Origin of the sequence: Flavobacterium sp. (genome assembly GCF_049240005.1) — a bacterium.
Taxonomy (GTDB): Bacteria; Bacteroidota; Bacteroidia; order Flavobacteriales; family Flavobacteriaceae; genus Flavobacterium.
In genome coordinates this window covers 1-49,013 of the sequence record NZ_JBMLTK010000009.1, presented here as the reverse complement: position 1 = coordinate 49,013, position 49,013 = coordinate 1, and the positions used below count along the sequence as shown (strand labels likewise).

General features: G+C 41.4%; 34 protein-coding genes. 15 read left to right on the top strand and 19 right to left on the bottom strand.

Features of this window, described 5'->3' with window-relative positions; all coding sequences use genetic code 11:
• Nucleotides 1-319 precede the first annotated feature (319 nt).
• Entirely contained in the window at nucleotides 320-1,546 is a 1,227-nt protein-coding gene (locus tag ACOVQQ_RS00650; RefSeq protein ID WP_421816503.1) for an AAA family ATPase, read from the top strand.
• Nucleotides 1,537-2,142, top strand: a complete 606-nt coding sequence (locus tag ACOVQQ_RS00645) for a hypothetical protein (RefSeq protein WP_421816502.1) — start codon at nucleotides 1,537-1,539, stop codon at nucleotides 2,140-2,142. Before ACOVQQ_RS00650 ends, ACOVQQ_RS00645 begins: the two co-directional genes overlap by 10 nt.
• A 563-nt stretch (nucleotides 2,143-2,705) precedes the next feature.
• Here the strand turns inward: ACOVQQ_RS00645 and ACOVQQ_RS00640 are convergent.
• Nucleotides 2,706-3,422, bottom strand: a complete 717-nt coding sequence (locus tag ACOVQQ_RS00640; protein ID WP_421816501.1) for a glycosyltransferase family 2 protein — start codon at nucleotides 3,420-3,422, stop codon at nucleotides 2,706-2,708.
• Nucleotides 3,422-4,105, bottom strand: a complete 684-nt coding sequence (locus ACOVQQ_RS00635) for a cell division ATP-binding protein FtsE (RefSeq protein WP_421816500.1) — start codon at nucleotides 4,103-4,105, stop codon at nucleotides 3,422-3,424. The genes ACOVQQ_RS00640 and ACOVQQ_RS00635 overlap by 1 nt, the downstream gene beginning before the upstream one ends.
• A 177-nt stretch (nucleotides 4,106-4,282) precedes the next feature.
• Here ACOVQQ_RS00635 and ACOVQQ_RS00630 point away from each other — a divergent pair, with 177 nt between their 5' ends.
• The 3 genes from ACOVQQ_RS00630 to ACOVQQ_RS00620 are packed head-to-tail and all read left to right on the top strand — an operon-like array spanning nucleotide 4,283 to nucleotide 9,554.
• Nucleotides 4,283-7,306: a tetratricopeptide repeat protein gene (locus ACOVQQ_RS00630; RefSeq protein WP_421816499.1), complete on the top strand. Its 3,024-nt coding sequence runs from the start codon at nucleotides 4,283-4,285 to the stop codon at nucleotides 7,304-7,306.
• Between the two features lie 5 nt (nucleotides 7,307-7,311).
• The gene (locus ACOVQQ_RS00625; protein WP_421816498.1) at nucleotides 7,312-9,099 is read left to right on the top strand and encodes a TonB-dependent receptor; all 1,788 of its coding nucleotides are present in this window, start codon (nucleotides 7,312-7,314) and stop codon (nucleotides 9,097-9,099) included.
• Between the two features lie 5 nt (nucleotides 9,100-9,104).
• On the top strand, nucleotides 9,105-9,554 hold the full coding sequence (locus ACOVQQ_RS00620) for a hypothetical protein (RefSeq protein ID WP_421816497.1): 450 nt from the start codon (nucleotides 9,105-9,107) through the stop codon (nucleotides 9,552-9,554).
• 217 nt (nucleotides 9,555-9,771) lie between these two features.
• Here the strand turns inward: ACOVQQ_RS00620 and lgt are convergent, their stop codons facing one another.
• The 4 genes from lgt to folE form a co-directional block, all read right to left on the bottom strand.
• Nucleotides 9,772-10,710 carry a prolipoprotein diacylglyceryl transferase gene (lgt, locus tag ACOVQQ_RS00615; protein ID WP_421816496.1) on the bottom strand — a complete coding sequence of 313 codons (939 nt, stop codon included), beginning with the start codon at nucleotides 10,708-10,710 and terminating at the stop codon, nucleotides 9,772-9,774.
• 5 nt (nucleotides 10,711-10,715) lie between these two features.
• Nucleotides 10,716-10,949, bottom strand: coding sequence for a membrane protein insertion efficiency factor YidD (gene yidD, locus ACOVQQ_RS00610; RefSeq protein WP_421816506.1), 234 nt, complete (start codon nucleotides 10,947-10,949; stop codon nucleotides 10,716-10,718).
• Nucleotides 10,943-12,415, bottom strand: coding sequence for a cysteine--tRNA ligase (gene cysS / locus ACOVQQ_RS00605; RefSeq protein WP_421816495.1), 1,473 nt, complete (start codon nucleotides 12,413-12,415; stop codon nucleotides 10,943-10,945). Before cysS ends, yidD begins: the two co-directional genes overlap by 7 nt.
• Before the next feature lie 67 nt (nucleotides 12,416-12,482).
• Nucleotides 12,483-13,136 (bottom strand): GTP cyclohydrolase I FolE, encoded by a 654-nt coding sequence (gene folE, locus ACOVQQ_RS00600; protein WP_298148524.1) that lies wholly within the window; start codon nucleotides 13,134-13,136, stop codon nucleotides 12,483-12,485.
• A gap of 180 nt (nucleotides 13,137-13,316) precedes the next feature.
• On the opposite strand from folE, the gene ACOVQQ_RS00595 reads away from it, so the two are divergent.
• The 5 genes from ACOVQQ_RS00595 (at nucleotide 13,317) to ACOVQQ_RS00575 (ending at nucleotide 26,041) form a co-directional block, all read left to right on the top strand.
• Nucleotides 13,317-20,534 carry an immunoglobulin domain-containing protein gene (locus ACOVQQ_RS00595; RefSeq protein ID WP_421816494.1) on the top strand — a complete coding sequence of 2,406 codons (7,218 nt, stop codon included), beginning with the start codon at nucleotides 13,317-13,319 and terminating at the stop codon, nucleotides 20,532-20,534.
• A 104-nt stretch (nucleotides 20,535-20,638) separates the two neighbouring features.
• Nucleotides 20,639-21,358, top strand: a complete 720-nt coding sequence (locus tag ACOVQQ_RS00590; protein ID WP_421816493.1) for a lycopene cyclase domain-containing protein — start codon at nucleotides 20,639-20,641, stop codon at nucleotides 21,356-21,358.
• Nucleotides 21,359-21,412: 54 nt separating this feature from the next.
• On the top strand, nucleotides 21,413-22,720 hold the full coding sequence (locus tag ACOVQQ_RS00585) for an anthranilate synthase component I family protein (RefSeq protein ID WP_421816492.1): 1,308 nt from the start codon (nucleotides 21,413-21,415) through the stop codon (nucleotides 22,718-22,720).
• Complete coding sequence (gene tilS / locus ACOVQQ_RS00580) at nucleotides 22,704-24,023, top strand: tRNA lysidine(34) synthetase TilS (protein WP_421816491.1); 1,320 nt, start codon at nucleotides 22,704-22,706, stop codon at nucleotides 24,021-24,023. The genes ACOVQQ_RS00585 and tilS overlap by 17 nt, the downstream gene beginning before the upstream one ends.
• A complete protein-coding gene (locus ACOVQQ_RS00575) occupies nucleotides 24,020-26,041 on the top strand; it encodes a cytochrome c biogenesis protein CcdA (protein WP_421816490.1) in 2,022 nt (673 codons plus the stop codon). The genes tilS and ACOVQQ_RS00575 overlap by 4 nt, the downstream gene beginning before the upstream one ends.
• A 201-nt stretch (nucleotides 26,042-26,242) precedes the next feature.
• Here the strand turns inward: ACOVQQ_RS00575 and ACOVQQ_RS00570 are convergent, their stop codons facing one another.
• Both ACOVQQ_RS00570 and ACOVQQ_RS00565 read right to left on the bottom strand, forming a co-directional pair.
• Complete coding sequence (locus ACOVQQ_RS00570; RefSeq protein WP_421816489.1) at nucleotides 26,243-27,706, bottom strand: magnesium chelatase; 1,464 nt, start codon at nucleotides 27,704-27,706, stop codon at nucleotides 26,243-26,245.
• A 1-nt stretch (nucleotide 27,707) separates the two neighbouring features.
• The gene (locus tag ACOVQQ_RS00565) at nucleotides 27,708-28,814 is read right to left on the bottom strand and encodes a vWA domain-containing protein (RefSeq protein ID WP_421816488.1); all 1,107 of its coding nucleotides are present in this window, start codon (nucleotides 28,812-28,814) and stop codon (nucleotides 27,708-27,710) included.
• Between the two features lie 136 nt (nucleotides 28,815-28,950).
• Between ACOVQQ_RS00565 and ACOVQQ_RS00560 the strand changes: the two genes are divergently transcribed.
• From ACOVQQ_RS00560 to ACOVQQ_RS00550, 3 genes are all read left to right on the top strand, one after another.
• Complete coding sequence (locus tag ACOVQQ_RS00560; protein ID WP_421816487.1) at nucleotides 28,951-30,339, top strand: MBL fold metallo-hydrolase; 1,389 nt, start codon at nucleotides 28,951-28,953, stop codon at nucleotides 30,337-30,339.
• Nucleotides 30,340-30,414: 75 nt separating this feature from the next.
• The gene (locus tag ACOVQQ_RS00555) at nucleotides 30,415-31,536 is read left to right on the top strand and encodes a redoxin domain-containing protein (RefSeq protein WP_421816486.1); all 1,122 of its coding nucleotides are present in this window, start codon (nucleotides 30,415-30,417) and stop codon (nucleotides 31,534-31,536) included.
• A 1-nt stretch (nucleotide 31,537) separates the two neighbouring features.
• A complete protein-coding gene (locus ACOVQQ_RS00550) occupies nucleotides 31,538-32,650 on the top strand; it encodes a redoxin domain-containing protein (RefSeq protein ID WP_421816485.1) in 1,113 nt (370 codons plus the stop codon).
• A 186-nt stretch (nucleotides 32,651-32,836) separates the two neighbouring features.
• Here the strand turns inward: ACOVQQ_RS00550 and ACOVQQ_RS00545 are convergent, their stop codons facing one another.
• The 8 genes from ACOVQQ_RS00545 to ACOVQQ_RS00510 form a co-directional block, all read right to left on the bottom strand.
• Nucleotides 32,837-33,496 carry an SOS response-associated peptidase gene (locus tag ACOVQQ_RS00545; RefSeq protein ID WP_421816484.1) on the bottom strand — a complete coding sequence of 220 codons (660 nt, stop codon included), beginning with the start codon at nucleotides 33,494-33,496 and terminating at the stop codon, nucleotides 32,837-32,839.
• A 35-nt stretch (nucleotides 33,497-33,531) separates the two neighbouring features.
• On the bottom strand, nucleotides 33,532-34,191 hold the full coding sequence (locus tag ACOVQQ_RS00540) for a thiamine diphosphokinase (RefSeq protein WP_421816505.1): 660 nt from the start codon (nucleotides 34,189-34,191) through the stop codon (nucleotides 33,532-33,534).
• Nucleotides 34,192-34,613: 422 nt separating this feature from the next.
• Nucleotides 34,614-36,035 carry a TolC family protein gene (locus ACOVQQ_RS00535; RefSeq protein ID WP_421816483.1) on the bottom strand — a complete coding sequence of 474 codons (1,422 nt, stop codon included), beginning with the start codon at nucleotides 36,033-36,035 and terminating at the stop codon, nucleotides 34,614-34,616.
• Entirely contained in the window at nucleotides 36,028-39,195 is a 3,168-nt protein-coding gene (locus tag ACOVQQ_RS00530; protein ID WP_421816482.1) for an efflux RND transporter permease subunit, read from the bottom strand. Before ACOVQQ_RS00530 ends, ACOVQQ_RS00535 begins: the two co-directional genes overlap by 8 nt.
• Nucleotides 39,196-39,214: 19 nt before the next feature.
• The gene (locus tag ACOVQQ_RS00525) at nucleotides 39,215-40,297 is read right to left on the bottom strand and encodes an efflux RND transporter periplasmic adaptor subunit (RefSeq protein ID WP_421816504.1); all 1,083 of its coding nucleotides are present in this window, start codon (nucleotides 40,295-40,297) and stop codon (nucleotides 39,215-39,217) included.
• A 104-nt stretch (nucleotides 40,298-40,401) separates the two neighbouring features.
• Nucleotides 40,402-40,779, bottom strand: coding sequence for a hypothetical protein (locus tag ACOVQQ_RS00520; RefSeq protein ID WP_421816481.1), 378 nt, complete (start codon nucleotides 40,777-40,779; stop codon nucleotides 40,402-40,404).
• Between the two features lie 224 nt (nucleotides 40,780-41,003).
• Entirely contained in the window at nucleotides 41,004-42,011 is a 1,008-nt protein-coding gene (locus ACOVQQ_RS00515; RefSeq protein ID WP_421816480.1) for a M28 family peptidase, read from the bottom strand.
• A gap of 2 nt (nucleotides 42,012-42,013) precedes the next feature.
• Nucleotides 42,014-43,096 (bottom strand): DUF3667 domain-containing protein, encoded by a 1,083-nt coding sequence (locus ACOVQQ_RS00510; protein ID WP_421816479.1) that lies wholly within the window; start codon nucleotides 43,094-43,096, stop codon nucleotides 42,014-42,016.
• A 55-nt stretch (nucleotides 43,097-43,151) separates the two neighbouring features.
• Here ACOVQQ_RS00510 and ACOVQQ_RS00505 point away from each other — a divergent pair, with 55 nt between their 5' ends.
• Nucleotides 43,152-43,607 carry a DUF1801 domain-containing protein gene (locus ACOVQQ_RS00505; protein ID WP_298148728.1) on the top strand — a complete coding sequence of 152 codons (456 nt, stop codon included), beginning with the start codon at nucleotides 43,152-43,154 and terminating at the stop codon, nucleotides 43,605-43,607.
• 374 nt (nucleotides 43,608-43,981) lie between these two features.
• On the top strand, nucleotides 43,982-45,874 hold the full coding sequence (gene dnaK / locus ACOVQQ_RS00500) for a molecular chaperone DnaK (protein WP_298148727.1): 1,893 nt from the start codon (nucleotides 43,982-43,984) through the stop codon (nucleotides 45,872-45,874).
• A 157-nt stretch (nucleotides 45,875-46,031) separates the two neighbouring features.
• On the opposite strand, the gene ACOVQQ_RS00495 is transcribed toward dnaK, so the two are convergent.
• From ACOVQQ_RS00495 to ACOVQQ_RS00485, 3 genes are read right to left on the bottom strand one after another with little or no spacing between them, the layout of a single operon-like run.
• On the bottom strand, nucleotides 46,032-47,222 hold the full coding sequence (locus tag ACOVQQ_RS00495) for an NAD(P)/FAD-dependent oxidoreductase (RefSeq protein WP_421816478.1): 1,191 nt from the start codon (nucleotides 47,220-47,222) through the stop codon (nucleotides 46,032-46,034).
• 50 nt (nucleotides 47,223-47,272) lie between these two features.
• Nucleotides 47,273-47,881: a flavin reductase family protein gene (locus tag ACOVQQ_RS00490; RefSeq protein ID WP_421816477.1), complete on the bottom strand. Its 609-nt coding sequence runs from the start codon at nucleotides 47,879-47,881 to the stop codon at nucleotides 47,273-47,275.
• Nucleotides 47,882-47,892: 11 nt separating this feature from the next.
• Complete coding sequence (locus ACOVQQ_RS00485) at nucleotides 47,893-48,609, bottom strand: YqjF family protein (RefSeq protein ID WP_421816476.1); 717 nt, start codon at nucleotides 48,607-48,609, stop codon at nucleotides 47,893-47,895.
• Between the last annotated feature and the right edge of the window lie 404 nt (nucleotides 48,610-49,013).

The following is a 49,013-nucleotide window of genomic DNA, read 5'->3' as shown; positions in this document are numbered from 1 at the left end:
ACTGCAATACGAAAAGAGTCTATTCAATGGCTAAATAAAGCCCGAACCGCTAACAACGGTTTTGCGTCAGGCGGGGTTCAGTGCTACGTTTGACGCTTTTTGCTATATTTGAACTGTCGTTCTTCGTATCAATTGCAGTGGTATAAATCCCGCCCGAACGCAAAGCCGCCAACCGTTACCAGTAAGCCTGATTACCGACGTACTCGAATGACTTTAAAAAATTTCGACAAGCTTTAATAAACACATATTTAATGACTTTGTGACATAAAAAATTAAATCTAAATTTGACAAAGAAACATTTTGAATGAATAAATAAAAAATGAGTAAAATAAAAATAAAGAATTTTGGACCAATAAAAGAAGGCTATCAAGAAGATGATGGTTGGTTTGATATAAAAAAAGTTACAGTTTTTATTGGAAATCAGGGTTCAGGTAAAAGTACAATAGCAAAATTAATTTCAACTTTTACATGGATTGAAAAAGCCTTGTATAAACAGCTAGTAAAAAAGAGTGAAGTTACAAGAAAATCAAAATTTGAAAATTACTACTGTGAATATCAGAATTTAAAAAACTATTTCAATCATGAAACTGAAATCCAATTCGAAGGAATAGCATACAAATTTCATTATAAAAATGGTAGACTAAGTATTGACGAAGTAAAAGGTCATAAATATTTAGTTCCTAAAATCATGTATGTTCCTGCAGAGAGGAATTTTGTAAGTGCTGTTGCACAGCCTGAAAAATTAAAGTACTTACCAAAAACACTTTATACATTTTTAGAGGAATTTGAACGTTCAAAAAATGAGTTAATTGACTTTTTATATTTACCTATAAACAATTTACGTTTTTCTCACGATAACAAAAAGGGAATTTCTAAAATTATTGGAGATGATTACGACTTACCTCTTTACGAAGCTTCAAGTGGGCTTCAATCTTCAATCCCTCTTTTTCTAGTATCAAAAAATCTAGCAGAAGGAATTGACCGAATAAGTGATAATTCAATAAGTAAAGTTAGTTTGGAAGAAATGCAGACTTTAAGAACACGCATTCTTTCTTTAATTAGAAACGATAATTTAACAGAAGAAATCAGAAATCAAGCAATTGAATTATTATCATCAGTTACAAAAAACGATTGTTTTATTAATGTTGTGGAAGAGCCTGAACAAAATCTTTTTCCTTCCTCACAGAGAAGTATATTAAACAGTTTATTAGAATTCAACTCTATAAACGAAGGTAATATGTTGGTAATGACAACTCATAGCCCTTATTTAATAAATTACTTGACATTAGCTGTTGAGGCAAATAAGTTAAAATATAATGTCAACACTGAAGAACTTGCGTCTAAATTAAATAAAATTGTTCCCCTAAATTCCACTTTGAATGGTGATGATTTAGTTGTTTACCAATTAGATGAAAAGAACGGGCAGATTGTGAAACTAAAAACATATAAAGGTCTTCCATCTGATGAAAATTATTTAAATATTGGTTTAGCCGAATCAAATGATGAATTTTCTAAACTCTTAGACATTGAAGATTTATGCCAGTAGATTTTTTTATTACTCCTTGTGCAAATCCAGCTGGTAATTGTACAACATATCCACTTCCTTGTTTAACAAACATCCCTAACGATAGATTTGGAATTACAGATGAAGACGGTGGCAATAGCACACCTGCTAGGGTTGACAATGTAGATCCTACGATTTGGGACTTAACTGTTGTAAATAATTCAGGCGTCAATGTCATATTTAAAGCGGTAGATTGGTGTGTTCCAATTTATAGAACTGGCACTTATAATTTAGATGATGAAACAAGAACAGCGGCTCAATTTTCATCGGACAATATTGGTACAGAATTAATAAAAAGGTGCGAAGGTTTTCTACAATTTGATTCTAAGATACTTTTTATTGAAATAAAAAAACGTCCAAAAAAACCAAGTGAATGGATTAAAGATGCAAGAGGAAAATTTGAAGAAACTATTTTAAGTTTTAAAGAGCATCATCCACATCTAGCTAGTCAAATAGTAAAGCCTATTTTGGTAAATACTTTACATACAGGGCTTGCTACAAGTGAAATGTTACAGAAAAGAATATTAAAAGATAAAATTGGCGTTGAATTTGAAAGACATAATAGTATAACCATTTAAGTTAAATTAAAGAATACTCGTAAATAATCAGCAGTCAAATAAACCATAAGACAGCTTAAAAGGCCTACTGGTAACACACGTAGCCATTGCACAACCTCTTTTAAAAAGTAAAAAATATAAATCTGAACAGAAAAAGACCTCTTTAGAAGCGATTTTAGAGTGCCTTATTTTTTAGTTCAAGTTGTAATTGGCAAATTTTAGAGGGGTTAGAATAGCTCTTTGTAAGCGATAATGGAAGCTTCCCATTAAACCAAACTGTCTTAAATAGAAAAATCGATTACAAAAAACAACCAATTTTAAACCAATTCCCTTCGGTAACGATTTTCGCGGCCGTGATGGCAGTGAAAATAAAAGCGTGGCAGTGGATTGTGGAGGCATTTTTAGCTAGCGACCAACGGAAGCTGGGCGAAAAATAGCCGAAACTGCCGCTGCAAGATTTTATTGCAACGAACAGCACGAAATGCCGCCATAAAAAAATAACTTAGTGTTTGCTGTGAAAAACTTTGCGAAACATTGTGCTCCTTCTTGTTCGCAATCTTAGCTAATCGAAAGCAAATCCACCCTCAACTCTTAAACGCGCCGTACTTTAAAATACACCAAATGGCTCGGAAGCCGTCTTTCCAGTTAATTTTTTTGCCTTCGGCGTAGGTTCTGCCGTAGTACGAAATGCCCACTTCGTAAATTCGAATGCCCGGAATGCGCGCAATTTTTGCTGTAACCTCAGGCTCAAACCCAAAACGGTTTTCCTGCAACGAAACCGATTTCAACTTTTCAGCACGAAACATCTTGTAACAAGTTTCCATGTCTGTAAGGTTCAAATTGCTAAACATATTCGATAAAAACGTTAGGAATTTGTTTCCAATGGTATGCCAGAAAAACAAGACGCGGTGGGGTTTTCCGCCCATAAATCGGGAGCCGTAAACCACATCGGCATGACCTTGCAAAATCGGATTCAAAAGTATAGTAAACTCATTCGGATCGTATTCTAAATCGGCGTCTTGTACAATGATGAAATCGCCCGTTGCCGTTTCAATTCCGGTTCGAATGGCCGCGCCTTTACCGCGATTTTTCGGATGACTAACCAAGCGGGCACGAACCTCCGGGTTGGCGCTTATCCAGTTGGCTACACGTTGTTCGGTACCGTCGGAACTGGCATCGTTTACAATAATCAGTTCCAAACTAATTTCTGGAAACAAGGTAGCTTCGGCAACTTTTGTGAGTATCGCCTCAACCGTAGCGGCCTCGTTATACGCCGGAATTAAAACACTTAAAACCTGCATTATACGGCGCGTTGTACCACTTCAAACAAGGTTCCGTTTTCGCATTTCAACGTTTTCGACGGAAATTTCAGCAACAAAGCGTAATCGTGCGTTGCCATAATAACCGATTTCCCGTTGGCATTAATCTTTCGCAAGACTTCCAATACTTCCACAGAAGTTTGCGGATCGAGATTTCCCGTAGGTTCGTCGGCTAAAATCAGTTCCGGATCGTTCAGCAAAGCACGGGCAATAGCCACACGTTGCTGCTCGCCGCCCGATAACTGATGCGGCATTTTCTTAGCAAACGCTTGCATATCAACACGCGACAGTACTTCATCGATTTTCGCATCCATATCGCTCGGGTTTTTCCAACCTGTGGCACGCAACACAAAATGCATGTTTTCATACACATTTCGGTCGGGTAGGAGTTGGAAATCTTGAAAAACGATACCAATTTTTCGTCTTAAAAAAGGAATATCTGCTTCTTTTAAACCTTTCAAATTGAAGTCAACAATCTGCGCTTCACCTTGTTCCAGCGGCAAATCGGCATAGAGCGTTTTCATTAAACTCGATTTTCCCGAGCCCGTTTTCCCAATGATGTATAGGAAGTCGCCCTGCTTGACGTCTAAATTCACGTCGGTTAAAACTGCACGCTTGTCTTGGAATATACTGACGTTCTGCAAATGCACAACAGATGAAGCCATTTCGTTTTTATCTTTAGTTGTGGGTAAAAGTAAGAAGTTTAGCCGCGTCTTTCAAATAATATTTCCGACTTAAATTGTTAGTTCAATTGTTGATATCATTATACTAAATGCTCGTTTACGCTCGTTCTCACTATAGCCAATTTGATATATTTGACCATCTAAAACAAAGTTTAAGCAATGCGTATACGCACATTCATTCCATTGCTGTTCGTCTTCCTTTTTTCGACGGCAGTAGCGCAAAAAACAGCCATTTTCACGCACAATCGCGCCGATTTTGATAAGGCTATTCAACTGTATCAAGCCGGGCAGTATCAAAGCGCGTCGATTCTATTCGACAACATTTATCAAGCGCTTCCCGACGCCGACCGGCAATCGGATCTTGCAGCCGACTGTTCCTATTACGCAGCGATTTCTGCCGTAAAGTTGCAGCAACCCGGCGCCGACGCCAAGATTCTGAAGTTCCTAAAAGAGTTTCCAACCAGCAGTAAGCACAACGAGGCGTACACCGAAGTGGCGCACTATTACTTCAATGCCGGCAACTACGAACAAGCTTTGGAATGGTTTGATAAGGTAGATGAAGGTACGTTAAGCGCCGACGATTCGGAACGTTTTTCTTTCCAAAAAGGCTATTGCTATTTTGTGACCAAGAATAAGAAAGAAGCGCAAAAGTACTTTAATCGTGTGGCGAATTCGAAAACCTACGGCAAGCAAGCCAAGTACTACTTAGGTTTTATCGCCTACGAATCGGAAGATTATAAAGAAGCTACACGGCAATTCGAACAAGTTGGCGACGACGAACGTTACAAAGAAAAAATGTCGTATTTCCAAGCCGATATGAATTTTAAGCAAGGAAAGTTTGAAAAAGCTATTGAAGAAGGAAACCGCGCTATGGCGAAATCGACTGCCGGAGAGAAGTCGGAATTAAATAAAATTATCGGCGAAAGCTATTTTAATCTGAAGAAATATCAAGAGGCAATTCCGTATTTATCGGCGTACAAAGGCAAGAAAGGCAAATGGTCGAATACCGATTATTACATGTTAGGCTATGCGTACTACCAGCAAAAAGACTACGAAAATGCAATCGGTCAGTTTAACAAAATCATCAACGGAAACGACTTTGTGAGTCAGAATGCCTACTACCATTTAGGAGAAAGCTATCTGAAAACCGACAAGAAGCAACAGGCTTTGAACGCTTTTAAGAACGCTTCGGAAATGGAATTTGATTTGAAAATTCAGGAAGATGCGTATTTGAATTATGCGAAATTGAGTTATGAGATTGGGAATTCTTACCAGCCGATTCCCGATGTTTTAGCCGGCTTCTTGCAGAAATATCCCACAAATCCGAACAAGCCGGAAATCGAAACTTTATTGATAAACTCGTTCATTACCTCGAAAAATTACAAAGGTGCTTTGGAATTGTTGGAACGCAATAAAAGTTTCGCCAACAAACATGCCTACCAAAAAGTTACTTTTTACCGCGGTTTGGAATTATATACCGACGGCGACTATCAGGAAGCGTTATCGATGTTTGAAAAGTCGATTAACGAACCACGCGACGCCAAGTTTACCGCTCGTGCTACGTTTTGGAAAGGAGAAACGCAATATGTACTCGATCGTTTCAACGAGAGTTTGTTGAGTTTTAGAGAATTTCAGTCGCTTCCCGCGGCGAAAGAAACGCCGGAGTTCAAGAATTTGGATTACAACTTAGGATACGCCTATTTTAAGTTGAAAGAATACGAACAAGCCGGAACCTATTTCGAGCAATTTACCACAAAAGGCAACACGGATAAAGTTCGTTTAAACGACGCGTATTTACGTTTGGGCGACAGCCGATTTGTATCTGCGAAATACTGGCCGGCAATGGATGCGTACAACAAAGCCATTGATTTAAAAGGTGTGGATGCCGATTACGCAGCGTTTCAAAAAGCCATTAGCTACGGATTTGTTTCTAAAAACGATCGTAAAATCGAAGACTTGAGCAAGTTTGTATCGACATATCCGAAGTCGCAATACCGCGACGATGCCTTGTACGAGCTTGGAAATACGTATCTAACCGAGAAAAAAACCGAACAAGCTGTAGCGACATACGACAAATTGCTTGCCGATTACAAAGACGGAACGTATTCTGCCAAAGCCGTTTTAAAACAAGGCTTGGTGTACTACAATGCCGATAAAGATAATTTGGCATTGGCGAAGTTTAAAAAAGTTGCCGCCGATTATCCGAGTACTTCGGAAGCTTTGGAAGCCGTAAGTACAGCCCGAATTATTTATTTGGATTCAGGAAGAATTGATGAGTACGCAGCTTGGGTAAAAACCTTGAGTTTTGTGGAAGTTACCGATGCCGAATTGGATAACGATACTTACGCTGCCGCGGAAAAGCAGTATTTGCAAGGAAACAACAAACAAGCCATTTCGGGTTTTACCGGTTATTTGGCGAAATTCCCGAACGGAATTAGTGCTTTGAAAGCCAATTTTTACTTGGGTCAGTTGTACTACGCCGATAAATTGGAACAAAATGCCATTCCGAATTACGAATACGTGATCGATCAGCCTAAAAATGAATTTACCGAACAAGCCTTAGTTCGTTTGTCGGAAACGTATTTGAAAGCCGAGCAGTATGCAAAGGCAGTTCCGGTTTTGGAAAAGTTGAAAGACGCCGCCGATTATCCGCAGAACAAAACTTTTGCACAAGCGAATTTGATGAAAAGCTATTACAATTTGAAGGAATATCCGAAAGCAGTTAGCGCTGCTGAAGTGGTACTTCAAAATCCAAAAATTGAAGATAAAGTAAAAGCCGATGCACAAATTATCATTGCTCGTGCCGCGTTTCAAAGTGGCGATGAGGTAAAAGCCAAAGCGGCTTATGCCAAATTGCAAACGATTGCCAAAGGCGAATTAGCAGCCGAAGCGTTGTACTACGATGTGTATTTCAAAAATAAAGAAGGCAAGTTTGAAGATTCGAACAAAGCGGTTCAAAAGCTAACCAAAGATTACAGCGGTTATCGCTATTACGGTGCGAAAGCACTGGTAGTTATGGCGAAGAACTTCTACGGATTGAAGGACAGTTTTAACGCTACGTACATTCTTGAAAATGTAGTTAAGAATTTCACAGAATTTGAAGATGTAACTGCTGAAGCAAAAGCAGAATTAGAGAAAATTACGGCAGAAGAAGCTAAAACAAATTCATCTGTTAAAGAATAAGAACCATGCAAAAACAATTGATATATATAGCCGTATTCGCTGGATTTACCACTGCAGTTTCGGCACAAAAAGACGATAAAGATTTAGGAACCGAAGTGGTGAACGTAGTAAAACCGTACACACCGACACTTTCAGATGCATTTAAAGTGAAAGAAGTTCCGGTGATCGACGACGAAGAAACACGTGCTAAAGAAACGATTACGTATAGTATATTTTCGTTTCCGGTAGCTTCAACATTCGCACCGGCGAAAGGAAAAGCCGCAGGAGTAGAAGCGGAAGAAGCTGAAAAAACCTATAAGAATTACGCCGCTTTAGGTTTTGGAAATTACGCCGCTGTAAACGGTGAATTGTATATTACTGAAAACGTTGGCGAAACGGATTTTGTTTCGGGGAATTTATCGCATGTTTCGCAGAATGCCGATATTAAAGATACGGAACTCGACAGTAAATTTATGGATACGCGTTTGGGCCTTTTGTACGGAAATACAGCCGAAACGTTTGATTATAAAGTTGATCTTGGATTTAGAAATCAACGTTACAATTGGTACGGTTTACCCGATTTTTTCGGAACGAGTTTAACGGAAACCCAGCGTGAATCATTGATTAGCAGTATCGATCCTTTGCAAACGTACAATGAGTTTGAATTGGGTGGAAATTTAAAGACGACGTCGGGTATTTTTAATCGTGGCGATGTACGATTTACACGCTTTTGGGACGCCTTTGGCAGTGCCGAGAACCGCTTTGTTTTCAAACCAGAGTTGAGCTTTGATGTGGCAGGCGTGCAATTAAATACCTCTTTTAAAGTAGATTATTTGTCGGCTACGTTTGAAAATGCCTTTCCGTCGGAGTTTCCAGTTACGTTTGCTCCAGGAAGCAACGAAAATGCAAATGTAATTTTAAACGCTTCGCCTTCGATTAAGTTTGCGAAAGACGATTTTAATGTGGATTTAGGTGTTGGAATTACGTATTTAGCTGAATCGAAAAACAGATTGTCGGGTTTAGATTTGGAAACGAAATCGCGTTTTTTCTTGTTTCCGAAAATCCGTGCGAGTTACCGAATTGTTGGCGATTTGATGATTGCTTACGCAGGTGCAGAAGGCGAATTGCGTCAGAATTCGTACCGAGATTTAGTGAATTTGAATCCGTTTTTGTCGCCAACTCTACGTTTAGCTCCTACCGAAAATCCGTATAATTTTTACGGAGGTTTGAAAGGAAAGTTAGCTAGTACGGTAAGCTTTAACGTGCGCGGGTCGTACAGTGTCGAAGAAAACCGTCCGTTTTTTGTAGCCAATTCGTATGATGTGCTGCCAGGCAACGAACCGTATTTGTACGGAACTTCGTTTTCGGTTGCGTATGATAAGTTGAAAACCTTGTCGTTTTATGGTGAATTGAACGCTGATTTATCGGAAGCGATTCGTTTTGGTGTAAACGGAACGTTCGCAACATACAATACCGATACACTCGACGAAGCATATAATTTACCAGAAATTCAGTTGGCTGGAACAATCGATTTTAAATTCTCGTCGAAATGGTCGGGTGGAAGTAAGGTGTTTTTTGTTGGAGAACGTACCGACATTCAAGCCGATCCGGAGTTTATTAGCATAGGCGATGAGAAGAAAACGCTCGACTCTTTTTTTGATGTAAATGCCTATTTGAAATACGACCACAACAAACAATTAGGTGCCTTTTTGCGATTGAACAACATTGCTAATCAAAGTTACCAGCGTTGGTTAAACCATCCGGTTACGGGCTTTCAGGTGTTGTTAGGTGCTACTTATAAGTTCGATTTTTAATTCGAATGTCGATTAAAAAGCAGTATCAGGATTACCACTTGCAGTTGTTGCAAGACAAGATGGACGCGTTTTCGGACATGATTCAAGCGTTGGCAGCTGGCGAACAAACAGATGCAAAAAGCAGTGCTGGCGACAAGCACGAAACGGCCGTTTCGATGGCGCAATTGGAGCAAGAACGCATCAACAAACAAGTAGCTTTGTTGCAACAGCAATATTTACGTTTGAAAGCTATAGACGCCACAGCCGTACATCAACGTTTAGGTTTGGGAAGTTTGGTATTTCTTAACTCATTTAAGATTTTTATCGGCGTTTCGTTGCCAAAGACTGAAATAGCCGGACATCAAATAATTGGTATTTCTCCAGAAACGCCTATTGGCGAAGCGGTTTTAGGAAAGCAAGCCGGCGATACTTTTTCTGTAAATGGTGTATCGTATCAAATTCTCGAATTGTATTAAATATGTGATTTTCGGTAACGATTTTCCGCAAGAGCGATTGGCGCGGAAATGAACAACTAAAAAAAGCCTGTGACGGTTTGGCTGCGGTGGCGATTTTATGAGCCGACGCAGCCACTACCGGAACGGCTTTTTTTGTTGAGAATTGCAGCAAAAGCGCGACCTGCCGCGGTATGAATTTCCACTAAACAGCGGCAGGGCTTGCCCAAAAAAATAAGCCTTAGCCGTTTTGCGTATTGCGATTTTTTGCGGTGAAAATCAAGATTAAACCGATGACAACGCAGGGAATACTAAGCCATTGACCGGTAGAAAGAATCGGGTTTTCGCCTTCGAAACCGCCCTGACTTTCTTTCACAAATTCGACGATGAAGCGCACCGTGAACAAGAAAACGAGAAAGATACCGAGTAATAAACCTGGTTTGTTGCGGGCGCCGGTTTTCCAGTACGCGTAGTAAAGTGTCAGGAAGACAAAGATATAACCAAACGCTTCGTACAGTTGCGACGGGTGACGAAAAGGAATTTGATCGAGAATGGGTTGAAACTTGGGGTCGGTTGCCACAGCGTTAAATGCTTCTTTTACAGAACTTTTCTGCGTGAGTTCCAGCGGATTTTTATCGGACCAAAATTCGTCGTCTTTTACAAAACGAATTGCGTAAAAGTTGCTGCTGGAAGTTGGGTGTCCGTAGATTTCGCTGTTAAAGAAATTTCCGAGACGAACGAAAATGGCTCCGGAAGCTACGGCAACAACGATGCGATCGAGAATCCACAAAACGGGTCGTTTGATAACTTTTTTACTGTAGAAAAACATGGCAATAACGATGGCGATAGCCGCACCGTGACTGGCCAGACCGCTGAATCCCGTAAATTCGAACGGATCAAAACGGAAGGGTAGAAAAATTTCGAGCGGCTTGTGTTTGTACACGTCCCAGTCGTAAAAAAACACATGTCCGAGGCGTGCGCCTACGAGCGTTGCAATGGCAGTCCAAACAAACAGCGAATCGAGGTTTTCGATGCTTTCGCCTTCGCGGATAAAGATTTTTTTAGTGAGGTAATATCCGAGAGAGAAGGCAACTACAAACATGAGGCTGTAGTAACGAATCATAAAAAATCCGAGGTCGATTCCTTCGGACGGATTCCAGGTAATTCCGAGTGTGGTCATATTTTTTATTTTGGTGGTGGAACGGGATCGTAGCCCGATTTTCCCCAGGGATGGCAAGAGCTGATACGCTTGAGTCCGAGGAAAAGGCCGCGAAACGGTCCGTGAATTTTTAGCGATTGAATCATGTAATGTGAGCAGCTAGGTTCGAAGCGGCAGGTCGCAGGAAACCAAGGCGAAATGAGCACTTGATAGATGCGAACCGGCAGGATGAGTATTTGAACCAGCAGTTTCACTAATATTTATAAGTAGTTCCGTCTTTTCCGTCTTTGAGTTCGATACCGAGTTGCAACAAATTGTCGCGCAGCTCGTCTGAAAGTTTCCAGTTTTTATCGGCACGCGCCTGATTGCGTTGTGCGATAAGTAAATCGATTAACTGCGGAATGAGTTCGTCTTTGGCCCCAGATTTTGATTCGAGTTCGATACCTAAAATATCTTCGATAAAAGCGTGAATGTAGGTTTTAAACTCGTGGAGGTCGGCAGCGGTAAGCGTTGTTTTTTGTTCGGCCAAGCTGTTAATCACTTTTACGGCTTCGAATAAATTAGCGATAAGAATAGGCGTGTTGAAATCGTCGTCCATGGCTTGCAAGCCTTGTTCGATCCACGATTTAACGTCGAAAGTACTTAGGTTTGCTGCTTCGATTTTGTCTAAAGTGGCAACTGCTTCGACTAAGCGATTAAAACCTTTTTCGGCCGCGAGTATCGCTTCGTCGGAAAAATCGAGTATGCTGCGGTAATGTGCTTGGAGCATGAAAAACCGAACAACCGCCGCAGAAAAAGCTTTGCTGAGAATGTTGTTGTCGCCGCTCAGGATTTCGCCTGGAAGTATACTGTTTCCGGTAGATTTTGCCATTTTCTTACCGTTGAGCGTAAGGAGGTTGGCGTGCATCCAATATTTTACGGGAGCGTGATTTTTAGCAGCTTCGTTTTGGGCGATTTCGCATTCGTGGTGTGGGAATTTTAAATCCATTCCGCCACCGTGAATATCGAATTGCGTTCCAAGATATTTGGTGCTCATTGCGGTACACTCGAGGTGCCAGCCCGGAAACCCGTCGCCCCACGGTGAAGGCCAACGCATGATGTGTTCGGGTTCGGCTTTTTTCCACAAAGCAAAATCAACGGCATTTTTTTTGTCGTCTTGCCCGTCTAGATCTCGCGAATTTGAGATCATATCTTCTAGATTTCTTCCGCTGAGAATACCGTAAGGTTTTGATTCATTGTATTTTAAAACATCGAAATACACGGAACCGTTGCTTACGTATGCGAGGCCGTTGTCGAGAATTTCTTGAACAATTTGAATTTGTTCGATGATGTGTCCGGTTGCCGTAGGTTCGATACTTGGCGGCAAGAAATTGAATTTGGAAAGAATGGTGTGGAAGTCGACCGTATATTTCTGTACGATTTCCATGGGTTCGAGTTGTTCGAGTCGGGCGCGTTTAGCGATTTTATCTTCGCCGTCGTCGACATCATCGACAATGTGTCCGACATCGGTAATGTTTCGGACGTAGCGTACTTTATATCCGAGGAATTTAAGGTAGCGGAAGATGACATCGAACGACATGAATGTGCGCACGTTTCCGAGGTGGACGTTGCTGTAGACGGTTGGTCCGCAGACGTACATTCCGACGTGATTTTCGTGAATGGGTTCGAATACTTCCTTTTGACCGGTAAGTGAGTTGTAGATTTTAAGATGATGAATTCTCGTCATGGCACATAAATAAAAAAACCTGTCCAAAAATAGTTATTTGGACAGGTTTATCGGGTATTTTTTTCAATTAAAACTTGGTTTCTAAAGAGATGTAGTTGAGAAATTCTTTTCTCATGGCTTCTTCTTTGAAACGTCCGCCGAATTCTGAGGTTACGGTGCTTGATTCGATGTCGCGTATTCCGCGTGAGTTCACGCAAAGGTGTTTTGCATCGATTACGCAGGCCACGTCGTCGGTACCGAGTGCAAGCTGCAGTTCTTGCACAATTTGCATGGTAAGACGTTCTTGTACTTGTGGGCGTTTTGCGTAAAAATCAACGATGCGGTTCATTTTCGACAAACCAATCACGCGGCCGTTAGAGATGTAGGCAACGTGTGCGCGACCGATTATTGGCAGCAAATGGTGTTCGCAAGTAGAATAAACGGTAATGTTTTTTTCTACGAGCATTTCGCCGTACTTGTAGTTGTTTTCGAAAGTTGAAGCACTCGGACGTTTTTCTGGGTTTAAACCGCCGAAGAGTTCTTTTACAAACATTTTGGCTACTCGGTTTGGAGTACCTTTAATGCTGTCGTCGGTTAAATCCATACCTAAAGTGTGGAGGATATTCGCAACATCTTTCTTTATTGATTCAATTTTTTCTTCATCCGATATTTCAAAAGCGTCTATTCGAACCGGATTTTGTGCACTTGTTGCGATGTGATTCTCGCCTATTTCGTCGATCATTGTTGTATCTGGCTTTCTTTGAAAGGTTAGGAGGGTTCAAAGTAAAAGCGTTGCAAAGATACGTGATTTCGCGAATTTGTATTTTGACGATTCTTAAATAAATCCCAAAAGTTATGGTGTTAAAAAAGTATAAAATCTCAGTAATTTTTGTACATTTCGCTCCTTAAAATTGATTTTGAAATGAAATTCACACTACGTCTAGTGGTTTCTCTGTTACTTGTTGCGAAAATGTCAAACGCACAAAATTTGTTGACAAATGGCGATTTCGAGGCAGGGACAAACAATACCGGTTTCAATGTTAATGGTGCTGGTTATAATTTTTTGAGTCCGCCTTACTCGGGTAATACCTCTTCAGGTGACTATGCGTTTGTAGCAAATCCGAATGTTTTAAATACCAACTTTTTCTTATCGGGTGGCGATCATACAACAGGCACAGGTTTGATGATGGTTATTGATGGGAACGGAACTGGAGGTGCTCAGAAATTTTGGCGAGCTGGAACAAATGGCAATGGAGTTTGTGGTTTGAATACGAATCTTGTCTACGAGTTTAGCTTTTGGGCGAAATCAGTGGGCAACAATATAGTAGATAACTCAGGTCGTGCGGATATTCGAATACAATGGAATAACGCTACCAATGTACAATTTGTTTCGCCTTCGTCGACCCTAGTTCCATTGCCAGCGGATGGTTGGCAAAAGTTCACATATAGATTTAAGCCTACAAATGCTTGCGTTTATATTGAATTGTACAATGAAAATACTGCTTTTGTTGGAAACGATTTTGCTGTAGATGATTTTTCAGTGCGAGCACTATTGACTGCGACGATTTCTCCAAATCAAGGTGTTTGCCAAGGGCCCGTTCCGGCGGAAGTTACTTTTACGGGAGAGAATGGGGTAGCTCCTTATACATTTACATACACGATCAATGGAGGTGCTCCTCAGACGGCGGTGTCTTCAGCTAGTAATAGTTCTGTTGTTGTATCAGTTCCAGCAGTTAACGCAGGGGTTACTATTGTTAACTTGGTCTCGGTAAGTAGTGGTTCAACTACCTCGCAAGTAGGTCAGTCTACGAACATTAATGTTGTTTCGCCTCCAACGGTTGTTATTGGTGGTCCGAGTACAGTAAGTTGTCCGGATAGTCCTCAAGTTTTAACGTTTACAGGAACGCCTGGTGCTACAGTGTCTTATACAAATGGAGTGAACAACTTCAGTGTTGTTCTTAATAACCAAGGTTTAGCCACGGCGATTCGAACCGATGATGTTACAACTACTTACAGTATTAATACGGTTGAGTTGTTGGGTTGTGAAGTTGCAGTTTCTAGTCAAACAACTGTTCAAGTTTCTCCTATTAACGCTGAATTTGAAAACGATGAAATTTTCGTGTGTCCAAACGGATCAGGTACCGTTGTTATTGAAGGTACACCCAATGCAACAGTTACATATACAGTTTCTACGGCTCCTACAGTACCTATAACCCTAACGTTAAATGGAGCAGGACAGGCTCAAATTACTCAGAATTTTTCGGCCAATACTACTTTCACATTGGTAAGTATTAGCGATGGTAGTTGTACTAGAGATTTAAGTGAAACAGCATCAGTTCGAGTGCTTGCTACCAATAGTGTAGCTATCACACCTCCACCGGGTTCCATTTGTCCTGGTGAGTCGTATGACGTTTTATTGAGTGGTCCAGCGGGCGCTACAATTACCTTAGGTTCATCGAGCTCAACTACACCGATTTCTGTGACGCTTGATGCTCAAGGAAACGGGTCGTTAAGTCCGATTATATTTGCGACCACTACTTTTACCTTACAGAATATTTCGTTTGGAGCATGCGCTTCTACATTAACTGGTTCTGCTACAGTAAATGTTTTACCAGCTTCTGCAACTCGTTGTTTGGGTGCACCTCAAAATGATGTAGAAATAAGGAATATGACCCCAATTTGTCAGCCGGGAGAGTGTACTAATTTAACGGCCACTTACTATGCTGTAGCTCCAACAACGACCTATGTTTCTCAACCAATTCCTTTTCAGCAAGTTAATTCCTTTACTGGAGGAACGGTTTTACAGGCAAATCAGGACGATATATTTTCTCCTGTATTTACATTACCATTCAATTTTAACTTTTATGGTGTTAATTATAACCAACTCGTAGTAGGCTCTAATGGAGTTATTAGTTTTAACACTACTCTAGCGGGACAATTTTGTCCGTGGGCTTTCAACCAAACGGTTCCAGCAAATGGAAATCCTGCTTTTCCAATACTTAATGCTATTTACGGCGTCTATCAAGATACAAATATCGCTTCGCCACCAGTTACTAATCCAGCGGTACAAAATGTTAACTATTATGTACAGGGGGTGGCTCCTAATCGGGTTTTTGTCGCAAATTTTAATGAATTACCTCTTTATCAATGTGGCAATCAGTTCGGATTAATGACTTCTCAGATTGTCTTATATGAAACAACTAATATCATTGATGTTATTATAAAGAATCGTCAGGGAGATTGTGGATGGAATGCTGGTAACGGTATAGTAGGTGTTCAAAACGCCACAGGAACAGCAGCTAATATTGCTTATCAGACTGGTAACTGGGATGCAGTCAATCAAGCGGTACGTTTTTATCCTACAACGACAAATGGAACGGATTTAGTAACTGTTCAATGGAACGACCAGTTTGGAACCAATTTAGGTACTTCTGATAATATTGTAGTATGTCCGGAAGTTGACACTACCTATACTGTAACGATAACGACGACAAGGCAAGATAATTCTGTAGTAACTGATAGCGATACTTATACTGTCGTAATTGAACCTCCTGTAAATGTCGCCAATACGCCTGAAAACGTTTTCAATTGTGATGTAGTTACAGGAAGTACGGTAACATTCGATATCGATCAGATTGCTGATATCACGGGTGGTGATCCGAATCTGGAAGTTAACTTTTTTGAGACTTTTCAAGATGCTAAAGATTTTGCAAGTCCAATCCCTTTTAATCAGCTTTCAAGTTATGTAGTTTCTGTGTCGGATTTGCCCAAAGAGCTTTGGGTTTCGGTTACAGATTTTAGTTCAACTAATGGTTGCTACAACTATATACCTTTTGTTCTCGATAATTTCTCCGCCCAAGGAACAATATCCTATACAGGTGGTACAGGTCCAAATCAAAACACGTTTTGTGCATCAGGAGGCTCGGCAGTCTTGCCGACTTTGTCGCCAGACTTGCTAGCTGGTGGAATTTATTCCGTGTCACCAAGCACAGGATTAGCAGTTGACCCTTTTACCGGTGCGGTGAATGTGACAGACCCTAATAATGTCGCGGGAACTTATCAGATTACCTATACTGTTACTGTTGCCGACTGTCCGCCTTACACAACACCGCCAGCCGAATTTATTCTTGACGCATGTTGTGTGTCAAATCCTGGAATAGGTTTTGCAGTTTGTAGTGGAAACCCCATAAATCTATCTATGGAAGATTTAGGTCCAACCGCAACTTATTCGTGGACGGGGCCTAATGGCTTCACTGCTAACACAAGACAAGTTACCATCACAGACATAACCACGCCAGGTAATTATGTTTTTACTGCAAATTCGACCGTACAAAGTGTAGCGTGTGATCCAGGAACGATTACAATAACTGTGTTGCCAGCTGCAACAGCTTCTATTGTGACTACTTCTTTTGGAACGTGTACAGGTTCATCACCGCAAGTACAGTTTTCGGGAACTTCAGGTGCAACAGTATCTTATCAAATAAATGGTGGTAGTACCCAAACAACCACATTAAGTACCGATGCCTCTGGAACTGGCACAGCTACTATTACAGTAAATAATATTACAACAGATACAACTATTGAACTTTTATCCGTATCTACCTCTAGTTCACCGGTTTGTTCTCAGATCTTTATTCCCGTACAGGCAATAACAATAACTGTTGGTTTGCCAACGGCAGTTTTAGTTACAACCTCTGCTGCTGTTTGTCCGACGGGCAATGCGCAATTGGAAGTTTCAGGAACACCGGGAGCAACAGTGAATTACACGGTTATTAATGCTTCTGGAAACACAGCTGCTTCAATTATCTTGGATGCTTCAACAGGTGTAGGTACCATAAACTTGACTAATTTAACGAGTACGACTACTGTTGAGTTGGTTTCTGTTAGTTCGGGAACCACTCCACCTTGTACAGCTAATATTACCGGACAATCAGCAATTCTAACTGTAAATCCGATTCCGGTTGTTACGCAGTTTACGACCAGCAATAGCAATGTTTGTGCAGGCGATCCGTTTAACTTACTAATTTCGGGTACTGCCAACGCTACGGTTACACTTTCGGATGGTACTTCTTCAACTCCTGTACTTTTGGATGCAGCGGGTAATGCGATAGTGAGCATCACAGCAGGTATTAGTGCTGCAACCACTTATTCTATAACCAGTATTGCTAGTGCCGATACACCTTCGTGTACCGCTACTACATTCCCGGCACCTGTAACGGTAAACGTTATTGCGCCGGCAGCAATCACCGCACAACCTGTTGGTCAGAGTTTGTGCCCAGGAATTACCTCTACCACCTTTACGGTAGCTTCAACGGGCGATTCTGTTACACACCAATGGTTCTATAATGGCAACCCGTTGAGTAATGGCGGACAGTTTTCGGGAGTGGATACAACGACTTTAACAATTTCCAATCCAACGCCAGCCAATGCGGGCGATTATTTCGTGCGTGTGAGCAACAGTTGTGGCAGTATCGATTCTGCTTTAGCTGCGTTGTCGGTAGATCAGCCGATTGTTATCGTTGCACCGTTTATCAGTTCGAATACGATTTGCGAAGGTGATACTCAGGTTTGGACGGTTAATGCCACAGGTCCTGGACTTACCTATCGTTGGTTTAAAGGGACTACACCAATCTCAGATTCAGCTACTGTTAGCGGCAGTCAGACCCAAACCTTAACGATTACCAACGCACAGCTTTCAGACGCAGGTACCTATCGCGTGGAGGTGAACAATAATTGTAACCTACCTCAATTTTCTACGGATGTAACGCTCACAGTAAATAGTTTGCCACAAATCACGACCCAACCTCAGGCAGCGACGGTCTATTGTACTGGTGAAACACTTACCTTAAGCGTGGGTGCTACAGGCACTAATTTGCAATACCAATGGTTTTTGGATTCTTTGTCAAATCCCATATCGAGTCTTTCAAATCTAAACAGCACCTACACTTTAACGGGAGTAACAGCAGCAGACGCTGGAGATTATTTTGTGGTAGTTAGCGGAGCATGTACGCCATCGGTGCAATCAGTTCCGACAACAGTAGTTGTATTGGACGCTGCACAAGTGGTTACCGATCCTTTAAGTCAGACGATTTGTGAGGGTGATACGCTTAATTTGACTGTCGTTGCAACTAGTGCCATTAATTATCAATGGAAGTTCAACGGAAATGATATTCCAGGCGCTAATTTAGCTACTTTAAGCATCCCGAATATGACGGTAGCTCAAGCGGGTGCATATACAGTATCGGTAGGCAATGGTGGTAATTGTCCGGATGATCTTTCGGCAGCAGCAAACATTGTTGTTAATACGCTTCCGCAGATCACTACCCAACCTCAAGCCGTTGCAAGCTATTGCGTGGGAGAAACTCTGACTCTGAGCGTTGTCGCCACAGGTACAAACTTGAGTTATCAATGGTTCTTGAACAATAATGCTATAACAGCTTCATTACCTTCCTTGTCAACATTAACTGTTTCAAATATTACTTTGGCGCAAGCAGGGAATTATACTGTTGTTGTTAGCGGTGCGTGTACTCCAGCGGCTCAATCAGTTCCAACAGCCGTTGTTGTTCTAGAGGCGCCACAAGTGGTAACCGATCCAGTGGGGGAGACACTCTGCGAAGGCGAAACGCTAAACTTGAGTGTTACTGCCACAGGTTCCGCATTGCAATATCAATGGAAACGCAACGGAGTGAACCTACCGGGCGAAATTAATCCTACTTTAACTATTACGGGAATTACTCAAGCACAAGCAGGAAATTATACCGTTGAGGTAAGTAATTCGGGAGTTTGTCCAGCCGATGAGTCTTTAGCTGCAGTTGTGGTTGTTAATCCAGCGACGGCAATCACGACCCAGCCCTCGAGTGTAACGGCTTGTTTCGGTGAAAACGTCACCTTCCTCGTGCAGGCAACGGGAATCGATTTAAGGTTTCAATGGAGGAAAAATAATGATGTTATTGTGGGCGAGATCAATCCGACGCTAACACTAAGCGCGGTTGATTTCGATGATCAAGCTAATTATACGGTTGTAGTTTCTAGCGCATCGTGTCCGCCTGTAACAAGCAACGTAGCCCGTTTGGCTGTGGTGGCACTTCCACAAGCGAGTATCGCCAACGGATTAGAGCCGAGTATTTGTGCGGGTAATTCGGCTGATGTGATTATCACAGGAACGCCATTTGCGGTAGTTACCTACAGCATCAATGGCGGCGTTCCACAAAGTGTTACACTGAGCGGTTCAGGTACGGCGGTTGTTGCTACAGGCATCATCGAAGAAACGCAGGTGTACCAATTGCTTACCGTGAAGCGCAATGATTTACCGGCTTGTTTGGTAGATTTATCAGCGACTCCGAATACACAAGCTACCGTTTCGGTAACCAACATACCACAACCTAAATTAGATCAAGACGGTTACATCTGTATCTTTAATAACGACCCAACCAACACGAGCACTTATACCTTGGATACAGGTTTACCTAACGACGGTACTTACGATTTCGAGTGGTTTATCGACAACGTACAGCAACCGCAATTCAGCAACTTAGCATCGATTGAAGCCGAGGCTGTTGGATTGTACCGCGTTGATGTAACCGATGTCGCAACAGGATGTACGCGTTCGGCAACGGCGAGTATTACGGCATCGGCGCCACCAACAAGTGTAACCGCTTCGGTTGAAACACTGTTTTTTGCAGAAAACGCTACAGTGACTGTTACGGTAAATCCACCCGGCGAATACGAATATCGACTAAACGACGGTCCGTGGCAAACGAGCAATGTATTTACAGGAGTTCGTACGGTGTTAAGCCAAGACAATACAGGTAATCACACCATTTACGCACGTGACTTACGCGCTTGTGGCGAAGCATTTACATCGATTACTGTAATCGATTATCCGAAATTCTTCACACCAAACGCCGACGGTTATAACGATACGTGGAATATTTCGACTTTGCAAAATCAGTTTGCTGCACGAATATTCATCTTCGACCGCGAAGGAAAACTGATGAAACAGATTGCAACCACGGGTCAAGGTTGGGACGGTACATTTAATGGCGCTCCAGTTCCGGCTGACGATTACTGGTTCACAATTCAGTATTCTGAAGGAGGCGTAAACAAAGAATTTAAGGCACACTTTGCTTTAAAACGATAAGAATTATTTACCAACCAAAACTAAAAATCCATGGTTTTGCCATGGATTTTTTTTGTGCTAATTGTTTGAACATCGTAAAAACAGTATTTTTGGCAAAATTGTCTATGGAATATACATACTTGCTTTTTTCCTTTGCCTTTTTAATCGTGTGGCTTTTTGTTTTCACTTCGCTGTCCGATTTAAAAAAGAGCATGCTTAAAGTTAGTTTCCTTGGAGCACTATCAGGAATACCAGCGCAAAATTGGTACCTGTCCGATTATTGGAACCCGCCAACTATTCTTGGTCAAGGGCACATTTCTGTTGAAGATATCCTTTCGGGCTTCGGAATAATCGGTTGTACGGTTTTCTTGTTTAACGCCGTGTTTAAAACCAAAGAAGTCCCAAGCTTTCAGCCACAAAATAAGCTGTTGACATATCTTTTTGCGCTCGGGATAGCAGGCGTAATTCTCGCGCTATATGTTGGGATAAATACCATGATAGCCACCTCCTCGTTATTCTTGATTATAGCAATATTTATGCTTTGGAAAAGACCCGATTTACTAAACCGAGCAATTATATCAGCACTATTTTCATTCACTTTAGCGTTCGTAATTTACTTCACAGTTTTTACTGTAATAATGCCCGGTTTCTGGGAAAGCGTTTGGAAAGTTGAATCCGGATTATTGCGAACTTTTTTGGTGGGTGAAGTTCCCTTAATCGAAGCTTTTTGGTTTATCAGTTGGGGTGCTTTTTCGGGAATTGTCTATAATTTCTATAAAGGAACCGTCTCCGTTCCCAGTCGATTTGTGAAACTCGTAACACAAAAAACAGTTTCTACGACTTAGTTGAAAAACTAGCCTTTATACACTTCAAAACGCTAGGTTTCTTACCTTAGCACTATGATTCAACGAAACAGATTTTCTTTTCCAACAATCGACATTAGTGTGTTTGAAAACAAGCTTCGCGAGTATGCTCTCACGCAAGAGTACGCCGTACACTTAAATTCTAACGCAAAACAAAATAGTTGCACGTATTCGAAAATATATGCATTTGGTTCAAGGAATGCCTCTGAGTGCCATCGTGCCAATGATTTAAATCAAGCTGCACGCCTTGTGTCAGTTCCCGATTGGAAGTTCCTTGCCATTGCATACGATTTTAAAAACTTGTACCATCAGAATCATTCATCCATTCCTGCATCTGTAGCTTTTCCTAAACTTGCTGTTTTTGTGCCCGAATTTGTTTTTATTGTGGAAGATGAAATTGTGTTGGAAACTTTTTTAGATTTCGCTGCCGCAGAAGAATTAGTACATCGAATTGCCAATGTTCAAGAAACAGAACAGTACAAGAATTTAGTTGCAAGCGAGGTTATACCGAAACTAAGTAAAGCCGATTATCTTGCACGCACAACTAAGATTTTGGAACATATTCAGGCAGGCGATTTCTACGAAATAAATTTCTGCTTTCCGTTTCAAACAAAAATTATTAGTCCGAATATAAACGCGCTGTATTCGGCGCTTAATTCAAAATCAGAAGCACCTTTTTCGGGCCTTTTTAAGTGGCATGAAAACGCAGTGATATCTTCATCTCCCGAGCGTTTTCTGCGAAAGCAAGGCGAAAAACTTAGCTCGCAACCCATCAAAGGAACCGCCAGAAGAAGCAGTGAACCGGAAATCGACGAGCAACTTAAAGCAGCACTGAAAAGCAACGCAAAAGAACGCGCCGAAAATGTGATGATAGTCGACTTAGTCCGAAACGATCTTTCTAAAGTTGCAACTAAGAATTCCGTTCGAGTCGAGGAATTATGTGAAATTTACAGTTTCAAACAAGTGCATCAGATGATTTCAACGATTTCCTGTGAGCTTCGCGCAGAAACGAGCTTTTTTGATATTCTGGAAGCCACTTTTCCGATGGGAAGCATGACCGGTGCACCTAAAATTGAGGCTATGAAATGGATTGATATATATGAACCCAGCGCGCGTGGCATGTATAGCGGAAGTTTCGGTTACATAGCACCAAACGGTGATTTCGACTTGAATGTCATCATTCGATCGATTCTTTGCGATACGAAATCGGGCGAAACAACGTTCTCCGTTGGAAGCGCGATTACTGCAAACGCAGATCCAGCCGAAGAGTATCAGGAATGTTTGCTTAAAGCAAAAGCAATGATGGAAGTTTTAAATCCGATTTCTGTTGAACAAGTTCGTTAGCCGATTTAGCAAAATCGTTCAGGAGCAATTTCCCGAGCTGAATAACGCACGCATTTTAGTTGCAGTTAGTGGAGGTGTCGACAGTATGGTTCTAACAGATTTACTGCTCGCAACTAACTTTTCAATCGGATTCGTTCATTGTAATTTCCAGCTTCGAGGTGTTGAAAGTGATGAAGATGAGCAATTTGTTCGCACTTTCGCGGAAACGCAACAGATACCATTTTTTAGCACGCGTTTCGACGCCAAATCGTTTGCCACGAACGCCAAAATATCCACTCAGGAAGCCGCCCGAATTTTGCGCTACAATTATTTTGAAGAAATTCGAACTCAAAATGCGTTCGATTATATTGTAACGGCACATCATTTAAACGATAGTATTGAAACTGTTTTATTTCATTTGGCACGCGGAACTGGAATTGATGGTTTGTTGGGAATTCCGAAACGCAATGGGCGTATTGTTAGACCTTTACTATCATTTTCTAAAGAAGAAATTCTCGAATATGCGGCTAAGCAAGAACTCAAGTGGCGAGAAGATGCTTCGAACGCAAAAACCGATTATACGCGAAATAAAATTCGACATGAATTACTGCCTATTTTTAAATCGTTGAATCCGAGTTTTGAAGCTAGTTTCCACTCAAGTATTCTAGCTTGGGAACAAACGCAGTCGCTCGCTACCGATGCCGCCGCCGCCGTTTTAAGTCAGGTTGTTCAAGAAAGTAATGGACATAAAAAATTGCACATACCAGAATTGTTGAAGTTTCCCAATTATCAAGCCTATTTGCAATTTTGGTTGGCCGATTTTGGTTTTCACGCATGGAACGATATTTACGATTTACCTTTCGGAGAAACAGGAAAACGCGTTTTTTCGGAGGATTACGTTTTGACAAAAGATCGGGATTTTTTGCTTCTTTCTGTAAAGCAAGCGAATTCACAGATTCATATTGAAATCAAAACCATTCCTTTTGCCTTGACAGAACCGATTGCATTTTCGGGCACTTACGTGGATGCATATCAGAAATCTACACGAACGGAAATATACGTCGATGCCGATTTGATTTCTGGGAATTTAAATCTCAGAAATTACGTACAAACTGATAAATTTGCTCCTGAAGGAATGTCTGCCGGCACCAAAAGTGTTGGGAAGTTTTTAAGAGACGAAAAGGTATCTTTGGAGTATCGAAAGAAAGCACTGGTTTTATGCGATTCACAGCAAGTCATTTGGGTCGTGGGTTACCGTGCAAACAGAAATTACCTCGCAACAACACAAACTAAATCAATTCTTAAGTTCACTTTGTATTCATGAAGAAAATACTTTCTTTTTTCGTTTTGCTCTTTGCCTTTTCGGCAGTGGCGCAGGTTATTCAGCCTGTAAAATGGCAAACTGCTGTTGAAGATAACGGCAATGAAACGTTCACTTTGGTTTTCACCGGAAAGATCGATGCTGGCTGGCACGTTTATTCGCAAACCACACCTGATGGCGGTCCGCTTCCGTTATTGGCAACATACGAAGCTGCGGGAAAAGGTTATGATTTGATTGGAAAAACGACAGAAAGCAAAACTAAACGCGCGTTTAACGATGTTTTTGGTGTGGATGAAGTTTTCTTTGAAGGAAAGGTTGTTTTACGCCAGAAAATTTCCAGAAAAAATCCGAAGATAAAGTCTGTTGTTGCGTCACTTTCCTATCAAGTTTGTGAAGAAAAATGTATTAACGAAGATAAAACCTTTACTTTTTCCCTACCTGAACCCAAGGTTTCCATTCCAGTAGCTGGTGAAAGCAATACGGTAACTGCTGTTGATACGCTTTCAAAAGCTGTTGACACAGCGGCAGTTGTTACCAATGTTGCGACCTCAAAAAAGGTGGAAAAATCCGCGGAAATTAAAGCAGAGAAAGCGGATGACAAGAGTATTTGGAGCATTTTTCTTTTAGCGTTTTTAGGCGGTATTGTTGCCACTATAACGCCTTGTGTTTTTCCGATGATTCCGATGACGGTAAGTTTCTTTTTGAAACAATCGGGAAGTAAGGCGAAAGGTCGATTTAATGCAATATTTTACGGCTTCTGCATCGTATTGATTTGCGTATTGATTACGTTGCCTTTTCATTTGTTGGAAGGAGCAAATCCAGACGTTTTTTCAGAGATTTCGACCAACGTTTGGCTGAATGTATTCTTCTTTATCATTTTCAGCATTTTCGCTGTTTCATTCTTTGGCGCATTCGAAATTACCATGCCAAGTGCTTTGGCTAACAAAGTTGATTCGGCTTCGGACCGCGGCGGCAAAATTGGTATTTTCTTTATGGCGCTTACGCTGATTATCGTATCGTTTTCCTGCATTGGTCCGGCATTGGGATTCGTTTTAGGAACATCGCTTAATTCGGATGGCGGCGCATGGATTTTATCTTTAGCGATGTTGGGATTTGGCCTCGGACTGGCTTTGCCGTTTATGTTTTTTGCTTTAGCGCCTTCTTTACTTGGAAATCTTCCAAAATCGGGTGGTTGGCTCAATACGGTCAAAGTTGTTTTTGGTTTTATTGAATTGGCATTAGCTTTTAAATTTTTATCGAATGCCGATTTAGTTTTGAATACGCATTATCTTGAACGTGAAGTATTTATCGCTATTTGGGTTGCCATTTTCGGCTCATTAAGCTTGTATTTGTTCGGAAAGATTCGTTTCCCGCACGATAGTCCGCTGGATCATTTATCCGTTTCGCGAGCATTACTTGCTGTCTTAACGTTTAGTTTTACAGTGTATTTAATTCCCGGATTGTGGGGCGCGCCCTTAAAGTTAATTAGCGCTTTTCCACCGCCGTTAACGTACAGTGAAAGTCCGAGTGGTTTTGGAGGAAGCGTAACTACCGAAAGTGCAACAGCTTTACCGGAAGGTGCCGTTGCTGGTCCGCACGGAATTGCCAGTTTTGAAGAATACGAAGCTGGTTTAGCGTATGCAAAAAAGGTGGGAAAGCCCGTATTAATTGATTTTACCGGAAGAGCTTGCCAAAATTGTAGATTGATGGAAGCCAATGTTTGGTCGGATCAAGAAGTATTAAAAATTTTGAAGAACGAAGTTGTGCTCATCTCGTTGTTTGGTGATGAACGTACCAAATTACCCGAAGACGAGCAATACATTTCTAAAGAAACGGGAAATAAAATTGCGACCGTCGGGCAAAAATGGAGCGAGTTCCAAAGACAACGCTACGGCACGAACGCGCGTCCTTACTATGTTTTGATGGATCACGAGGAAAAGATTTTAAATGAACCTGTTGCGTACACACCGGATATAGACACCTATTTATCTTGGTTGAAGGATGGTGTAAAAAAGTTTTAAGACAACGACTCATTTCTGCGACAGCGATAGCAAAAGCAAGCGTACCGATAGAAAACGCAAACAACTGCGGTTAAAAGATGGCGACCTAAGAAGCCCTATTTTAAGCTGCAGTTGTGCGTTTTATGAGGTACCTTGACTTGGAAAGCGCGGTGCCCGGCGTTTTTCGACAAATAGTAACGACGCCGGGCAGTTGCCCAAAAATTACAGACCGCTCACGTAATTGGCGTACAAATCGCGGAACGTGGTGCTGTTTCGAACCCGATTTTTAGCGAGTTTCTTTTGAGCTGCGAGTCCCCAAAGTAACACCTCGGCGATGAAATAGCGGTCGGCTTTGTCGGCGTTTGCAGCATATTGATCGACCAATTGGAATAGGGCAGGGTTGCGTTCGAGCTCGGCTTTGTAGGCACGATCGCTTTGATCTTCGGTTAGTACAATTTCACCTTCGTTGAAAAACCAGGTATAAATGTCTTGATAAACGGAAGTTTGATTCGGCTTTTCGAGCTTTTCGATTTTTGGGAAAATACTCGTAAAAATCGACTTAACTGCTTCGTCTAGAATAAGTTGTGCGACATATGCGGCGCCTTCTTGCTCGCCTTCGTAAACCAACTCTACTTTACCAGTAATTGCGGGAATGACTCCTATGAAATCGCCCAAACGAATGGTCGTTCTGTTCTCGCCAGAGCGCAACGTACGTAACTCGGCAGTGCTTAGCAAATTTTCGAAAGCAGTAACCGACAAACGTGCACTAACGCCGCTTTTCTGGTCGATGTATTCACTTTCGCGTGCTGAGAAACTAATTTGTTCGAGCAAATCGCGGGCTAATTCCGGAATGTACACCTGTTCTAAACGCGTATCAGCTGCTGTTTCGTAGGAAGTAATTTTCTTGGCAGTTTCGATATCAATCGGATAATGCGTTAAAATTTGCGAACCAATACGGTCTTTCAAAGGCGTTACGATGCTTCCGCGGTTGGTGTAATCTTCGGGATTTGCCGTAAAAATAAACTGCATGTCGAGTTCTAAGCGAAGTTTAAATCCGCGAATTTGAACATCGCCTTCCTGCAAAATATTGAAAAGTGCCACCTGAATACGCGCTTGCAAATCGGGTAACTCGTTGATAACGAAAATACAACGGTTGGCGCGTGGAATCATGCCGTAGTGAATAACGCGGTGATCGGCGTACGAAAGTTTAAGATTTGCGGCTTTTATCGGGTCGATGTCGCCAATTAAATCGGCCACGGTAACGTCGGGCGTAGCTAATTTTTCGGAAAAACGTTCGTCGCGATGCAGCCATTCAATCGGGGTTTGGTCGCCATGTTCGGCGATTAGATTTTTCGCGTAAAAACTCACAGGAGCAAACGGATCGTCGTTAATTTCCGAGCCTTGAACCACGGGGATGTACTCATCGAGTAGGCCAATCATGGAGCGTGCAATTCGGGTTTTAGCCTGACCGCGCAATCCTAAAAGATTGATGTTGTGGCCGCTGAGAATGGCGCGTTCAATTTCAGGTAAAACGGTTTCGTGGTAGCCAAAAATTCCTGGAAAAGCATCTTGTTTGGCAGCAATTTTTGCCTTCAGATTTTTCTTAAGTTCTTGTTTTATTGACTGATACGAAAATCCGGCTTTTTTGAGTTCACCGAGGGTTTTCAACTTTGTTAGCTCGTTCATGTTATCTAAGTCTCTTTTTTCTATTGTTTTTATAATCTTCAAAAATCATTTCTCCCAAACCTTTAAGTCCGGTATAGAAGGCTTTTCCTTGATTGGCTTGCGTAAAGTTGTTTACAAATCGTTGTAAATAGGGGTCTTGAGCAATCATAAAGGTAGTTATCGGGATGTGTAGTTTTTTAGCTTGTCGGGCCACGTTATAGCATTGTTCTACGATATATTCGTCGAGTCCGTTACTGTTCATGTAATATCTACCGTCTTTTTCGCGCACACAGCTGGGTTTTCCGTCGGTAATCATAAAAATTTGCTTGTTGGTATTTCGCTTTCGCCGAAGAATATCGAGTGCCAATTGCAAACCTGCTACGGTATTGGTGTGAAAAGGTCCCACTTGCAAATACGGCAAATCTTTTAATTGAACTGGCCAGGCATCGTTTCCAAAAACAATAATGTCGAGCGTGTCTTTTGGATAACGCGTTGTTATGAGTTCGGCCAATGCCATAGCCACTTTTTTGGCTGGCGTGATGCGATCTTCGCCGTAGAGAATCATACTGTGACTGATGTCAATCATCAGTACTGTACTCATTTGCGATTTATATTCGGTTTCGTTTACGAGTAAATCGTCTTCGGTGAGTTGTAAATCGGCTCCGAAATTATTTTGGTGTGCGTTTCGTAGGCTGGCGGTTACGTCGATAAGTTCGGGTGCATCGCCAAATTGGTAGGCACGGTGCCCGCCGGTTAGTTCGTCGCCACGACCATCAGATTTACTTCCGTGGTTTCCGGTACCTCGTTTGGCTAAGTCGCCGAAGATTTGTTCAAGTGCCGATTTTCGAATGAGTTGTTCTAGCTTAGAAGAAAGCTCGGTTTCGCCACTGCCGTCGGGTCTGATTTCTTGTCGGATGAAGCCGCGTTCGATTAAATCTCGGATAAAATCGTCGATGGTGTATTCGGGAGTTGTTAGTTTATATTCGTCGTCGAGCTGTCGTAACCAGTCGATTGCCTCGTCAAAATCTCCCGAAGTATGTACAATGAGTTCTTTAAAAATCTCGAACAGCTTGTCGAAAGGGTCTTGTGGCAGCTTTTGGTAGGCACTAAATTTAAATCCAGATTTCATATCCTAAAGGTACGTTTTACGAATGTGAATTGTTTGCGAACGAGTATTAATCTTTAGTTAAACCAAAAACACACGGATTAACGTTTCTTTGCAACTTTACAAGCTTATATGCACTAATTTTGGACAAATTTTGAATATGGTAATTCGACAAATTTATACGCCTTGTTTGGCACAAGCTAGTTACTTTTTGGCTTCCGATGGCGAGGCCGCCGTTTTTGATCCGTTGCGCGAAACTCAGTCTTACATAGCCGAAGCACAGCAGCTTAACGCAGAAGTAAAATACGTTTTCGAAACGCATTTTCACGCTGATTTTGTTTCTGGACATCTCGATTTGGCTGCGAAAACCGGCGCAACTATCGTTTATGGACCAAATGCTACACCCAGTTTTGATGCCTTGATTGCAAGCGATTCTCAGGAATTTTTTGTGGGAAAATGCAAGATCAAAGTGTTGCACACGCCGGGTCACACCTTGGAAAGTAGCTGTTATTTAATTCATGATGAAGACGGAAAACCAACGTATTTAATTACGGGTGATACGTTATTTATTGGCGATGTGGGACGACCTGATTTGGCACAAGATACAGCTGCCGACTTAACTTCGGAGATTCTTGCCGGAATGTTGTACGATTCGTTGCGTACCAAAATATGGCCTTTACCCGACGATTTGGTGATATATCCGAGTCACGGTGCTGGTTCGGCCTGTGGAAAAAATATGAGCAAGGAAACCTTTGATACTTTAGGACATCAAAAGCAGGTAAATTATGCTTTGAATCCGAACTTAAGTAGAGAAGGATTTATAGCAGAATTGTTGGATGGATTGGCAAATCCGCCGGCGTACTTTCCGCAAAATGTATTTTTGAATGCAAAGGGCTACGATGCCTTAGATCATGTTTTAGAGAAATCGTTAAACCCACTTTCTGCGGAAGCATTTCGCACGGCAGCCGAGGCAACGGATGTTTTGATTTTGGATGTACGTCACGAAACAGAATTCACGGCCGCGCATATTCCCGGAAGTATTTTTATTGGTTTAAACGGAACGTTTGCTCCTTGGGTGGGATCGGTTTTAGAAGATGTAAACCGAAAGCTCTTGTTAGTAACGCCTGTGGGTAAAGAACAAGAAGCGATTACGCGTTTGGCTCGTGTTGGTTTCGACGGAGTTATTGGCTATCTAGACGGAGGTTTTGAGTCGTGGCAAGCAGCTAGATTTGAAACAGATTTTATCGAAAATATTTCTCCGGAAGCTTTCGCTGAAGTTTTAAGCGAAGAAACAACTGTTGTCGATGCACGTAAGCCTTCGGAGTATCAATCGGGGCATGTAAACAACGCCTTGAATTTGCCGTTAGATTCGATTAATAGTGCCATACAAGACTTTCCAAAATCTAAATTTTATGTGCATTGCGCGGGCGGATATCGTTCGGTAATTGCCGCTTCGGTATTGAAGAAGAACGGAAATCATCATGCCGTAAATGTATTGTTAGGAATGAATGGAATTCGCAAAACAGAATTGCCTCTAGTAAGCGTTTAAATAAGTGTAGAATTGTGGTGTGAAATAGGTATTTTTGCACCTTCAAAACAAATAAAAAGAATTAACTAATTAATTATGACTAAAAAAGTGATTTTCGGCTTACTGGCAGCCGTGTCCATCGTTGCGTGCAGTAAAGTTGGCGAAAATGAATTTATCATTACCGGAGAAGCTAAAGGTGTGAAAGACAGCACGAATGTTGTTTTACAAAAGCAAGATTCTACTGGAATCGTTTCTGTTGATACTGTTAAAGTTATCGATGGTAAGTTTAAAATCGAAGGTCAAGTTAAAGAGCCTTACTTGCATTTTATTGCCATTAACGGTATTCAAGGTGGTGTGCCTTTGATTTTGGAATCGGGTGAAATTAACGTAAAAGTTGACAAAGATTCTGTTCAAAACTCAACCGTTGGTGGAACTAAAAACAACGATTACTTGACGGATTACAGCAATAAGAGCAAAGAAATCAATAAAAAGATGATGGCTTTCCAGAAAGCAAACATGGAGAAGTTCAATCAAGCTCGTGCCACAAACGACACAGTTACGATGAACGACCTCATGAAGAAAAACAATCAGTTTGGTGAGCAGTTGAAAAACATGAGTTTTGAACACATCGATAAAAACAAAGATTCGTTCTTGTCGGTTTATTTCATCAACCAGTTTATCAACCAGCCTGATGCTGATTTAGCGAAATTGGAGAAGCAATTCAACGCCTTGACAGATGATTTGAAGAAAACTTCAGTTGGTAAGAAAATCAAAGAGCGTTTCGAAGCCATCAACAATACGAAAGTAGGTAGCACTGCTCCTGATTTTTCAGCTAAAACTCCAGATGGAAAAACGGTGTCTTTGAAGCAATCGTTAGGTAAAATTACCATCATCGATTTCTGGGCTTCTTGGTGCCAACCTTGTCGTCAGGAAAATCCAGCTATGGTGGCGCTTTACAATGAATTTAGCCCAAAAGGTTTAAAAATCATTGGCGTAAGTTTGGATAGCGAAGCTAAAGCGTGGACAGAGGCTATTGAAAAAGACAAGTTAACGTGGACACAAGTTGCAAATTTGAAACCACAGTCTGATCCAATTGCCCGTAAATACAACATTTCTCAAATTCCAACTACTTACTTATTGGATGAAAAAGGCAAAATCATTGCTGTGAATTTGAGAGGTGAGGAGTTAAAAGCAAAGGTACAATCCCTTTTAAACTAATATGAAAAAGCTACTATTGCCTATTTTAGGCTTGTTTTTATTGGCATTTGCAGTTGTAAATGGCGATTTCCAGATTCAAGGAACTGCCAACGGACTCGAAGGCAAAACAATCGTTTTCAGAAAGCAAGACGAAAAGTTAGGCTTAGTGGTAGTTGACAGCGCAAAAGTTGTTAACGGAAAATTCTCTTGGAAAGGAAAAGTAACTGAGCCAGAAATTTATTTTGCCGAAATTAAAGATACAGAAAGCCGTGTTGCTTTCATCTTGGAGAGCGGTAAAATTGAAATCACACTCTTGAAAGACAGCATTGGAAGCAGTGTTATAGGGGGAACGCAAAACAACAAAGATCTGCAAGGATTCAATGTTAAAGCAATGACGATTTCGCGGAAAATTCAAAAATTCCAAGAAACCAATAACGAAAAGATGCAGCAAGCACAGAAAAGCAACGACACCGCTACTGTGAATAGCCTCATGAAGGAGTTTGGGAACTACCAAAAAGAACTTATGAATTTGGCTGCTGAATTTCCAAAGAAAAACCCAAAGTCGTTTATCTCGGTTCTGTTTGTCGACAATATGTTCAATGCGCCTGAAGTTGATATCGAAGAAATCAAAAAAGTATACAATAGTTTGGATGCGAAAATCCGTGCTACAAAACCAGGTTTGAAAGTATTGAAGAAAATTCAGGATTACCGCTCTGTTAATATCGGCGATCAAGCACCCGATTTCTCGGCCTCTAGTCCAGATGGTAAGAAAATAAGCTTAAAAGAGTCGCTTGGTAAAGTTACCATAATCGATTTCTGGGCGAGTTGGTGCGGTCCGTGTCGACGTGAAAATCCGAATGTTGTGAAACTGTATAACGAGTTTCATGCCAAAGGATTGAACATTATTGGTGTATCACTCGATAAAGACGCAGCTAAGTGGAAAGAGGCTATTGAGAAAGACCAACTTACATGGCCACACATTTCAAACCTTATGTTTTGGGACGAACCCATTGCAGCAACTTACGGCGTAAAGAGTATTCCAGCGACATTCATCCTTGATGAAGATGGAAAAATCATCGCACGTGATTTACGAGGCGAAGAACTACGCGCTAAAATTGCAAGTATTTTAAAATAGTAAGATCCATATCGAATCAAAAGGCTTCCAGTTTTGGAAGCCTTTTTGTTTTAGCATTAGCCGATTATAGGTACAGAATATCAATTTAAAGTCCTGCTCGACTTTTGCTGTTTTTCGTCTATCCACAAACGTCGGTAACCAATGCTAATTCAAATCCAGTTATCAGACTTTTTAAAACTAGATTTTCTAAAACAAACTAAGCTGCGCATCAGGTTCTATGGGTTCAGCTACAGCCGTAAGTTTTACTTTATTTCTGTTTTCAAATAAAGATATAGGCTCGCGTTGCAGCCATAAATCTACTTCCTCTGCCTCTAAAACAACGGGCATGCGTTTTTTACTGTTGTGAATTTCGGCCATTAATTCGTTTGCCTGTGTGGTAATAATTGAAAAGCTCAGAAAACGCTTTCCCCAATTTTCGTAGATATTGAAAATACAGGCGAGCGATAACAAGTTGTCGTTTGTTGCAGAAATTTCAAATAAGCGTTTTTGTTTGCCTTTTGTATCGAGCCATTGGTATTCAAAAAACGATTGTATGGGCAGTACACAGCGGTTGTTCAACGACGACTTAAAAACGGCTTTTTCCGCCAATGTTTCAATTCGAGCGTTCAAAGTATTGGTTTCTTTGCGAAAAGCATCGACAGCCTTTGCGAAATCAGGAATGAGTCCCCAAACGCCAAAATCGGCAGTATCAGGTAGTATAAGCGGTAGTTCGGGATAGCTAAAACCGCTAATTTTTGCTCGGTGTGTTTCATCGGGAGCAATAGCACCTTTTTTATCTTTGAATTTCTTGCGGTATTGCTTTTCGATAGTCGACAGTTTTTGAACGGGATTTACAAAATAGCACATACCAACTCGAGTTTAATTTTTTTAATGAAAAACATCTAATCCCAACATTCCATCAGCAATAAATCGCCCGATTCGTGTTCTATTTTTACGATACCGTCACCGGCGGCGGCGTTGCTGTTTCCGTTTCGGTAACCCAGTGTAAGCGATTCGTTATTAAGTGGGTACAGTAAGTTTACAGTTCGAATGCCGTTCACTAAACCAAGGGGAACGAGTGATAATACAGTATTTTTCGGATACCATTTTTCGAAGTTTCGCGGTAAAAGTATCACCCGAGAATAGTCGTCGTAAACGGTTATTTTTAACGATTCGCGATAAGGTGCCAGCAGCGATAAGTTGCAAAACGCATGATCGGCTCGGCGTCCGGTAGCCCAAACCACATTCACAGCCGGATGTCCGTTTGCAATAAGATAATCGAATGCTTTTTCGAGATCGGTTTTGTTTTGATCGGGTGCCGAGATAAATTTTAAATCAGTCTGATTTTCAGCGATAAGCGCTTTTGTTATCGAGTCGAAATCGCCTAAAACAATATCCACTTTTATACGTTTCGCGAGCAGCCTTTCGATTGCCCCATCGAGTGCCACAACTACGGGCGACCATTCGAGTAGTTGTCCGAGCAGTTCGTCGCTGCACGCGGCACCGTTGGCAATGATGAGCGCCGGTTCCTGATTGTCTTTAACGATATGATGTGACGACACGAGTTTCAAAATTCTATGAGTTCCAAAGGAAAACAATTCTTTGCAGGAAACAAAATAGATAGACAAGTACTGGTGATTTGAAAATAGACCTGGGATTTTCCTGAACATAAAAGTTACTGTTAAAACTTGCTTTAGCTTTATTTTTACGGATTTCCCGTAATGCTATGTCGATTTTTTTCGGGAAATTCGCCCGAAACGGGAAGGGGAAAACGGGTTAATCCCAACGAAAAAAAAACGAAACTCGGTTACGGAAAAACCGGATATTTTTAAAAAATAACCTTTTTTTAAGTTGCGAATTCAATTAGCGCTGTAGCGATATAATCTGACTAATCAAAAAACCGCAGCAAACGAAGTGTTTGTGCGGTTTCCGAACAATTTTTCCCTAACAAAAATTGCTTTGCTATATGTATGAAAAGCTTTTTTTAACGCCATCCACCGCCTAGATCACGGTACATGATTATTGATGCTGTTAAAACTTGTTGTTTGGTTTCAACCAGTTCGAGTTTGGCTTCTAGGGCGTCGCGTTGGGTCATGAGAACTTCAAAATAATCGACACGTGCCGATTTAAAAAGTTCGTTACTTGCATCAATCGCTCGGTTTAAAGCATTTACCTGCTCGAGTTGTCTTGAGAATCCGTTCGCTAAATTTTCGATTTTAGCCTTTTGATTAGCTACTTCGACAAACGCACGCAGTAAAGTTTGATCGTATTCGATCAAGGCTTGAAGTTGCCGTGAATTTGCCGAATTAAAAGCCGCTTTCAGGGCATTTCGGTTTATGAGCGGTGCAGCTAAATCGGCGCCTAAATTGTAGAACAGCGATTCTGGAAAAGTAATCAAAGACGCTGTGCGAAACGACTGAAAACCTATAGCACCACCGATATCTAATCGCGGATAAAACGCCGCTTTAGCAGCCTTAACATCGAAGCGTGTTGCCGTAACTTCTAGTTCTCTTTGGCGTACATCCGGGCGGTTTTCAAGTAGTTGCGATGGCAATCCGGTTTGAATTGATAGTGGTTCAATGGTTAAAAAATCTATTTTACTGCGTTCGATTGGTTGCGGAAAACGCCCGAGAAGAAAATTGAGTTCATTCTCTGTTTCGGTAATCTGCTGTTTGACGAAAAAGGCGCGTTGTTGCGATCCTGCAACTTCTGCCGCAAATTTTTCGACCGCTAAAGCCGTTGCGCGTGCCGCTTCTTTTTGCACTTTCACGATTTCCAATGCGTTCTCTTGCAAAGCTACGTTCGCGTCAATAATAGCGAGCTGGGCGTCCAAAGCTTGTAATTCGTAGTAGCGTTCGGCAACTTCAGCAACCAAATTTGTAATTACGAAGTTCTTTCCTTCAACTTCTGCCAAATACCGCGATAGTGCAGCTTTTTTCGCACTTCTTAGTTTTTTCCAAACATCAACTTCCCAACTGGCGCGTAATCCAAGCGAGTAGTCGGTTAAATCTTCTGGAACTCTTTTACCAGGTAAAATATCGGTCGATTCATCGCCTGCCCCCTGACTCGTAAATTTTCCAACTTTTTCGACTTCTGCGGCAGCGCCAATTCCAACTGCTGGCAACAATTCACCTTTTCGAGCGCGAACTTCATTTCTTGCAATCTCGATTTCTTGAAGTGCGTGTTGCAGTTCTTGATTGTTTTTAAGCGCTATATCGATTAACGACACTAATTTCGGATCGTTAAAAAGCATGCGATAAGGCTTAATTGCTGAATTGGAAGTGTCAGCTTGTGCTTGATATTGTTCGGGTATTTGTAAGCTCGATTTTACTTCGCTCACTTTAGGTGCACTACATCCCACAACCACAGCTGCAAGCACCAAACTTATTTTTATTAGTTTATTCATCGTATTCAAAATCTTCTGTTAACGGACTCTCCTTTTGTTTCTTTACCATTTTAATCTTCTCCGAAATACGAGCAAAAATGTAGTACAAGCCTGGAATAATGAAAACACCTGCGAGGGTTCCAATTAGCATTCCACCTGCTGCGGCGGTTCCAATAGTCCGGTTACCAATTTTACCCGGACCGGTTGCAAATACCAAGGGAATTAGACCGGCGATGAATGCAAAAGAAGTCATTAAGATCGGTCTGAATCGAACCACGGCACCTTCGATTGCTGCTTGATAAACCGTGAACCCTTGGCTGTGCCTTAAAGCAGCGAATTCAACTATTAAAACCGCGTTTTTCCCAAGCAAACCTATAAGCATTACCAATGCAACCTGCGCATAAATGTTGTTTTCTAAACCGCAGATTTGCAGCAGTAAAAACGCGCCAAAAACTCCACCACCTAAAGACAAGATTACAGCAAAAGGAAGAATAAAACTTTCGTATTGTGCCGCTAAAATCAAGTACACAAAGCCTAAACAAATCAAAAAGATGTATATCGCTTCATTTCCACGAGCCACCTCGTCTTTTGCAATTCCCGCCCAATCGATTTCATAACCTCGCGGTAAAACTTTGGCAGCAACTTCATCTATGGTGGCAATTGCTTGTCCGCTGCTGTAGCCGGGTGCTGGTTGTCCGGAAATTTCTGAAGCTGTGTACATATTTTGACGTGTAATTTCCGACAAGCCATATACCTTTTCCATTCGCATGAATGCTGAAAATGGCACCATTTCATCGCGGTCGTTCTTTACATACAACTTCAAAATATCGTCGGGTAAAGCGCGATATTCTGGCGCGGCTTGAACAATTACTTTGTACTGACGTCCGTATTTGATAAAACTAATTTCGTAATTACTTCCTACTAAAGTCGACAGCGTATTGGTTGCATCCTCTATGGAAACGCCTTTTTGCTGAGCCAGATCGTTGTCGATTCGCAGCATAAATTGCGGAAAACTCGCACTGTAAAAAGAAAATACGGACGATAATTCTGGACGTTTGTTCAATTCTGCCACAAAGTCACGACTCACTTCTTCTAATTTGTGGTAATCGCCCGTACCGGTTTCATCTAATAATCGCAACTCGAAACCGCCAGCAGCTCCGTAGCCAGGTAAAGCAGGAGGCTGAAAGAATTCGATGGTGGCACCCGCAATGTTTTTCGACTTTTCTTCGATTTCTTCAATCAATTCTAGGGCAGAATGTTCACGTTCATCCCAAGATTTAAGATTGATTAAGCAAGTTCCTGAATTGGCTCCAGTTCCTTCCGTTAAAATCTCGTATCCTGCCAAAGCAGAAACCGATTTCACATCGGGAATAGATTCACAGATTTTTTGCAACTTCTCGGCAATTTCGTTCGTACGTTCCAAACTCGAACCAGGCGGCGTTTGAATAACTGCGTAGAGCATTCCTTGATCTTCGTTGGGAATAAAACCCGAAGGCAATGTATTGCTTAGAAAGTAGATTCCAGCGCAAAACGAAAGTAAAATTCCAAAAGTTAAAACGCGTCGGTTTACTATGCCTTTCAATATAGCACCGTAGGTTCCTGATAAGCTGTCGAACCAACGATTGAAACCAGCTACAGCACGATTTATTGCATTTTGTTTTTTCTTTTTCCCGTGATTGTTTTTGAGCATCATGGCACACAAAGCCGGCGTTAACGTAAGTGCCACCAAGCCCGAAAGAATGATTGCTGTTGCCATGGTAATGGAAAATTGGCGATAGAAAATCCCGACCGGGCCCGACATGAACGACACCGGAATAAATACAGCGGCCATCACAAAAGTAATTGCGATAATTGCGCCACTAACTTCGCCCATCGCTGCTTGAGTGGCTTTTCGCGCCGATAAATGTTCAGTTTCCATTTTGGCATGTACGGCCTCGATAACTACTATCGCATCATCGACAACAATACCTATAGCTAGAACTAAAGCAAATAAGGTGATTAGATTCAGTGTGATACCGAACAATTGCATAAAAACGAAAGTTCCAATCAGCGACACAGGTACGGCTATAGCAGGAATAAGTGTTGATCGCCAATCGTTTAAAAACAAGTAAACCACAAAACCTACAAGTAAAAATGCTTCTACCAACGTATGTAAGACCTTCTCAATCGAAGCATCGAGGAACGTCGACACATCGTAACTGATTTCATAGTCCATGCCTTTTGGGAAGCGATTTTTCTTTATCTCGGCTAGCTTTTCCTTAACATTTTCAATGACTTGTGTTGCATTACTGCCGTACGATTGTTTTAGAACGATTGCGGCAGAAGGTCGGCCGTTGTAATTTGAATAAATATCGTACATAGAACTACCGAACTCAATATTGGCAACGTCTTTTAAACGACAAAGCTCACCATCTGGAGTCGCACGAACCACCACATTTCCGTATTGTTCGGGTGTTGTAAAACGTCCCGGATATTTTAGAACGTATTCGAATGCTTGCGAGCGTTTTCCAGAAGCTTCGCCAGTTTTCCCAGGCGAGGCCTCCAAACTTTGCGAACTCAAAGCTTCCATCACTTCTTCGGCCGAAATTTTATAGGCGAGCATGCGATCGGGTTTTAACCAAATTCGCATTGCGTAATCTCGGTTTCCGAGAATATCTGCAAATCCAACGCCGTCGACGCGCTTTAATTCTGCTAAAAGATTGATATCGGCAAAGTTGTACAAGAACTTCTGATCGGCATTTTTGTCTGTCGAATACAGGTTCACGTACATCAACATATTCGATTCCTGACGGGAAATCTTAATGCCTTCCCTAATTACTAAGGGTGGAAGCTTATTGACCACCGACGCCACGCGATTTTGCACGTTTAAAGTTGCCTGATTGGGATCGGTACCGAGGTTAAAAACGGCTTGAATAGACGCTTCGCCATCATTACCTGCATCAGCCGACATATATTTTAAGCCCGGAACACCGTTAAGCGCGCGTTCTAAAGGTATGATAACCGACTTAATCATCAGTTCGTTATTCGCACCGGGATATTCGGCAACGATACTAACTTTTGGTGGGGAAATAGCAGGAAATTGGGTTACAGGTAAACCGATAAGCGCCAAAACTCCCAGAAATACGATAATGAGCGATATTACGATAGATAATACCGGTCTTTGAATGAATCTACTAAACATAAGTTCTTGGATTTTGCGGTTACTCTGCCTTAAGTTTTAATTTATGAAGCAAAGCTTTAGGCTCCTCGAACGCATACTTGATGTGATCGTTATCGTTTAGCTTTTGAATGCCATCGAGAACAATTTTTTCACCAACTTTCAAACCTGATTTTACTACATACAAGTCGGGTAATTCTCCAGCGACAACAATTTCGCGCGATTTTACCCGATTCGCAGCATTCACTACAAAAACGAATTTCTTGTCTTGGATTTCGTAAGTGGTTTTTTGTGGAATAACTATCGCATTTCGCATCGGAAATTGCATTTGTACCTTCCCCGTTTCTCCGTGTTTAAGTAATTGCTTTGGATTGGGGAAACCAGCTCGAAAGGCAATATTTCCGGTTTCAGCATCAAATTCACTTTCAATTACTTCGATTTTTCCCTTGTATGGAAGTGTATCCCCGTTCGCCAAAAGCAAATCGACATTGGTTTCACCACGATCGGAAACGTGTAATTTGTAATCCAGATATTCGGGCTCAGATACATTGAAATAGGCAAACATGTGTGAGTTATCAGACAGAGTGGTGAGAATTTCTCCCTCATCGATTAAACTGCCGAGTTTTTTTGGAATTCGGTCGACCGTTCCAGAAAAAGGAGCGCGAATTTCGGTAAACGACAAGTGCAATTTTGCCATCGAAACGGCTGCGTTTGCTTGTTCTAAGCGAGCTTGCGCTACCAATTGTTCGTTTTTGGAAACAATGTTTTTATCAGCCAGTGTTTTAGCATTTTTCAATTCAATAGCTGCTGCTTTTGCTTCGGCCTGGGCTTTTTGCAATTCGGCTTGATACAAGCGCGGCATGATTTTGAAAAGCAACTGACCTTTGGTTACAAATTGGCCTTCATCAACGTAAATATGCTCGAGAAAGCCACGTTCCTGTGCGCGAATTTCGACGTTCTGTACCGAGCGAATTTGCGCGACATATTGTTTTACAAACGTGGTATCTATTTGAATTGGAGCCGTTACAGCAAAGGTAACATTCTCTTGTTTTTCGGTTTCTTTATGGGCGCAGCTGGCACTGCCAAGGCATACCAATACGGCAGCCACAATCATTTTTTTGACCATGATCAAACGATGTTTTTTGCGCATGTGCGCAAGAGTTTAAAGGATTTTTGTTAGGAAATTTGTCCCGAAGGACGAACATCGGTGCGACAACTTGTCGCCGTTAATCACAGTCTGAGTACCCGAATGAAAAGATAAATCGGGCACGAACGTCCGATTTGTTTTTGGAAACTACTAGGGAGGAGTTGCTTTTGGCGGAAAGAAATAAAAGAAACGAAACCCGATTCGCTATTGTTAGCTAGTAGCGCAGCAAATGGTTTTAAAGAAGGTTGCGATTCGGTTTCATGACCTTCCTCGCTTTCGTGATCTTCTGAGAAAAAGACCTCTTTACTATGGGTATCCTCAGCCGAAGAGCTGCCTTTAACTACTGTTTTTGTTTTGGAAAACGTTCTGCCATCTAGATTTATATCGGTGGCAAATGAAGTAGTAGCAGACAATAGAAGCCCGCTGACAAAGAGAATTAAAAACGACTTAAACCACTTCATATACGCCACAAAGCTAGGTACATTATTTAGATCAGAACATTATATTTTTCGAATTTTAACAAATTATATCAACTATATCGATTTAGCAGAAAATCATTTAAATAGAGCTCGTAGTCTTCAGTTACAGGCAAATTTAAAATTAAGTTGCAACGACTAGCAACAAAAAGCGACCCTAATTTAAAGATTAATTAGAGTCGTTCTTTCTGTCAAAAATCTATTAAATCTTAATCTAGCGGTTTGTCGACAACAATGCGCTTTTCTCTTGTAAGTAGTTCTAATACAATATTGTAAGCAAGTTTTGTTCGTTTAGTTAATAAATCGAATTCAATTTTTTCCACATCGTCGGTTGGTTTGTGATAGTCTTCGTGAACACCGCTGAACAAGAATACAGAAGGAATGCCGTTTTTAGCAAAATTGTAGTGATCAGAACGGTAGTAAAAACGATTTGGATCGGTTTTGTTGTTGTACTTGTAATCCAAGAAAATGTTCACAGACTTTTCATTTGCCGATTTACAGATTTTATCTAATTCGGTAGATAGAAAATCAGATCCGATAACATAGACATAATTTCCATTGTCTTTGTGTTCCACGTCACGTCGGCCAATCATGTCGATATTCACATTCGCCACTGTGTTAAGCAGCGGAAAAGCCGGATTTTCGGAATAATAACGCGATCCGTGCAAGCCGTGTTCTTCGCCAGTTACATGTAAAATAAGCAACGATCGCTTAAGTTTTAATCCGTTTTTCTGTGCCTTTTTAATGGCTTTGGCAATTTCGACCAGTGCAACGCTACCGCTTCCGTCGTCGTCGGCACCGTTATAAACTGTACCGTTTTCTGTTCCAACATGATCGTAATGTGCCGATAATACTACTACTTCATCCGGATTTTCATCTCCTTTAATAAAAGCCCAAATGTTTTCGGAATCATTTAAAACTTCTCGACTTTTCTTATTCATGTATGCGGCTGGAACTGCTTGGTAGTAGCCGCTTTGCTCCGGTGGAAATCCGATACCCGTTTTTTTGTACTGATTTATCAAATAGCGACCAGCGGCCTTCTGACCTTCAGAACCGGTTTCACGTCCTTGCATTTCGTCGGAAGCAATGTAAGTAAGCATTTCCTTTAGCTCGGCTTCCTTAATAACATCAGCAGAATTGGATGCACTAGTGGAATGCTTGGGAGCACAAGACCAAAGTAATAACGCCGCCGAGGCGACTAAAAGGTGTTTCTTCATAGCTATTTTATATTGTAAAAGGTGTATAATGCCATTCCGGTTAAAACTAAGATAATTAGGAAACAGTTAATCATGAAAATGAAAATTCCTTTGAAAAACGTAATGACACGCTCGGTTTTATAAAAGCGGTGGTGCGCTGGAAAAAAATAGTAGAAGGAGTAAAATAGGAGCCCTAAAACTATAATTGAATAGATAACTTCCACAGCTGTGTACCCTTCTAAGCCAGTGATAAGAAAAAACCAACTTAACAAATGTTCCAGCAGCAACATCAACAACAAAAACGAAAAATAATGCAGAGTAAATATGCCGTGATCGAAGTAATAATATTTCTTCTTGCTTTCGAAAATCCATAAAATAAAAGCAAACAAAGGCATGTAGATGAACAATACCTTAGGTAAATTGTGTTTGAAAGTTTCAAAAAATCGTTCTTGTAACTCTTTGCCGGTATATCTGTTGTTTAACTCGATCGACTTGCGCACGAACATCTGCTCAATAGCCGACGGCTTTTCTTCTTCAGACATCTCTTTGATTTTTTCATCGTATTCTTCCAAGGTTTTGGCGTCATCTTGAAAAAAACCAACCGATAAATCATCGTCTTTTTTTCGAACTGACGCAATAAAATTTTTAAGACTGTCGGCTTCTTTCTTTCCAATTTTATTGTCCTTTGCCAAATCCGAAACCAAGTTGTGCGCGTTCTTTTTTGCCGTTTCAACATCAATTTTCCCAACTTTCGTTTGCTCATTCATGTCTACAGTTACGGCATCAGAATCTGCGGGCAGTAAATTAATCGACAAAAAAGTAACAAAACTTATGAAAATATACAATCGAATAGGAGCGAGGTACGACATCCGTTTTCCCGACAAATACTCCGAAGTAAGCGAGCCAGGTTTTGTGATTAGGTTTTTGATTGTTCGCCAAAAGGCATTTTCATAGTGCGTTAAGTCTTCGAAAAAGTGAACAAATAGATGGTAAAAGTTTTTTCGGACCGACACATTCTCCTGTCCACAGTTCGGACAGAAACGATTTTCGACCACATGCCGACAATTCAAACACGTTTTGTCGGTTCTTACAGGCGCTTTTGACATGGTTTGTTATAGATTGGTTGAAAGTTGTTAAATTTCGTCGCCTAAATTAATGCAAATGATAAAGAAAAGCGAGGCTGTTGACAAGTATATTGCTGCGCAGCCACAAGATCGACAGAACGATTTAAACGAATTGCGAGATACCTTAATTAAGAGTTTGCCTTCAGGTTTTGAAGAAACAATTGGTTACGGCATGCCGGCGTACGTGGTTCCTCACAGTATGTTTCCCCGCGGCTACCACTGCGATCCCAAACAACCGCTACCTTTTGTAAGTTTCGCCAATCAGAAAAATTTCATCGCACTCTATCACATGGGCATTTATGTTAACACCGATTTATTGAATTGGTTTACAGAACAATATCCACTACACAGTAAAAGAAAACTCGACATGGGTAAAAGTTGCATTCGATTTAAACCAGCAGAATTGCCAATAAAATTACTCGGCGAACTACTAAAACAAATGACTCCTAAAGACTGGATTCTTTTATACGAAGCAGCCCTCGAGCGAAGATAATTTTCTCAAAATCAGTTGCTAATTCTAAAAATAGTGTTAAATTAGCTATCCCCATTTCTACAAACATTAATGCTAAAATCAATTACTATGAAAGATTGGAGCGAAAAAATGTGTTTTAGATTTTTGTGTTCCGCAGTGGCAATAATCTTCGGAACGCTGATGTTAGTGTGGCTTATGAAATACTAATTCACTACACTTTTTAACCAGAAACTGTTACGTTGGCATAAATTTACGATATGTCAACTTGACAGTTTTTTTATGCCTATTTCTGAAATCTGACATTAAAATCACCCTAATGAAACAATGGCACAAAGATTGACTAGTGAAGGATGTCATTAAAATCAGATTAAAAATCTAAAAATTAAATAAGCAAAATGGGTAAAATCATTGGTATTGACTTAGGAACAACCAACTCATGTGTTGCCGTAATGGAAGGTAGTGAGGCTGTTGTAATTCCTAATTCAGAAGGAAAAAGAACAACACCTTCAATCATCGGTTTTGTAGATGGTGGTGAAATCAAAGTTGGTGATCCTGCTAAACGTCAAGCAGTTACAAACCCAACCAAAACCATCGCCTCAATCAAGCGTTTCATGGGAAGAAATTTCACCGAAACTTCTGATGAAGCAGGTAGAGTACCTTACAAAGTAGTGAAAGGCGACAACAATACACCTCGTGTGGATATCGACGGTCGCTTATACACCGCTCAGGAATTGTCGGCAATGACACTTCAAAAAATGAAAAAAACGGCTGAAGATTATTTAGGACAAACCGTTTCTGAAGCTGTTATTACCGTTCCGGCATACTTTAACGATGCTCAGCGCCAAGCAACTAAAGAAGCTGGAGAAATCGCAGGTCTTAAAGTAATGCGTATCATCAACGAACCTACTGCCGCAGCTCTTGCCTACGGTTTAGATAAAAAAGGAAAAGATCAAAAAATCGCTGTATACGACTTAGGTGGTGGTACATTCGATATCTCGATCTTGGAATTAGGAGACGGCGTTTTTGAAGTTCTTTCAACAAACGGTGATACACACTTAGGTGGAGACGATTTCGACCAAGCCATCATCGACTGGTTGGCAGATGAATTCAAAAGCGAAGAAGGTATCGACTTGCGTCAAGACCCAATGTCTCTTCAACGTATTAAAGAAGCAGCTGAAAAAGCAAAAATCGAATTGTCTTCTTCTGCAGAAACTGAAATTAACTTGCCTTACGTAACTGCTACAGCAACCGGACCTAAGCACTTAGTTAAAAAACTTTCTCGTGCTCGTTTCGAACAATTAACCGATTCGTTGGTAAGACGTTCGATGGATCCTGTGGCAAAAGCGCTTAAAGATGCGGGCTTGTCAACGTCAGATATCGACGAAGTAATCTTGGTAGGTGGTTCTACACGTATGCCTAAAATTGCTGAAGAAGTTGAGAAATTCTTCGGAAAGAAAGCGTCTAAAGGCGTGAACCCCGACGAAGTAGTTGCTATCGGTGCTGCGATCCAAGGTGGTGTACTTTCTGGCGATGTGAAAGATGTATTGTTACTCGACGTAACACCGCTATCTCTTGGTATCGAAACAATGGGTGGTGTATTAACGAAATTAATCGAAGCAAACACAACGATCCCAACTAAAAAATCGCAAGTGTTCTCCACTGCAGCCGATTCTCAGCCATCTGTGGAAATCCACGTATTGCAAGGAGATCGTGCTATGGCAGCCGATAACAAAACCATCGGTCGTTTTCACTTAGACGGGATCCCACCAGCACCACGCGGCGTACCGCAAATCGAAGTAACTTTCGATATCGATGCAAACGGTATCATCAAAGTTTCTGCAACCGATAAAGGAACTGGTAAATCGCACGATATCCGTATCGAAGCTTCTTCTGGACTTACGCAAGAAGAAATCGAGCGCATGAAAAAAGATGCCGAAGCTAATGCCGAAGCCGACAGAATTGCACGCGAACGTGTTGAAAAATTAAACGAAGCCGATTCTATGGTTTTCCAAACGGAAAGTCAGTTGAAAGAACTTGGCGATAAGATTTCAGCCGACGATAAAGCGGAAATTGAAGCAGCTTTAACCGAATTGAAAGCAGCACACGCCGCTCAAGATTTGGCCGCTATCCAAACCGGTTTAGACAAAATAAACGCCGCTTGGAAAAAAGCTACCGAAGCGATGTACGCACAAGGTCAGAACCCAGGTGCTCAACAAGCACAAGCTGAACCGACTGCAGAAACGCAAGGTGATAATGTTCAAGACGTCGACTACGAAGAAGTGAAATAATTTCTTTCGTACATAAACTAAAAGGTCGCCCGAATAAGGCGACCTTTTTTTATGATATTAGTTAAGGCAATAAGCTTTTATTGATGCAATCTGAAATACTGTTTCTGTTAACGAAAAAACCTACGATACATTCATTATATAAATGACGCAACAACGTTTATTTTTTTGAATTTAAAATGGCTTCAGCTGTGATTCTTCCGCTTTGCATCGCACCGTTAATCGATCCTTGCGTCAGGTAATCACCGCAATAATACACGCCGGCTTTCTGTTGGCTGCTAAAGCTACGTATAGGGTTCAAATTGGGTAGCGCTTCGTAAATTTCGTAGTATTTCACCAACTTCCAATCGCGAACCTGAGCGCCAAAAAGTAGTTGTAAATCGTTGGTAATTTGTTCGTTTGTCCAGCCCGTTCCGTTTGCCGAAACAGAAATTAACTGTTTGTTCGTACTGCTGTAATTGGGTGCCACGTAGCTCATTAAAACCACATTGTTTACAATTCGTTTGGCATTGGCATTCAACAAAACGTGTTTGCTCTCGAGCGGAAGTTGCTCTGCCTCAAAATAATAGTTCGAAACGCTGTGGTACAACACCGATTTCTCGTAATTAAATGCACAAACCACGACATCAAAAGTACTGGTTTCGCCAACAGCTGTCGTAACCGAATGCGCATCGAAGGCCGGAACAGCGGTTTCTAAACGAATATTTTTTTTACCAATAAACTCTGCGAGTTGTTCCGGAATCGCGCCCATACCGTTTTTGGGAACGGCAGCACCCGATTCGGCAAACATTTTAAATGTAAATCGCAACATGCGGTTATCCGTTTGTAAGTCGTTTTCCAAAAAAACACCCTGATAAAACGGTTTCCAAAAGTCGGTAATCATCGACGAACTAAAACCAAAATCTTTCAAGAACGAAAGTGAGGTGCGGGTATCGGAACTGTTTAAAATGGTGTCAACGCTCGTTCGACTTAGTTGCAACTTCAATTTGAGCAACAGTACTTTGTCGCGTAAACTACCCGGACCTTTCAATACCGTTTGTATTAAAGCCGAAACGCCGTTCTCGGGATCGTAAAACGGAATTTTCTTCCCGTTTCTAAAAATCAACGATCCTTTGTCAAAACGCTGCAAGTTGAGCGCCTCGTAATTCAATACTTTTTTCGTTTCCGGATAGGCGGGAAGGAGTACTTGAAATCCGCGGTCGCAGCGATATCCCGAAATAAGGTCTGTTTTCACTTTTCCACCAACCGAATCCGACGATTCGAAGACGGTAACATCCGCTATGCCGTTTTTCTTTAAGTACCAGGCACAGGTTAAACCCGCCAAGCCGCCGCCAATTATAGCTACTTTCATTGTAATTCGTTACTTTAGATACTCTTGTCTTTGCAGTTGAAAATGAGTTTTTAAGGTTTTGCGTAGGGTAATCTTCCTACAGCCGACGCTCGAAAATATGCGTCTAAACCCTGACTTACCAAAACATCTGCATCCGACAAATGTACAAATCCGTCGGCACCTACTAAATCATCGGCAAGACGGATGTGCTGAATACTGCCCACCAACAAAACCGTTCCGTTTAATGGAATAGGAATGTGTGTTTCGAGTTTCATACCAATTTGTACGACTGCTTCTTGTACATACGGTGCGTAGAAATCGTCGTGATATTCGGGCGTAAAACCTACTTGTTCAAATTCCGAAACGCCTTTGTCGTAGCGAGCCGAGGTTTGGTGTGCCGCTTTATAATGCGTTGCAGCTACGTAGTTTAAGGTATAAAAAGTGGTGGCAAGCATGTTTTCGAGCGTATCGCGCGGCACGGTATGTGGCCTGCTCAGTAAACCCAACAAGGCCGGATTGGCGCCTAGATGAATAACCGAATTAAAAATAGCCAAATTTTCAGCGCCGCTTTCGCTTTTAGTTCCTACCAAAACTGCCTGTCTGAAACCGGCAAGCGAGTTGATAAACGCTGTGCGGTAACGCGTTTCGAGTTGTTCAAGGGCAGCAGTATCTATTTTCATAAGATGTAGTATTAAATTGAATGACGCTTCCAGTCGACCGTAACGTTTGAGCCGTTCGCAACGATAACCGAATCCGGTTTTTGTGTAGCAAGATATTCAAAATCAGTTCCGTACATTGCTTTAAAATTGCAAGAAATGTCGTAGTTAATTACGGGAAAAACCTGCCAACGCGGATGGTTTACGCGGTATTCCAAGGTTTTGGTGTCCGACACTTTAGTATAGCCGTAGTAGTGTTCAAAGATAAATTCTTCGATGCTGTTTTCACGCATGGCAACAGCGATTGGGCTGCAATTTAATTGCAAATGGTTCCAGTTATTATTGGTTTTCCATTGGTAGCGCAGCGAGCGATTTTGGGCATTTGTCAAAATTTGATGTTTAGTAGGTATGGCGGTGTAATGTTCTTTGTACAATTTATTGGCAAGCCAGGCAACTGCTGGGTACGGAACGGTTTCGTTAATAAAAACCACGCCGCGTTTATAGCCGTTTTCTGTCCGGCGTTTAACGTAGAAACGCAGATTGATCTCTTCAAAAGTTCCGAGCAGTGGGATAGGAACCCCGAACAAGCGCGTGTTTCGAAACATAAAACCTACTAAACTTACATAGGTTTTGCTTTCAAAAAAGTCGAGTTCAACGCCTTTCGGAAGGTAGGGTTGCAGAACTTCCGGATCAACGGCATAATTTGCCATGATTAGATCTTCCCATCGCGCCGATAAAAAAGTTTTAGGCATTTTAACGATTGCTATATATTTTGGTAATCAGTAGATTTTCAATTAGTTATTTTTTAAAACCAAGTTGAATTTGTAGCAAGCAAGTTAGCGGTAATCAAGGGAACTTACCGCCATTTTAACCTTGCCTTGGGCATTTTTCAAGTTGCGTTGGTGCCTGAGCGTGTCGAAGGAGTAAGTTTTTTTTAGAAGTTAGAAGCTAGACACGAGAGGCTAGACTTGGCGACGTTAACCACTTAACGTATCATCTTCCCACCCGAACCCACAGATCGGCGACCGGAGCCTGAGCTTGTCGAAGGCTAGTGCGATTTTTTGGTGGCTTGATAAGTTCTGTGTTTTCCTCAACGGTGCCGTATTGCGCAAAAATTCTTTGAGGTTCAGTGTTTTCCGTGCGCTTAAAAAGCTGG

What these genes read in the sequence shown, in the direction of transcription:
- ACOVQQ_RS00650 (WP_421816503.1), top strand. Translation starts at nt 320, where the DNA reads ATGAGTAAAATAAAAATAAAGAATTTTGGACCAATAAAAGAAGGCTAT.
- ACOVQQ_RS00645 (WP_421816502.1), top strand. Translation starts at nt 1,537, where the DNA reads ATGCCAGTAGATTTTTTTATTACTCCTTGTGCAAATCCAGCTGGTAAT.
- ACOVQQ_RS00640 (WP_421816501.1), bottom strand. Translation starts at nt 3,422, where the DNA reads ATGCAGGTTTTAAGTGTTTTAATTCCGGCGTATAACGAGGCCGCTACG.
- ACOVQQ_RS00635 (WP_421816500.1), bottom strand. Translation starts at nt 4,105, where the DNA reads ATGGCTTCATCTGTTGTGCATTTGCAGAACGTCAGTATATTCCAAGAC.
- ACOVQQ_RS00630 (WP_421816499.1), top strand. Translation starts at nt 4,283, where the DNA reads ATGCGTATACGCACATTCATTCCATTGCTGTTCGTCTTCCTTTTTTCG.
- ACOVQQ_RS00625 (WP_421816498.1), top strand. Translation starts at nt 7,312, where the DNA reads ATGCAAAAACAATTGATATATATAGCCGTATTCGCTGGATTTACCACT.
- ACOVQQ_RS00620 (WP_421816497.1), top strand. Translation starts at nt 9,105, where the DNA reads ATGTCGATTAAAAAGCAGTATCAGGATTACCACTTGCAGTTGTTGCAA.
- lgt (WP_421816496.1), bottom strand. Translation starts at nt 10,710, where the DNA reads ATGACCACACTCGGAATTACCTGGAATCCGTCCGAAGGAATCGACCTC.
- cysS (WP_421816495.1), bottom strand. Translation starts at nt 12,415, where the DNA reads ATGACGAGAATTCATCATCTTAAAATCTACAACTCACTTACCGGTCAA.
- folE (WP_298148524.1), bottom strand. Translation starts at nt 13,136, where the DNA reads ATGATCGACGAAATAGGCGAGAATCACATCGCAACAAGTGCACAAAAT.
- ACOVQQ_RS00595 (WP_421816494.1), top strand. Translation starts at nt 13,317, where the DNA reads ATGAAATTCACACTACGTCTAGTGGTTTCTCTGTTACTTGTTGCGAAA.
- ACOVQQ_RS00590 (WP_421816493.1), top strand. Translation starts at nt 20,639, where the DNA reads ATGGAATATACATACTTGCTTTTTTCCTTTGCCTTTTTAATCGTGTGG.
- ACOVQQ_RS00585 (WP_421816492.1), top strand. Translation starts at nt 21,413, where the DNA reads ATGATTCAACGAAACAGATTTTCTTTTCCAACAATCGACATTAGTGTG.
- ACOVQQ_RS00575 (WP_421816490.1), top strand. Translation starts at nt 24,020, where the DNA reads ATGAAGAAAATACTTTCTTTTTTCGTTTTGCTCTTTGCCTTTTCGGCA.
- ACOVQQ_RS00570 (WP_421816489.1), bottom strand. Translation starts at nt 27,706, where the DNA reads ATGAACGAGCTAACAAAGTTGAAAACCCTCGGTGAACTCAAAAAAGCC.
- ACOVQQ_RS00565 (WP_421816488.1), bottom strand. Translation starts at nt 28,814, where the DNA reads ATGAAATCTGGATTTAAATTTAGTGCCTACCAAAAGCTGCCACAAGAC.
- ACOVQQ_RS00560 (WP_421816487.1), top strand. Translation starts at nt 28,951, where the DNA reads ATGGTAATTCGACAAATTTATACGCCTTGTTTGGCACAAGCTAGTTAC.
- ACOVQQ_RS00555 (WP_421816486.1), top strand. Translation starts at nt 30,415, where the DNA reads ATGACTAAAAAAGTGATTTTCGGCTTACTGGCAGCCGTGTCCATCGTT.
- ACOVQQ_RS00550 (WP_421816485.1), top strand. Translation starts at nt 31,538, where the DNA reads ATGAAAAAGCTACTATTGCCTATTTTAGGCTTGTTTTTATTGGCATTT.
- ACOVQQ_RS00545 (WP_421816484.1), bottom strand. Translation starts at nt 33,496, where the DNA reads ATGTGCTATTTTGTAAATCCCGTTCAAAAACTGTCGACTATCGAAAAG.
- ACOVQQ_RS00535 (WP_421816483.1), bottom strand. Translation starts at nt 36,035, where the DNA reads ATGAATAAACTAATAAAAATAAGTTTGGTGCTTGCAGCTGTGGTTGTG.
- ACOVQQ_RS00530 (WP_421816482.1), bottom strand. Translation starts at nt 39,195, where the DNA reads ATGTTTAGTAGATTCATTCAAAGACCGGTATTATCTATCGTAATATCG.
- ACOVQQ_RS00525 (WP_421816504.1), bottom strand. Translation starts at nt 40,297, where the DNA reads ATGGTCAAAAAAATGATTGTGGCTGCCGTATTGGTATGCCTTGGCAGT.
- ACOVQQ_RS00520 (WP_421816481.1), bottom strand. Translation starts at nt 40,779, where the DNA reads ATGAAGTGGTTTAAGTCGTTTTTAATTCTCTTTGTCAGCGGGCTTCTA.
- ACOVQQ_RS00515 (WP_421816480.1), bottom strand. Translation starts at nt 42,011, where the DNA reads ATGAAGAAACACCTTTTAGTCGCCTCGGCGGCGTTATTACTTTGGTCT.
- ACOVQQ_RS00510 (WP_421816479.1), bottom strand. Translation starts at nt 43,096, where the DNA reads ATGTCAAAAGCGCCTGTAAGAACCGACAAAACGTGTTTGAATTGTCGG.
- ACOVQQ_RS00505 (WP_298148728.1), top strand. Translation starts at nt 43,152, where the DNA reads ATGATAAAGAAAAGCGAGGCTGTTGACAAGTATATTGCTGCGCAGCCA.
- dnaK (WP_298148727.1), top strand. Translation starts at nt 43,982, where the DNA reads ATGGGTAAAATCATTGGTATTGACTTAGGAACAACCAACTCATGTGTT.
- ACOVQQ_RS00495 (WP_421816478.1), bottom strand. Translation starts at nt 47,222, where the DNA reads ATGAAAGTAGCTATAATTGGCGGCGGCTTGGCGGGTTTAACCTGTGCC.
- ACOVQQ_RS00490 (WP_421816477.1), bottom strand. Translation starts at nt 47,881, where the DNA reads ATGAAAATAGATACTGCTGCCCTTGAACAACTCGAAACGCGTTACCGC.
- ACOVQQ_RS00485 (WP_421816476.1), bottom strand. Translation starts at nt 48,609, where the DNA reads ATGCCTAAAACTTTTTTATCGGCGCGATGGGAAGATCTAATCATGGCA.